A 57,671-nucleotide genomic window follows, 5' to 3' on the forward strand; every position below is an offset into this window, starting at 1 on the left:
CCACTCCGTTTCGGTGAAGGTCAACGGGAAAGAACGAGGAATGGCTGCAGTTCGTTTCAACAAAGACGGCATGCTTTGCTTTGATAACGATCTCATGGAGTTTGCTGGGCTGATGCCTGTGTCAATAAAGTCCGGTGAGGAGTGTCATGATATTCGGGATAACTATCCTAAAGCCGTCATCAACGCCTTGCCTAACCAGGAGGCCGTTGAACTCTATCTACCAGCTGAAGCGGTGAACAGTCTGTCGTCGGATATCAAAAACTTTCAGCATGGCGGAACGGCGGCGCTGCTGAACTATTCATTGTTCAGCACCCATAACGACTATGGTGACAATGACAGCAGCCGCTACTCTCAGGCCAGCCTGGAAGCCGGATTCAACACGATGGACTGGGCACTGCGCAGCCGTTATATCCTGACGGATGACGACGGTAGCCGAAATGCCGAAAGCATTTACACCTATGCAGAGCATGTCTTTACCGCGCAAAAAATGACGATGCAGGTGGGTGAAATCAACGCCATGTCCAACGTGTTGAGCGGGGTGCCGATTACCGGCGTTCAGTTTATGCCGACCAGCGGTCTGGCGAGAGCAAGCTCTGGCGTGAGCGTTTCCGGTATTGCCCAGTCTTCCCAAGCACGTGTCGAAATCCGCCAGAACGGTCAACTGGTCTTCAGTACCCTTGTGCCAGCCGGCCCCTTCACGCTGGATGACGTGCCCGTGGTTCGCAACAATGTGGATCTGGACGTCTCGGTGGTGGAATCCGACGGCGCGACTAACCGTTTCATCGTCCCGGCGTCTCAGGTAAGGGCGCGCAACCTTTCACGCCCGCAGGGTCTAACCCTTTCTGTAGGTCAGGTGCGCAGCATCGACAGCGACTATAACGATCCGCTGGTGATGAACATCTCTGACGGCTGGCGTGTCTCTCCGTGGATGAATCTCCTGGCTTCAGGTGCCGCTGCGGAAAACTATCAGGCGGCAGGCGGCAGGACAGAGTTCCTGATAAGCGATGACTGGACCCTTTCAACGGGTGCGGCAGTCAGCAATGCGAGCTTTGGTGACAGCAGCAGCGGGGTAAAAACCGAGCTGCAAAGTGATTACATCCTGAACGAGTACGTCGGTTTTTCAGGCAGTGCGACGCATTATAGCGGAGAGTATCGCGAACTGGCTGATGCGATGGACGATGATTATCAGGGATATGACAACACCTATTCCGGCAACGTTCGCTTCTCCTCCCCTCTGGCGGGGGTGTTTAGCGCAGGGTTCAACTACAACCAGACCAGCGGTGACGGTGAAGATTCACGTTACCTCTTGCTGTCATGGGGCAAGACCTTTACGTACGCGTCAGTATCCATGAACTGGCAAAGTGCGGTCGGTAATGTCGATGACGATCAGGACAATGAGATGTTCTACGTCAACGTGAGCATCCCGCTCGGCGGCAGTCAGTCCATCAGTACCTATATGCGTAAACAGGGTGATAGCACCTCCTATGGCGCGTCTAACAGCGGCTCGCTGGGAGACAACACGAACTATTACATCTCAGCCGATCGCGATCAGGATTCGAAAGACAACAGCTTCAACGGCAACATCAACACTAACCTGCGCTATACGCAACTGAGCGTGGGGGGCGGAACCAGTGGGGATAATCAGCGGAACTACAATGCGACATTGTCGGGTGGTGTGGCCATGCATAAAGAGGGTGTGACTTTCTCGCCGTATACGATTCAGGACACCTTCGCGATTGCCAGACTGAGCGAGAAGAAGAGCGGCGTTGAAATCTCCACTCCGCAAGGTACCGTCTGGACCGATCCATGGGGCCAGGCCGTGGTACCTTCACTCAACGAATGGCATAACTCCCGCATAGAAATTGATGCTAATAAGCTGCCGCAGAGTATGACGCTGGCTAACGGCACGAAATATATTGCCGCAGGCCATGCCTCGGTCAGCGAGATTGATTTCAAAGTACTCAACAGCCGCCGCGTCATGCTAAGCGTTAAGCAGGCTGACGGTCAGCCCCTGAGTAAAGGGATCTCGATTGTTGATGAGAAAGGTAACTATATCGTGACCACGGTTGATGATGGCCACGTCTTTATTAACGATGCCGATCAGCTGAGCGCGCTCTACGCGCTAGACGGTGACAATAACCGACTGTGTAAGATTGATTACACCCTGGCTGATAAGCGTGACGAAAATGCCTTCTATGAAGAAGTGAACGGAGTCTGCCGATGAACAGTCGACACTTATCGGGCTTAGTGGCCTTGCTGATGCTCGGCGTGACAGGAATAACCCATGCTGAGGAGTGCCAGCTCAGCCTCTCACAGCCGGTGGTGGATTATCATGAGATGCGCCGGGATACGGTCGAAACGACGCAGCAGGACTGGCATAAAATGGCCGATCGTGACATCACGGTAAACGTTTTTTGCCCTCAGTCTCAGCAGATGGCGGTGATACTGCGCGGTACAGCGGGAGATAAGGGGCGGTTTCTTTTTGGGCAGTCCGGCGGTGTCGCAGTCAAAATTGACAACATGACCGTCGATGGCAAAAGTTACATCGTGGGTAAAACGGTCGATCAGCTGAATTTTACGCCTGAAAACGGTACACCGACGCCGTTCTATCTGCGTAATAACGAGGCGGTGATTGCGCTTGAGAATAACCAGGTCCCTTCCGGCCAGCAGATGAGTTTCAACGTAACGCTCTCACCGGTTCTCAATGAAAGCGCGTTCAGCCATCTGACAGATCAAACTACGCTGGAAAGTGATTTGACCTGGAGCTTATTGACGAAGTAACCCTTCTTTTTGCGGCACCACAGAAAAGCGGAGTTGCAGGGGGAAAATCAACGGTGGTTAACCGCATAAAAAAAGCCGGATGGTATTTGCCATCCGGCTTATTTCTTACACTTCCAGGTAGTTCAGAATACCGTCAGCGGCTTTACGGCCTTCGGCAATCGCGGTAACGACCAGGTCGGAACCGCGAACGATATCACCGCCAGCAAAGATTTTCGGGTTGCTGGTCTGGAACGCGTTTTCGTTGCCTTCCGGCGCAATAACACGACCCTGAGAGTCCAGCTCTACGCTGTGCTTCGCCAGCCACTCCATGCTGTGAGGACGGAAACCGAACGCCATTACTACGGCATCGGCCGGGATCACATGCTCGGAACCTGCCACGATCTCTGCGCGACGACGACCTTTCGCATCCGGCGCACCCATCTCAGTGCGCGCCATTTTCACGCCGCTCACTTTGCCGTTGGCATTCACTTCAATACCCAGAGGCTGGATGTTGAACTGGAATTCCACGCCCTCTTCACGCGCGTTTTTCACTTCGCGTTTAGAGCCCGGCATGTTCTCTTCGTCACGGCGATAGGCGCAGATCACGTGTGCCGCATTCTGGCGAATGGAGGTACGCACGCAGTCCATCGCGGTATCACCCCCGCCCAGCACCACCACGCGTTTGCCTTCCATGCTGACATACGGCTCATCGGCGGTTTCGCCATAGCCCATGATCTGTTTGGTATTGGCAATCAGGAACGGCAGTGCGTCGAATACGCCCGGCGCCTCTTCGTTTTCCAGACCACCGCGCATGGACTGATAGGTTCCCACGCCCAGGAAGACGGCGTCGTAATCCTTCAGCAGGTCGTCGAGCTGCACGTCGCGACCGACTTCCACGTTCAGTTTGAACTCAATGCCCATACCGGTGAAGATTTCACGGCGGCGGGTCATGACCTCTTTTTCCAGCTTAAAGGCCGGAATACCGAAGGTCAGCAGACCGCCGATTTCCGGATGGCGGTCAAAGACCACGGCCTTCACGCCGTTACGGGTCAGTACGTCCGCACAGGCCAGGCCCGCCGGGCCCGCACCGATGATCGCCACACGCTTGTCGGTTTGCTTCACGCCGGTCATATCCGGACGCCAGCCCATTTCGAAGGCTTTATCGTTGATATAGCGTTCGATATTACCGATGGTCACCGCGCCAAATTCGTCGTTCAGCGTACAGGAACCTTCACACAGACGGTCCTGAGGACACACGCGGCCGCACACTTCCGGCAGGGTGTTTGTCTGGTGAGACAGCTCGGCAGCTTCAAAAATACGTCCTTCGTTGGCCAGTTTCAGCCAGTTCGGGATGTAGTTATGGACCGGACATTTCCATTCGCAGTAAGGGTTACCGCAGGACAGGCAGCGGTCTGCCTGTGCTTTGGCCTGGCCTTCTGAAAACGGCTCATAGATTTCTACAAATTCAATTTTACGGATCTTCAGCGGTTTCTTTGGCGGATCAACACGCTGCAGGTCGATAAACTGGTATACGTTCTGGCTCATCTGAATTCCTTACTGCGCCTGCACACGCAGCTCTGCTGCGCTACGACTACGGTGACCCAACAGGGCTTTAACATCGCTGGACTTCGGTTTAACCAGCGCGAATTTCGCAGAGAACGCCGGCCAGTTGGCCAGGATCTCTTCGCCGCGCGAAGAACCGGTATGCTGCACGTGTTCGGTAATCAAACCGCGCAGGTGTTCTTCGTGGATAGCCAGCGTTTCAACGTCCAGCACTTCCACCAGTTCAGGGTTCACGCGTTTGCGGAACTCACCGTCTTCATCCAGGACGTAAGCAAAACCGCCCGTCATGCCTGCGCCAAAGTTCACGCCGGTTTTACCCAGGACGCACACAATCCCGCCCGTCATGTATTCACAACCGTTATCACCGATACCTTCAACCACGGTGATGGCACCGGAGTTACGTACGGCAAAACGTTCACCTGCACGACCTGCTGCAAACAGACGACCGCCGGTCGCGCCGTACAGACAGGTGTTACCGATGATGCTGGCATCGCAGCTACGGAAGGCTGAACCGACCGGCGGACGCACCGCCAGCAGACCACCCGCCATGCCTTTACCGACATAGTCGTTGGCATCACCGGTCAGATACAGTTCAACGCCGCCGGCGTTCCACACGCCGAAGCTCTGACCCGCGGTACCGCTGAAGTGCGCGGTAATCGGGTCGGCCGCCAGGCCCTGGTCACCGTGCGTTTGCGCGATGTAACCGGAAAGCGATGCACCGACAGAACGGTCAGTGTTGCGAATATCAAACCAGAACGTTTTGCTCTGCTTGTCATCCACATACGGCTTCGCTTGCTGCAGCAGCTGCGCGTTCAGCACGCCATTGTCGAACGGCGGGTTGTTCTCGGTGCAGTAGACCGCTTTGCCAGGATGTGGCTCGGCAGTTTCCAGCAACTTAGACAGCTCCAGCTTCTGCTGTTTGGCGGTGAAACCTTCCAGCTCTTTGAGCAGGTCGGTACGGCCAATCAGATCCACCAGGCGTTTCACGCCCAGCTGTGCCATCAGCTCACGGGTTTCGCGGGCGATGAAATCAAAGTAGTTCGTCACTTTGAACGGCAGGCCGTGGTAATGGTTCTTACGCAGCTTCTCGTCCTGGGTTGCAACACCGGTAGCACAGTTGTTCAGGTGGCAAATACGCAGGTATTTACAGCCGAGCGCGACCATAGGGCCCGTGCCGAAACCAAAGCTTTCCGCACCCAGAATCGCCGCCTTGATGATGTCGAGGCCGGTTTTCAGGCCGCCATCCACCTGCAGACGGATCTTATGACGCAGACCGTTAGCCACCAGCGCCTGCTGGGTTTCCACCAGGCCAAGCTCCCACGGACAGCCCGCGTATTTCACGGAGGAGAGTGGGCTTGCCCCGGTACCACCGTCATAACCGGCGATGGTGATCAGGTCCGCATAGGCTTTTGCCACACCGGTCGCGATGGTGCCAACGCCCGGTTCGGAAACCAGCTTCACGGAGATCATCGCTTTCGGGTTGACCTGTTTCAGGTCGAAAATCAGCTGCGCCAGATCCTCGATAGAGTAAATATCGTGATGCGGTGGCGGAGAAATCAGCGTCACACCCGGTACGGAGTAGCGTAATTTGGCGATATACGGCGTGACTTTATCACCCGGTAACTGGCCGCCTTCGCCCGGTTTTGCACCCTGAGCGACTTTAATCTGAATCACGTCGGCGTTAACCAGATACGCTGGCGTGACGCCAAAGCGACCGGATGCAACCTGCTTGATACGTGAGACTTTGTTGGTGCCATAACGGGCAGGGTCTTCACCACCTTCACCGGAGTTTGAATTGCCGCCGATGCTGTTCATCGCTTCAGCCAGCGCTTCGTGAGCTTCCGGGCTGAGCGCACCGATGGACATTGCCGCGGTGTCAAAGCGTTTAAACAGTTCAGTGGCAGGCTCAACGTCGTCAATGCTGACGGCTTCATCACCCGGGTTCAGCGCCAGCAGGTCGCGCAGCGTCGCCGCCGGACGGCTGTTCACCAGTTCAGCATACTGCTGGTAATCGCTGTACTCGCCGCTCTGAACGGCCTGTTGCAGCGTACGCACCACGTCCGGGTTATAAGCGTGATATTCACCGCCGTGGACATACTTCAGCAGACCACCTTGATCCAGCGGCTTACGTGCCAGCCAGGCGCGTTTCGACAGGTTCATCAGATCCTGCTGGAAGTCAGCGAATCCGGCACCGCCGATACGGCTGATAACACCCTGGAAGCAAAGTGTCGCCACGTCGTCATGCAGACCGACCGCTTCAAACAGCTTCGAGCAGCGGTAGGAGGCGATGGTCGAGATGCCCATTTTGGACATGATTTTGTACAGGCCTTTGTTGATGCCGTTACGGTAGTTCAGCATCACCGTGCGGTAATCTTTGTCGATAGCACGGGTATCCACGAGACGCGCCAGCGTTTCGTAGGCCAGGTACGGGTAAATAGCCGTCGCACCAAAGCCTAACAGCACGGCAAAGTGGTGCGGATCGCGGGCGCTGGCGGTTTCAACAATGATGTTGGCGTCGCAGCGCAGGCTCTTATCGACCAGACGCGTCTGGATAGCACCTACCGCCATTGGGGCCGGTACCGGCAGACGGTTTTTCGCAATATTGCGGTCAGAGAGCACCAGCAGAACGGTACCGTTACGCACCATCTGTTCCGCTTTGTCACACAGCGCATTCACCGTCTCTTCGAGGGTCGCTTCGGTCACGTCGAAAGTGATATCGAGCGTGTCGGCGCGGTAGTGATCCTCTTTCAGGGTGGTGAGCTGTTTGAAATCAGAGTACAGCAGGATCGGCGATTTAAAGGTCAGGCGGTGCGCCTGGCCTTCAGCTTCGCAGAAGACGTTCATCTCGCGACCGATGCTGGTGGCCAGTGACATCACGTGTGCTTCACGCAGCGGATCGATTGGCGGGTTGGTCACCTGCGCAAACTGCTGACGGAAGTAATCATAAATGATGCGTGGCTGGCTGGAGAGCACGGCAAACGGGGTATCGTCACCCATGGAGCCGACCGCTTCCTGGCCATTTTCACCGAGTACGCGGATCACGGAATCCAGCTCTTCGGCGCTGTAGTTAAACTGTTTCTGGAAGCTGGCGAGCGTATCGTCGTCCAGCTCACGACTGCCCACTTCTTCATCCGGCAGATCTTCGAATGGCACCAGGCGACGAACGTTTTTCTCCATCCACTCTTTGTACGGATGGCGGCCCTTCAGATCGTTATCGGTTTCAGCAGAGTGCAGAATGCGCCCACCGCGGGTGTCGATAACCATCAGCTCGCCCGGGCCAACGCGGCCTTTCTCAACCACTTCGTCAGGCTGGTAATCCCAGATACCGACTTCAGAGGCGCAGGTGATGAGCTTATCTTTGGTGATGACGTAGCGTGCCGGACGCAGACCGTTACGGTCCAGGTTACAGGCAGCAAAGCGACCGTCGGACATAACGATGCCCGCCGGGCCATCCCACGGCTCCATGTGCATGGAGTTAAAGTCGAAGAACGCGCGCAGCTCTGGATCCATATCCGGGTTGTTCTGCCATGCCGGTGGCACGAGCAGACGCATGGCGCGCACGATATCCATACCGCCTGCCAGCAGCAGCTCCAGCATGTTATCCATGGAGCTGGAGTCAGAGCCGGTTTCGTTAACGAACGGCGCGGCATCATGCAGGTCAGGGATCAGTGGCGTCTGGAACTTATAGGTACGAGCACGCGCCCACTGGCGGTTACCCGTAATGGTATTGATCTCGCCGTTGTGCGCCAGGTAGCGGAACGGCTGCGCCAGCGGCCAGCGAGGGACGGTGTTGGTGGAGAAGCGCTGGTGGAAGAGGCAGATGGCCGATTCCAGACGCAGGTCCGCCAGGTCCAGGTAGAAGCGCGGCAGGTCAGCCGGCATACACAGACCTTTATAGATGTTCACCAGGTTAGAGAGGCTACAGACGTAGAACTCTTTGTCGTCCTGGAGACGTTTTTCAATGCGACGACGGGCGATAAACAGACGGCGTTCCATATCACGCGGACGCCAGCCCGCAGGGGCATTAACAAAAATCTGTTCAATTCGAGGCAGCGAGGAGAGGGCGATTTCGCCGAGTACCCCTTCGTTGGTTGGCACATCGCGCCAGCCAACAATAGACAGGGTTTCACGTTGAAGTTCTTCTTCGACGATGCGGCGTGAGGTGGCAGCTTTTTCAGGATCCTGATTCAGGAACAGCATACCGACAGCGTAGTTTTTGGCTAAACGCCAGCCGCGCTCTTCCGCAACGATACGGAAGAAACGATCCGGTTTTTGCAGCAGCAGACCGCAACCGTCGCCGGTTTTACCATCAGCAAGGATGGCACCACGGTGCTGCATGCGGGCCAGTGCGTGAATAGCAGTACGCACTACCTTGTGGCTAGGTTCGCCTTCTATGTGGGCGATCAGGCCGAAACCACAGTTATCCTTCTCAAGGGATTTATCGTACAACATATCAGTGAACCTCCCCAGGCTCGTCGGGCTTCCCACTGAACCGTGGCGCACAGGCACAGAAAGAGCATGGCGACGGGGTTTGCGTTTCATACGCGTACCTCGCATTCGCCCTCTTTTTCATCCTTTCGCGCAGGTAAACAAGTTTGAGGACTTGCTTCAGAGGGAATCTCAATTACTGCATAAATATGATGAGCAGGCTGCTCATCCAGAAAGCTTCCAGCGGATTTCCAACTTATCGGGAATTGGTACACAGGTCAAATGGCAATCTTATTTATACAAAAATGTGCTAAAGAGCTATTAACTATTTGTATATAAAAGAAATTCAACTCTATTTACAACGTTTGTAAGCTGTGGTGAGACGCAGCGGAGTGTGATCTGACTCACTATATGAAAGCGGTATTATCGATGTAGCGTGCTGAATAGCCGTTTTTTAGCAGAATAATTCTCTACGATGAAATGCAAACCCGCATAAAGTCACTGTTTTTCAGTGCTGACGCTATAAGTGAAAAAAACAATCAGAACATAAGGAAAAGTAATCACAACTGGCGTGAATGAAATTGCAGTAATCCTGAGTATTTATTCATAGAGATAAAGGCCGTCCAGGGCGATTGATCCAGGTCATCGCCGACAGAGGCTAAAAATGGCAGGCTTGTCCCCTTTCTTTGGGACGGTCTACCAGATTATGCAGTTACAGAAATTAGTCAATATGTTTGGTGGGGATCTTTTGCAGCGTTACGGGCAAAAGGTTCACAAGCTGACGCTGCATGGCGGTTTTAGCTGCCCGAACCGTGACGGGACGATCGGGCGCGGGGGCTGTACTTTCTGTAATGTGGCGTCTTTTGCTGACGAAGCGCAGCAGCATCATTCCATCGTCGAACAGCTGTCCCATCAGGCGAGTCTGGTCAACCGTGCGAAACAGTATCTGGCCTATTTCCAGGCCTACACCAGCACATGGGCGGAAGTACAGGTCTTGCGCTCCATGTATCAGCAGGCGGTAAGTCAGGCCAGTATCGTAGGGCTGTGTGTGGGCACCCGCCCGGACTGCGTGCCGGAAGCGGTACTGGACCTGCTCAGCGAGTACAAGGAGCAAGGGTATGAGATCTGGCTGGAGCTGGGCCTGCAAAGTGCGCACGACAAAACTCTGCACCGCATCAACCGTGGACATGATTTCGCCTGTTACCAGCGCACCACACGTCTCGCGCGTGAGCGTGGGCTAAAGGTGTGCTCGCACCTGATTGTCGGCCTGCCTGGCGAAGGGCAGCAGCACGGTCTTGAGACACTGGAAAAGGTGGTCGAGACCGGTGTGGACGGAATTAAGCTGCATCCACTGCACATCGTAAAGGGCAGTATCATGGCCAAAGCCTGGGAAGCCGGGCGCTTAACCGGTATTGAGCTTGATGCGTATACGATGACGGCGGGGGAGATGATTCGGCACACCCCGCCGGAGATTGTCTACCACCGCATCTCCGCCAGCGCCCGCCGTCCAACGCTTCTTGCACCGCTCTGGTGTGAGAACCGCTGGACGGGGATGGTGGAAATCGACCGTTATCTGCAAGAGCACGGCGTACAGGGGTCGGCGCTTGGTCGCCCCTGGGTTCCCCGCTTACCGGCGACGACCGCCTAACAGGCTCCCCAGCATGCCGCGTACAATCTGATTCGTGACCTGACGCGCTGCACTTTTCGCCATGGTCTGCACGACGCCATCGCGTTTGCCGCCGCGTGGTCCGGTTGTACCAAACAGGATATCCTTAAGCCCGCCCAGGATGCCGTCGTCCACGGCAACAGACTGGCCTTTGGCGGCAGGCGCGTCCTGGGATTCGGTGGTGGCCTGTACCCCTTTTTGCAGCATCTCGAATGCCGACTCGCGATCCACGTCGTCCTCATACTTACCATACAGCGGGGAGCGGTTAATCAGGCCGTTGCGTTCATCGTCCGTCACGGGTCCCATCCGGGAGCAAGGGGCAATCACCATTGCGCGCTCCACAACGGACGGGCTGCCTTTTGCATCCAGGAAAGAGATAAGCGCTTCACCGGTGCCCAACGCCTGGATGGCCGCTTCGGTATCAAATGCCGGGTTCGCTCGCATGGTTTGTGCGGCGGCTTTAACGGCCTTCTGATCTTTCGGCGTAAAGGCGCGCAGGGCATGCTGTACGCGGTTGCCAAGCTGTCCCAGCACGTTGTCAGGAATATCGGACGGGTTTTGCGAAACAAACCAGACGCCGACGCCTTTAGAGCGGATCAGGCGGATCACCTGTTCAATCTTATCCAGAAGAACCTGTGGCGCATCGTTAAACAGCAGGTGCGCTTCGTCGAAGAAGAAGACCAGCTTGGGTTTGTCGAGATCGCCGGCTTCAGGTAACTGCTCGTACAGTTCAGAGAGCATCCACAGCAGGCTGGCGGCGTAGAGCTTCGGCATCTGGTAAAGCTTCTCTGAGCTCAGAATATTGATGATGCCTTTCCCGTTGCTGTCGGTGCGCATCCAGTCCTTGATATCCAGCATCGGCTCGCCAAAGAAATGTTCGGCACCCTGTTGCTCCAGGGTCAGTAACCCGCGCTGGATGGCCCCGACGGAGGCGCTGCTGATATTACCGTACTGGTTCTGGAACGATTTGGCGTTATCACCGATGTACTGGGTAATGGCCCGCAGATCTTTGAAATCAAGCAGCAGCAGACCCTGGTCGTCGGCAATACGGAAGATGATGTTCAGCACACCGGACTGCACGTCGTTGAGGTTGAGCAGACGAGCCAGCAGCAGCGGACCGAGATCAGAGACGGTTGCACGTACCGGGTGACCTTTCTCACCAAAGATATCCCATAACACGACCGGATTGTTGTGCGGTGTCCAGTCCGTGATGCCGATATTTTTGAGTCGGTCGAGCAGTTTTTCGGACGGAGTGCCTTCCTGAGCCACACCGGTTAAATCGCCTTTTACATCGGCCATAAAGACCGGTACGCCAATCTCTGAAAGCGACTCTGCCAGCTTCTGCAGGGTCACGGTTTTCCCCGTCCCGGTGGCCCCGGTGATGAGACCGTGGCGGTTGGCCATCGCGGGCAGTAAAAACAGCTCTTTGTCCAGCGTGCGGGCAATTAACAATGGTGTACTCATAATGCGCTTCCTCTCTTAGTCCTCGGTCGAGTATAGGCAACCTGACGGCAAAATGGCTGAGTAAATTGCTGACTTTGCGGCGCATTATCCAGCGCGGACTATGCTTTTGCATACGGTTCACAAAATTTTGGAAAACTATGTCCAGATTCTTCTTTAACGATCGCAAACAGCTGGTCAACGACGCCATCGAAGGCATACTGATTTCGGCACCACACGCTAATCTCGTCAAACTTGATATCGACCCGGCCATTCGGGTGGTGGCGCGCAGCGACTGGGATAAAAGCCGGGTGGCGGTTATTTCAGGCGGTGGCTCTGGTCACGAACCTGCACACGCCGGGTTTGTCGGCAAAGGGATGCTCACGGCAGCGGTGTGCGGGGATCTTTTTGCTTCGCCGAGCGTTGATGCGGTGCTGAACGCCATTGTGGCGGTAACGGGCGATCGGGGTTGTCTGCTGATCGTGAAAAATTACACCGGCGACCGGCTTAATTTCGGCCTGGCGGCAGAAAAAGCCAAGCGCTATGGCCTGAAGGTCGAGATGGTCATTGTCGCCGATGATATTGCCCTGCCGGATAACAAACAGCCGCGCGGTATCGCCGGTACGGCACTGGTTCATAAAATCGCGGGCTATGCGGCAGAGCACGGCAAATCACTGACCGAGGTGCGCGATATCGCGCAACAGGCTTGCGATAATCTCTGGAGCCTGGGCGTGGCAATGCAAACCTGTAACCTGCCGGGCAGTGATGATGAAGAGGGGCGGATCAAGCAGGGGCACGTGGAGCTGGGGCTTGGGATCCACGGGGAGCCTGGTGCCTCGGTTGTCGATACGCAAAACAGCAAAGCCATCATCGACACGCTGGTCGAGCCGCTCAAAGCGCAGGCCGGTAACGGGCGTTTTGCGGTGCTTATCAATAACCTCGGCGGCGTGTCGGCGCTGGAGATGGCGTTGCTCACCAAAGAGCTCGCCCACTCGGCGCTGAAAGAGAATATCGCTTATCTGATTGGTCCGGCACCGCTGGTGAGTGCCCTGGATATGAAAGGCTTTTCGCTGACGTTGCTGAAGCTTAACGATCTGTTCGAAAAAGCTCTCCATGAAGAGGTGGAGACGTTGGGCTGGCAGAAGCCGGTGGCGTTTGCGCCGCTGCGCGTGCAGGAACATAGCGCGATCCATGACCGCGTGGAATATACCGCCTCGGACAATCCACGGGTCGCAGAGATCGTCTCCACGGTCACGCAGACGCTGATCCAGCTGGAAAACCGCCTCAATGCGCTGGATGCCAAAGTGGGTGATGGCGATACGGGCTCTACCTTTGCGCAAGGGGCGCGGGATATTGCGCAGCGTCTGGAGAAGAAACAGCTTCCGCTAAATGATGTGTCGACGCTGTTGCTGCTGGTTGGCGAGCGGCTGGCAACGGTTATGGGGGGCTCAAGCGGTGTGCTGATGTCGATCTTCTTTACCGCTGCCGGGCAGACGCTGCACGATGGTCAGCCGTTGCCGGAAGCGCTCTTAAGCGGGCTGGCGCAGATGAAGCAGTATGGTGGGGCAGATCTTGGCGATCGCACCTTGATCGATGCCCTGCAACCGGCGCTGGAGGCATTGCAGAAAGGCGACCTTCAGGCTGCTGCGCAGGCTGCGAACGCGGGCGCTGAGGCGACAGCGAATATGGTGAAAGCGGGTGCCGGACGTTCGTCGTATGTCAACAAAGAGAACCTGGAGGGGGTGACCGACCCGGGGGCCGTGGCGGTGGCAGAGGTGTTCAAGGCAATGACCGCAGCAAAACGGTAACACCCGTTAGCGTTTTGAGTATTACACCCTCTCCCGATGGGAGAGGGTGGAGATGCGTGCAATCAGGCCGCACGCACCCCGCGCGTTCACATCAAAAATCCGCTTTCAACACCACGCGATAACGGGCTTTACCGTCACGCACATGCTGGATAGCTTCGTTGATTTTAGACATCGGATACAGTTCGGTGGTGGGCGCCACTTTAGTGCGTCCGGCAAACTTCATCAGTTTGCGCAATTCGAACGGCGTACCGGTTGCTGAACCGGAGACGCTGCGATCCCCCCCGATCAGCGTAAACGCAGGCACCGGCAGCGGCTTCATCACCGCACCGACGGTGTGGAAGTTACCGCCGTGGGCCAGCGCTTCAAAGTACGGTTGCCAGTCGAGATCGACGTTAACGGTATTGATGATCAGATCAAACTGACCTGCCAGCGATTTGAGCGCTTGCGGATCGCGGCTGTTGACTACCTTATCCGCCCCCATCGCCAGCACTTCTTTCTCTTTGGCCGGGTTCGAGCTAAACGCCGTGACTTCACAGCCCATCGCGTGCAGCAGTTTGATTGCGATATGGCCCAGACCACCAATCCCGATGACACCCACACGGCTGGTGGCGGTGACATGATGCATCAGCAGCGGTTTGAATACGGTGATACCGCCGCACAGCAGCGGACCGGCAGATTCGATATCAATGCTGTCCGGCAGGGGAATAACCCATTGCCAGTCGGCACGCAGTTTATCGGCGAAACCGCCTTTGTTCAGAATGGTAGGGACTGCGCCTTCGAGGCAGTTAATTTGGTTACCGCTGATACAGGCATCGCAGTGACCACAGCTGCGCGCCGTCCAGCCAATACCCACGCGCTGGCCGACCTTCAGCCCTTTGTCCTGTGCGGCGCTACCGAGCGCTACAACGCGGCCAATGACTTCGTGGCCAGCAATCAGTGGATACTGTGAGAAGCCCCATTCATTGTCGATCATGGAGAGATCGGAGTGGCAGATCCCGCAGTAATCAACCTGCACTTCGACGTCTTCTGCTTTTAGGTCGCCCGCATCGTATTCGTACAGCTCAAGTTCTGCACCCGCCTGCGGTGCGGCGTAGCTTTTTATCTTCGACATCGTGTTTCCCCCGTTATGGTGTGAACTGAGAGTGTAGAGCATTCAGTTTACAGTCGCTTAACAGAAGAGGGCAGGAATGCCCTTTACAGAGTTTTCAGCATCCTGACTTCGCAATCGACGTGGCCGGTACAGCCCAGCGGCGCATCAATATGCGTAAAGCCCAGATGTTCATACAGGCCAATGGCCTCTTTGAGGAAGGCGGTTGTTTCCAGGTAACAGCGTTTAAAACCCTGAGTACGCGCATGTTCAAGGGCGATAAGCGCCAGCTTTTTCGCCAGCCCTTGCCCGCGTACCGACGGCAGGAAATACATTTTTTGCAGTTCGCAGATATCCGGCTCGCTGCAGCTTAAAGGTGCCACGCCACCGCCGCCCACCACCTGACCGTTCTGCTCAATAACCCAATAGGCGTAGCCCGGCTGGCTGTACAGCTGAAACAGCTCATCCAGATTCGGGTCGGCAACGGTATAACCTTTGTCGGCGGTCAGGCCATACTCTGCGGAAACCGTTCGGATAACGGCGGCAATAGCCGGGTTGTCCTGCTCAGTGATCCGACGCATCGTCGTCGCGACGGGGGTAATCACGCTCATAGTCTTACTCATTACAAAAATTGACACACAACTGCTGTTAATAGCACCGCAGTAAAGGGAGCGCAAGCGAGGAGTTTTCAGGAAGGATACCCCTTACGCCCTGAAGCGTAAGGGGTAAAAGCATTACAGAGCTGCAATAACCGCCTGCTGCTCGATCAGTTTGGTCTTAGCATCGGCGAAGGCAACCAGACGCTCACGCTCTTTCGCGATAACCGCTTCCGGCGCACGGGCAACAAAGCCTTCGTTCGCCAGTTTGCTTTCGATTTTGCCAATTTCCACATCGACCTTAGCCACTTCTTTTGCCAGACGAGCCAGCTCAGCGTCTTTGTCGATAAGACCTGCCATCGGGATCAGCAGCTCGGCGCCGTCGATGATTTTGGTCACGGATACCGGACCTTTGTCATCCGCAGGCAGCACGGTGATGCTTTCCAGACGCGCCATGGTTTTCAGGAAGGTGTTGTTCTCGGTGACACGGCGAACAGCAGCCTCACTGCAACCGCGCAGCAGCAGTTCCAGAGGTTTACCCGGGGCGATGTTCATTTCGGCACGGATATTACGTATCGCCACGATCGCCTGTTTCAGCCATTCGGTATCGGCTGACGCCGCTTCATCGACCTTCGCTGCATCGAATTCCGGGAACGGCTGCAGCATGATGGTGTCGGCGTTGATGCCGGCAATCACTTTCACACGCTGCCAGATGGTTTCGGTGATGAATGGAATAATCGGGTGCGCCAGACGCAGCAGACCTTCCAGAACGGTAATCAGCGTGTTGCGCGTACCGCGCAGTTCCGCGTCAGAACCGCCGTTCATTACCGGTTTTGCCAGCTCAAGGTACCAGTCACAGAACTGGTTCCAGGTGAATTCATACAGAATGCCCGCCGCGATATCGAAGCGGTAGCTGTCAAGCGCTTCGCGGAAGGCTTTCACCGTCTGATTGAACTCTGCCAGGATCCAGCGATCGGCCAGAGACAGGGTCATCTCGCCGCCGTTGAAGCCGCAATCCTGATCTTCGGTGTTCATCAGCACGAAGCGGCTGGCGTTCCACAGCTTGTTACAGAAGTTACGGTAACCTTCCAGACGCTTCATGTCCCAGTTGATGTCACGACCGGTTGAAGCCAGTGCCGCCAGAGTGAAACGCAGGGCGTCAGTACCGTGAGGTTCGATCCCATTCGGGAACTGTTTCTCAGTACGCTTGCGGATCTTCTCTGCCAGCTGCGGTTGCATCATGTTGCCGGTACGTTTTTCCAGCAGCTCTTCGAGGGAGATACCGTCAACCATGTCCAGCGGGTCGATAACGTTACCCTTGGACTTGGACATCTTCTGGCCTTCGTCGTCACGAATCAGACCGGTCATGTAGACGGTATGGAACGGAACTTGTGGCTTGCCGTTTTCATCTTTGATGAAGTGCATGGTCATCATGATCATGCGGGCGATCCAGAAGAAGATGATGTCGAAGCCGGACACCATCACGCTGGTTGGGTGGAACTGACGCAGCGCGTCGGTGTTCTCCGGCCAGCCCAGCGTGGAGAAGGTCCACAGTGCGGAGGAGAACCAGGTGTCCAGTACGTCTTCGTCCTGACGCAGGGCGACATCGGCACTCAGGTTGTTTTCCTGACGAACTTCATCTTCGCTGCGGCCAACATAGACGTTGCCTTCGCTGTCGTACCAGGCCGGGATACGGTGGCCCCACCACAGCTGACGGGAGATACACCAGTCCTGAATATCACGCATCCAGGAGAAGTACATGTTTTCATACTGCTTCGGCACGAACTGGATGTCGCCGTTCTCAACCGCTTCAACAGCCGGTTTCGCCAGCACGTCGGCGCGCACGTACCACTGGTCGGTCAGCATTGGCTCGATAACAACACCCCCACGGTCACCGTACGGCACGGTCAGATCGTGAGGTTTGATCTCTTCCAGCAGGCCGAGTGCATCCACTGCAGCGACAATCGCTTTACGCGCGGCAAAACGTTCCATTTTCTGGAATTCAGCCGGAATGTCGCTGGAGTAAACGTCGGATTCGTTACCTTTGGTGTCATACACTTCCGCGCTTTCACGGATATCACCGTCGAACGTCAGAATGTTGATCATTGGCAGGGCGTGACGTCGGCCCACTTCGTAGTCGTTGAAGTCGTGTGCCGGGGTGATTTTCACACAGCCGGTGCCTTTTTCCATGTCGGCGTGTTCATCGCCCACAACGGGAATGCGGCGGTTAACCAGCGGCAGCACCACGAATTTACCAATCAGATCTTTATAACGCGGATCTTCCGGGTTAACGGCCACGCCGGTATCGCCCAGCAGGGTTTCCGGACGGGTGGTCGCTACCACCAGGTAATCTTTACCGTCTGCCGTTTTAGCGCCGTCGGCCAGCGGATAGCGGATATGCCACATGGAGCCTTTAGACTCACGGTTTTCCACTTCCAGGTCGGAGATAGCGGTGCGCAGTTTAGGGTCCCAGTTTACCAGGCGCTTGCCACGGTAAATCAGGTCTTCCTTGTACAGACGGACAAACACTTCTTTAACGGCGTTGGAAAGGCCTTCGTCCATGGTGAAGCGCTCGCGCTCCCAGTCCACGGAGTTGCCAAGACGGCGCATCTGACGGGTGATGGTACCGCCGGATTCTGCTTTCCACTGCCAGATTTTATCGATGAACGCGTCGCGACCGTAGTCGTGGCGGGTTTTACCTTCTTCAGCGGCAATTTTACGCTCAACCACCATCTGGGTCGCGATACCCGCGTGGTCAGTCCCCGCCTGCCACAGGGTGTTTTTGCCCTGCATGCGGTGGTAGCGGATCATGGTATCCATGATGGTTTGCTGGAAGGCATGACCCATATGCAAACTGCCGGTGACGTTCGGCGGTGGGATCATGATGCAGAAGGACTCTTTGCTTTCATCGCCGTTAGGCTTGAAATAGCCCTGCTGTTCCCAGTGCTCGTAAAGCGGCTGTTCGATATCGCGTGGGTTATATGTCTTTTCCATTATTTCCAGGTTGCCGTATTCAGGTTAAAACCAGCCAGGCGGTACGCTTTATAGCGTTCGCGCGCCAGTTGTTTCAAAGATTCTTCGTAAGGGACAAAGTCTACCACTTCTGTGAAAGCGGTGGCAAAATCTGCAAAATCTATCCGCAGGCTAATCAGAATATCGCGCGCGCTGCTGTTGCGCTTTTGCGGCCAGGCAATCTCTACCGGTGCGCCGCCACGAGGGCCTTCGCCAGACAGATTATGCGGAACAAAACTCTCCGGCGGGCGTGCCCAGAGTGCTTCGTCAAGGCGGATGGCCTGCTGCTCATCTTCGCAGGCAATCAGAACGCGTTTACCTGCGCGCCAACGTTCTGCGGCAATTTCACACACCAGCTGTTCAACTGCGCTGAGGCCGTCCTGATGGGTGTCGTTGTCCAGAAGGTAGAACGTTGCATTCTTCATATATGGGGCTTCTTGTTGTGGATTTAAATGCAAGGCCGGGCTGAGCCGGCCTACAAACGGCATCTTTCCGTAGGCCCGGTAAGCGTAGCGCTACCGGGCATCTGACGGCAATTACTCTTCGCCGTTAAAACCCGCACGATTGAGCAGGAACTGCGACAGTAACGCGACCGGACGACCGGTTGCGCCTTTGGCCTTACCGGAACGCCAGGCGGTACCTGCGATATCCAGATGCGCCCAGTTGTACTTACGGGTAAAGCGCGCCAGGAAGCAGCCCGCAGTAATTGCCCCGCCAGGACGACCGCCGATGTTCGCCATATCGGCGAAATTAGACTCCAGCTGTTCCTGGTACTCGTCACCCAGTGGCAGACGCCATGCGCGGTCGCCGGCCTGTTCGGACGCGCCAATCAGCTCGTGCGCCAGAGGATTGTGGTTCGACATCAGCCCGGTGATGTGATGGCCCAGCGCAATCACACAGGCACCGGTCAGCGTGGCCACGTCAATGACCGCTTCAGGCTCGAAGCGCTCAACGTAGGTCAGCACGTCGCACAGCACCAGACGGCCCTCGGCGTCGGTGTTCAGCACTTCAACGGTCTGGCCGGACATGGTCGTCAGAACGTCACCCGGACGGTACGCACGACCGCCTGGCATGTTTTCACAGCCCGCCAGCACGCCAATGACGTTTATCGGCAGCTGAAGTTCCGCCACCATACGCATCACGCCATACACTGCTGCTGCACCACACATGTCGTACTTCATCTCGTCCATGCCTTCGGCAGGCTTGATGGAGATACCGCCGGAATCGAAGGTCAGACCCTTACCAACCAGCACAATCGGACGCGCATCTTCAGACGGGTTACCTTTGTACTCGATAACCGACATCAGCGACTCATTCTGGGAGCCGTTGCCGACTGCCAGATAGGAGTGCATTCCCAGCTCTTTCATCTGCTGTTCGCCGATGACGCGGGTGATGACATTCTTACTGTAGGCGTCAGCCAGCTGACGTGCCTGAGAGGCCAGATACGCTGCGTTACAGATGTTAGGCGGCATATTGCCCAGATCTTTTGCGGCTTTAATCCCGGCAGCAATTGCCAGACCGTGCTGGATAGCGCGTTCACCGCTGGTCAGCTCGCGACGGGTCGGTACGTTAAAGACCATCTTACGCAGCGGACGACGTGGCTCGCTTTTGTTGGTTTTCAGCTGGTCGAAGCTGTACAGGCTCTCTTTTGCCGTTTCGACCGCCTGACGCACTTTCCAGTAGGTGTTACGGCCTTTGACGTGCAGCTCGGTCAGGAAGCAAACGGCTTCCATTGAGCCGGTATCATTCAGCGTATTAATCGTTTTCTGAATAACCTGCTTATACTGACGTTCATCCAGCTCGCGCTCTTTACCGCAGCCAATCAGCAGAATACGTTCAGACAGTACGTTTGGAACATGGTGCAGTAACAGCGTCTGCCCAGGTTTGCCTTCCAGTTCGCCACGGCGCAGCAGGGCGCTGATGTAGCCATCACTGATCTTATCGAGTTGCTCGGCGATCGGGGAGAGTCGGCGTGGTTCAAAGACGCCCACAACGATGCAGGCACTCCGCTGTTTCTCCGGGCTACCGCTTTTTACACTGAACTCCATGCACTACGCTCCTGAATCTTAAAGACAACAGCGGCTGCTACAGATAGAATTGAAACCTTTCGTAACTCATGTCCGCTGTTGTGGTGACTTCGTGTTAATCTTACGTTACTACGGTTTCGACACGTCAGAAAAAGTCCTGAAGCGTGAATCCGCCGGATGTTTTAATCTTAGCGATGATTTCGACGACTCAAGAGAATAAATGACGTTTAAGCCATGAAACAAGCGATTTTCCAGCAAAGAGACGGGTTTTTACGGGCGTATTTAAAGTGATAATCATAAGATATCTGGTGCGGGAGACGCTCAAAAGCCAGCTGGCGATCCTCTTCATCCTGCTGCTGATTTTTTTCTGTCAGAAGCTGGTCAGGATCCTCGGTGCGGCCGTTGACGGCGAAATTCCTACGAATCTGGTGCTTTCCCTGCTTGGTTTAGGGATCCCGGAAATGGCGCAGCTTATCCTGCCGCTAAGTCTTTTCCTCGGTCTGCTCATGACGCTCGGCAAGCTTTATACCGAGAGTGAAATCACCGTGATGCACGCCTGCGGCTTGAGTAAAGCCGTACTGGTGAAAGCCGCTATGGTTCTGGCGCTTTTCACAGGTATTGTTGCGGCGGTGAATGTGATGTGGGCGGGCCCAACGTCTTCCCGTCACCAGGATGAAGTGCTGGCAGAAGCCAAAGCAAACCCGGGTATGGCCGCACTGGCGCAGGGCCAGTTCCAGCAGGCGACTGACGGGAATTCTGTTCTCTTTATCGAAAGCGTGGATGGTAGCCGCTTTAACGATGTGTTCCTTGCGCAGCTCCGCACCAAAGGGAATGCCCGTCCTTCAGTCGTGGTGGCCGATTCGGGTCAACTGTCACAGCGTAAAGATGGCTCTCAGGTGGTGACGCTCAATAAAGGCACGCGCTTCGAAGGCACTGCGATGCTGCGCGATTTCCGCATCACCGATTTCCAGAACTACCAGGCCATTATTGGTCACCAGACCGTGGCGCTCGATCCAAGTGACACCGAGCAAATGGATATGCGTACCCTGTTCAATACGGACAACAACCGTGCGCGTGCCGAACTGCACTGGCGTATCACGCTAGTATTCGCCGTATTTATGATGGCTCTGATGGTCGTTCCGCTGAGCGTGGTTAACCCACGTCAGGGACGCGTGCTGTCAATGTTGCCAGCCATGCTGCTGTACCTGGTGTTCTTCCTGTTGCAGACCTCAATTAAGTCTAACGGTGGTAAGGGTAAAATTGACCCGTTCGTCTGGACCTGGGTGGTCAATGGTCTGTATCTGCTGCTGGCGGTGGGACTCAACCTGTGGGATACGGTGCCTGTGCGCCGCATTCGTGCCCGCTTCTCGCGTAAAGGAGCCCTCTAATGCAGGCGTTTGGCGTTCTTGACCGCTATATCGGTAAAACTATTTTTTCCACCATCATGATGACGTTGTTCATGCTGGTGTCGCTCTCCGGCATTATCAAATTTGTCGATCAGTTGAAAAAAGCCGGGCAGGGGAGCTATGACGCGCTGGGTGCGGGCATGTATACCCTGCTCAGCGTGCCAAAAGATGTGCAGATCTTCTTCCCGATGGCGGCCCTGCTGGGGGCGCTGTTGGGCTTAGGGATGCTGGCACAGCGCAGTGAACTGGTTGTTATGCAGGCTTCGGGCTTCACCCGTATGCAGGTTGCGCTGTCGGTGATGAAAACCGCGATCCCGCTGGTTCTGTTGACCATGGCAATTGGCGAGTGGGTGGCACCGCAGGGTGAGCAGATGGCGCGTAACTATCGTGCGCAGGCGATGTACGGTGGCTCATTGCTCTCAACGCAGCAAGGGTTGTGGGCAAAAGATGGTGACAGCTTCGTCTATATCGAACGTGTGAAGGGCGATGACGAACTGGGAGGCGTGAGTATTTACACCTTCAATGACGATCGCCGTTTGCTCTCCGTGCGTCACGCCTCTTCGGCCAAGTTTGACGCCGAGCATAAGCAGTGGCGGTTGTCGCAGGTGGATGAGTCAGACCTGACCGATCCAAAACAGATCTCCGGCTCTCAGACGGTGTCGGGCATGTGGAAAACCAAACTCACGCCGGACAAACTCGGCGTGGTGGCGTTGGATCCTGACGCTCTCTCCATCAGTGGTTTGCACAACTACGTGAAATACCTGAAGTCGAGCGGACAGGACGCCGGACGTTATCAGCTCAACATGTGGAGCAAAATCTTCCAGCCGTTGTCCGTGGCGGTGATGATGCTGATGGCACTGTCGTTTATCTTTGGCCCGTTGCGTAGCGTGCCGATGGGCGTGCGCGTGGTGACCGGGATCAGCTTCGGCTTTGTATTCTACGTTCTCGATCAGATCTTCGGCCCGCTGACGCTGGTTTATGGCATTCCGCCTGTTATCGGCGCGCTGCTGCCGAGCGCCAGCTTCTTCCTGATCAGCCTCTGGCTGATGCTGAAACGCTCCTGACAGACCTCTCCTCGCTTCCGGAGAACCGGAAGCGAGGCTAATCTCCTGTTTCACCCCGCACTTTTTCTCACAACCTTCAACGCCCCGCCGCGAATTTGAGTATTATTGAGCGATAAAGTCGTGAAGGGATCCTCTATGAAGCAAATTCGAATGCTGGCCCAGTACTACGTCGATCTGATGATGAAGCTTGGGCTGGTGCGTTTCTCCATGCTGCTGGCACTGGCGCTGGTCGTTCTGGCCATTGTCGTGCAGATGGCCGTAACCATGGTTCTGCACGGTCAGGTCGAGAGTATCGACGTGATCCGCTCCATCTTCTTTGGCTTGCTGATTACACCCTGGGCGGTCTATTTCCTCTCCGTGGTGGTTGAACAACTGGAGGAGTCCCGTCAGCGCCTGTCAAAACTGGTCGATAAACTGGAAGAGATGCGCGACCGCGATCTGAAGCTCAACGTTCAGCTAAAGGATAATATCGCCCAACTGAACCAGGAGATTTCGGATCGTGAGAAGGCGGAGGCTGAGCGCCAGGCGACGCTGGAGCAGCTGAAAATCGAAATGAAAGAGCGCGAGGTGACGCAGATCCAGCTTGAGCAGCAATCCTCTTTCCTGCGCTCGTTCCTTGATGCATCACCGGATCTGGTTTTCTACCGTAATGAAGATAAAGAGTTTTCCGGCTGTAACCGGGCGATGGAACTGCTGACCGGGAAGAGCGAGAAGCAGCTGATTCACCTGAAGCCGCAGGACGTATACTCCGAAGAGGCGGCCGCCAAAGTGATGGAGACGGACGAAAAAGTGTTCCGTCATAACGTTTCGCTGACCTATGAACAGTGGCTGGATTACCCCGACGGGCGCAAAGCCTGCTTTGAGATCCGTAAGGTGCCGTACTACGACCGCGTGGGGAAACGCCACGGTCTGATGGGGTTTGGCCGTGATATCACCGAACGTAAGCGCTATCAGGATGCCCTTGAACGTGCCAGCCGCGATAAAACCACCTTCATCTCCACCATCAGCCATGAACTGCGTACGCCGCTTAACGGAATTGTCGGCCTGAGCCGCATTCTGCTGGACACCGATCTCACCGCAGAACAGGAAAAATACCTTAAAACCATCCATGTCTCAGCGGTCACGCTGGGGAATATCTTCAACGATATTATCGATATGGATAAGATGGAACGCCGCAAAGTGCAGCTTGATAACCAGCCGGTTGATTTCACCGGTTTCCTTGCCGATCTGGAAAACCTGTCGGGTTTGCAGGCGCAGCAGAAGGGTCTGAGCTTTGTCATGGATCCCACGCTGCCGCTGCCGCACAAGGTGGTTACCGACGGCACGCGTCTGCGCCAGATCCTGTGGAACCTTATCAGCAATGCGGTCAAATTTACCCAGAAGGGGCAGGTCTCGGTACGTATTCGCTATGACCAGGGCGACATGCTGCACTTTGAGGTGGAAGACTCCGGCATTGGGATTCCGCAGGAAGAGCAGGACAAAATCTTTGCGATGTACTATCAGGTGAAGGACAGCAACGGCGGCAAGCCCGCTACCGGCACAGGAATTGGTCTGGCGGTGTCTAAACGCCTTGCGAAGAGCATGGGCGGTGATATTACCGTCGCCAGCCATCCGGGCAAAGGCTCAACCTTCACGCTGACGGTGCACGCGCCGGCGGTGGCGGAAGAGGTGGAAGATACCTTCGAAAACGACGATATGCCGCTGCCTGCGCTGCATGTCCTGCTGGTGGAAGATATTGAGCTTAACGTAATTGTCGCACGCTCTGTCCTGGAAAAACTGGGCAACAGCGTGGATGTGGCGATGACCGGTAAAGCCGCGCTGGAGATGTTTAAGCCGGGTGAATATGATCTCGTTCTGCTGGATATTCAGTTGCCGGACATGACCGGGCTGGATATTTCCCGTGAACTGACGAGCCAGTACGCTGCCGACGAACTGCCGCCGCTGGTGGCGTTGACGGCGAACGTGCTGAAAGATAAAAAAGAGTACCTCGATGCCGGTATGGATGATGTACTTAGCAAGCCGCTGGCGGTGCCTGCCCTGACCGCCATGATCAAGAAGTTCTGGGATACCCATGATGAAGAGGAGAACGCCATGACGTCTGTGGATAGTGCGAAAGCCCAAACGATACTCGATACCGCGATGCTGGAGCAGTACATCGATCTGGTTGGTCCAAAACTGATTACCGACGGTCTGGCGGTATTTGAAAAAATGATGCCGGGCTATCTGAGCGTGCTGGAGTCAAATCTGACAGCGCGGGATCAGAAAGGCATTGTGGAAGAAGGGCATAAAATCAAAGGTGCGGCCGGCTCGGTCGGCTTACGTCACCTGCAGCAGCTGGGACAACAGATTCAGTCACCTGATTTACCTGCCTGGGAAGATAACGTAGGTGATTGGGTTGAAGAGATGAAACAAGAGTGGCAGAACGATGTGGCGGTGCTTAAAGCCTGGGTGGACGCCAGAAAAAAATGACCCCGGCTTAACCGGGGTGCGCGAATACTGCGCCAACACCAGGGAAATTGTGGCTGCGCCTGTTTTTTTGTGTTGTTTTCGTATGGACGCCGCCTGAAAATTTAGGCCGCACGCAAATAAGATAGCAAATCTTAAATGGTTTGTTACAGGAATCAGTGAAATGTGTGAAGCATAGCGTTTTAATCAAAATTAATTATGTGCTTCAGCGAGTTGCAGAGAAGGATCGTCATGATGAAAAAGATTGGTGTCGTACTGAGCGGATGTGGCGTTTACGATGGTTCTGAGATACACGAAGCCGTCATCACATTGCTGGCCCTGGCAAGAGAGGGGGCTGAAGTCATTTGCTTCGCGCCAGACAAAAATCAGGCTGATGTCATTAATCATCTGACCGGGGAGCCGATGGCGGAAACCCGTAACGTCCTGATTGAAGCCGCGCGTATTGCGCGTGGCGATATTCATCCTCTGATTCAGGCGGACGCCGCAGAGCTTGATGCGTTAATTGTGCCGGGTGGGTTTGGGGCGGCTAAAAATCTCAGCACGTTTGCCACGCAAGGCGCCGGGTGTCAGGTTGATCCGCATTTAAAAGCATTATCACAGGCCATGCATGCGGCGGGTAAACCGCAGGGCTTTATCTGCATCGCTCCGGCCATGCTTCCGACAATTTTTGATTTCCCGCTGCGCCTGACCATCGGGACCGATATTGATACAGCGGAAATCATCGAGGAGATGGGGGGCGAGCACATCCCTTGTCCGGTGGATGACATTGTGGTGGATGAAGACAATAAAATCGTCACCACACCTGCGTATATGCTGGCGCAGACTATCGCGGAAGCCGCTTCAGGCATTGAAAAGCTGGTGGCCAGAGTGCTGGTGCTGACTGAATGAGGCGTCAATTCGCCGCAGGCGCCTGGGTAAAACGTATTCTTTGGCGTGCCGTGCTGGCGCTGGCGGTGTTCTGGGGCGGCGGACTGGCATTATTCAGCATTCTGCCGGTTCCGTTTTCTGCCGTGATGGTTGAGCGTCAGCTGAGCGCGTGGTTCACCGGTGACTTCAGCTATGTTGCCCACTCTGACTGGGTGAGCACAGATGAAATCTCCCCGTGGATGGGGCTGGCGGTGATAGCGGCGGAGGATCAGAAATTCCCGGAGCACTGGGGGTTTGACGTGGCGGCAATCGAGAAAGCGCTTGCCCATAACGAACGCCATGAAAACCGCGTGCGCGGCGCATCGACGCTGTCACAACAGACGGCCAAAAACCTGTTTTTGTGGGATGGTCGTAGCTGGGTGCGAAAAGGGCTGGAAGCCGGATTGACCCTGGGGATGGAAACGGTCTGGAGCAAGAAACGTATTCTGACGGTCTATCTGAACATTGCCGAGTTTGGTGATGGCGTGTTTGGTGTCGAAGCCGCGTCGCAGCGATATTTCAATAAACCTGCCAGCCGGCTGAGCCTTTCTGAAGCTGCGCTGTTGGCCGCGGTCTTGCCTAACCCAATTCGCTTTAAAGCCGATGCACCCTCAGGCTATGTGCGAAACCGACAGGCGTGGATCATGCGCCAGATGCGGCAGCTGGGAGGGGAAGGGTTTATGGCGAGAAATAAATTGATGTAAGGCGGGTAAGCGTAGCGCTACCCGCCATGAAAGAGGGGTTAGTCTTCGTCAAACCCGGCGTTAAACAGCGCAATCACCGCCGCCAGCGCTTCCTCTTCCTGTGGACCGGTAGCTTCTACTTCAATCTGGCGGCCTTTGGCTGAGTCCAGCATCAGCAGCGCAATCACGCTGTTCGCTTCCGCCTCGGTACCTTCATCGTTACGCAGCAGAACTTCTGCATCGAAACCCTGCATCAGCTCAAACAGTTTCATCGCCGGACGTGCATGCATGCCCAGCTTATTGGTGATCTCAACGGTTTGTTTTACGGTCATGTTTTACGTTTTTCCAGCGTGCGATGACGGGACTGAACGTTCTTCCCGCGTGAGCGGAAATAGTCGGCCAGCTGTTCGGCGATATAGACCGAACGATGTTTACCGCCGGTACAGCCAATCGCCACGGTCAGGTAGCTACGATTGTTTGTCTCCAGCATAGGTAACCATAGCTCAAGGTAGCTTCGCGTCTGGTAGATAAAATTGTGAACTTCTGTGTGTCTGTCGAGGAAGGCCGCGACGGGCTTATCGAGACCGGTCATTGGACGCAGCTTCGGATCCCAGTGCGGGTTCGGCAGGAAGCGCACGTCGAAAACATAATCCGCATCGATAGGAATACCGTGCTTAAAGCCAAATGACTCGAACACCATCGTCAGTTCACGCTCGCGTTTGCCCAGTAAACGGGTACGCAGCATTTCCGCCAGCTCATGCACGGACATTTCGGACGTATCGACAATCAGGTCAGCACGGGAACGCAGCGGTTCCAGCAGATCGCTCTCTTCGTCGATAGCACTTTCCAGTGAGAGGTTCTTGCTGGAAAGCGGGTGCAAACGACGGGTATCGCTGTAGCGACGGATCAGAGTATTGCGGTCTGCATCGAGGAACAGCAGCTGAGGCGAGAATGAATCAGGCAGGTTGCTCATTGCCTGTTCAAAAATTTCTGGCGATTCAGGCATGTTACGAACGTCGATACTGACGGCGGCAGAGATTTGCCTCTCCGCAAGTGTGCGTGCCAGGTCTGGCAACAGCACGACCGGCAGGTTATCTACGCAGTAAAACCCCATGTCTTCCAGCGCGCGCAGGGCCACGGATTTCCCGGACCCTGAACGGCCACTGACAATCATCAGCACCATGTTCCGTTTCTCCTCAGGACAACAGATGTGAAGGCCATCTCCTGGTTATGCATCATCCTGATTGCCTTCTGCTTCAGTGATAATTTGATATAGCTCTTCATCACTTTGGGCTGCGCGCAGTCGACGGCAAATGGTTTTATCGGCCAGGCGTTTTGCGACCAGCGAAAGCGTATGCAAATGGGTTTTCGTCTGGTCGGCAGGCACCAGCAGCGCGAAGAGGAGATCGACGGGCTGATTATCGATGGCATCGAAGGCGATAGGCGTCTCCAGCTGCACAAACACACCGACGGCACGCAGGGTGTCCTCTTCCAGTTTGCCGTGCGGGATCGCGATGCCGTTGCCGATGCCGGTACTGCCCATTTTTTCACGGGTCAGGATCGCTTCGAACACGACCTGCGGCGGCAGGCCCAGCTGTTTTGCGGCCAGTTCACTGATGATCTCCAGCGCACGTTTTTTGCTCTGGCAGTGAACAGCACTGCGCGTACATTCCTGGTTAAGGACATTGCTCAGTTGAAGAGCGGAATCGTTGTTCATCATAATTTCACCTAAGCGCTAACTGTACAAACGGCCTGTTGTGTTTCACAACAGGCCTTCCTGCACCCGTTAACTGCCCGGACAATTAGTGTTGTTTCAGTTTGTCTTTATGTTTATTGAGCTGTCGTGCAAGCTTATCAATCAAGCCGTCGATAGCAGCGTACATGTCTTGCCCTTCCGCACTGGCATGGAGCTCACCCCCGTTGACATGCAGGGTCGCATCCGAGATATGAGTCACTTTCTCCACTTTCAATACAACATAGACCTGGTTGATCCTTTCGAAATACTGCTCGAGTTTCGCGAATTTAGCATTCACAAAATCACGTAAAGCCTCAGTAATCTCGACGTTATGTCCTGTGATATTGAGCTGCATAGTGTCTTCCTTATCGGTTGTGTCAGACCAGCTGTTTACGCTGGTTAGACGGCGGAATGGATAAAGACTCTCGATACTTCGCAACAGTTCGGCGTGCCACCATAATACCCTGGTCGGACAGTATGGTGGTTAACTTACTGTCGCTCAGTGGCTTCGCGGGGTTCTCCGCGGCGATCAACTTCTTCACCAGGGCGCGAATGGCCGTTGACGACGCTTCACCGCCGCCCTCGGTATTCACATGGCTGGAGAAGAAATACTTAAGCTCAAAAATACCGCGTGGACTGTGCAGATACTTCTGCGTGGTCACGCGGGAAATGGTTGATTCATGCATCTCGACGGCCTGGGCGATATCCGCCAGCACCATCGGTTTCATATACTCTTCGCCCTGCTCAAAGAACGCCTGCTGCTGTTCGACAATACAGCGGCTTACGCGGAGCAGCGTATCATTTCGGCTCTCCAGACTTTTGATCAACCATCGCGCTTCCTGCAAATTGCTACGAATGTATTGATTATCGGAGTCGTTACGCACGCTGGTGCACATGGAGGCATACTGCTGGTTGATTTGCAGGCGAGGAATGCTGTCTGAGTTCAGTTCAACGACCCAGCGGTCATTGTGTTTTCTGACCAGCACATCCGGGATGACGTACTCGGGTTCGCTGGTCTGAATGGACTGACCGGGGCGCGGATCGAGGGACTGAATCAGATTGACCGCCTCTTTCAGCACCTCTTCTTTCAGGCGCGTGACGCGCATCAGGCTGCGGAAATCGTGATTGGCCAGAAGATCCAGATGGTCGCTGATGATCAAGCGGGCTTCATCAAGCCATGGCGTCTCTTTGCTGAACTGAGAAAGTTGGATAAGCAGGCAGTCGCGCAGATCTTTTGCGGCCACCCCAACCGGATCGAAACGCTGAATGCGCTTCAGAACGGCTTCTATCTCCTCGAGTTCAATCTCTTCGTCACCCATGCTTTCCAGAATTTCGTCCAGCGTGACGGTCAGATAACCGGTGTCATCCACGGCATCGACAATGGATGTCGCTATCGCGCGGTCAGTATCGGAGAAGGGGGTAAGTTCCACCTGCCACATCAGGTAATCCTGCAGTGACTGGGTAGTTTCACCCTGATAAACCGGTAGCTCATCGTCCTGGTAGTCTGCACGCGTACCGGAAGGGGTTCCGGCGGTGTAGATTTCATCCCAGCTGGCATCCAGCGGAAGCTCGTCCGGCATCTCTTTTTGTTCGAGCGCATCGGCGGTGTCGAGTGCTTCAGTATCCTGCGACTGCTGGGTATCTACCTCTTCATGAAGATCGGCTTGCTCCAGCAACGGATTGCTATCCAGCGCTTGCTGGAGCTCCTGCTGGAGTTCTAAGGTGGACAGTTGCAACAGGCGAATCGCCTGCTGTAGCTGCGGCGTCATCGCCAGTTGTTGGCTGAGCCGTAATTGCAAACCTTGCTTCATGTTCAGAGCATTTTTCTCCGGTTCGGCGTTACATTACCTCTACCCTATCAGAGTCTGAAGTCTTCCCCAAGGTAGACACGCTTAACATGATCATCTTCGAGGATCTGCTGCGGCGTACCGTGGGCGATCAGATTGCCCTGGCTCACGATGTATGCGCGTTCGCACACGGCCAGCGTTTCACGGACGTTATGGTCAGTGATCAGTACGCCAAGCCCACTGTCGCGCAGATGCTCAATGATACGTTTAATGTCGATAACGGAGATGGGGTCAACGCCTGCAAACGGTTCATCCAGAAGGATAAATTTCGGGTTTGCAGCCAGCGCACGCGCAATCTCAACGCGACGGCGTTCACCGCCGGACAGCGCCTGACCGAGGCTGTCGCGCAGATGTTCGATATGGAACTCTTCCATCAGCTCGTTAGCCCGGTCCTGACGCTGTTCGCTGGTCAGATCGTCACGAATTTGCAGGACGGCCATCAGGTTATCGAAGACGCTCAGGCGGCGGAAAATGGAGGCTTCCTGCGGCAGATAGCCGATACCGCGACGCGCACGCGCATGCAGCGGCAGAAGACTGATATCTTCATCATCAATGACGATGTTGCCCGCATCGCGCGACACGATACCAACGACCATGTAGAAAGTTGTGGTTTTGCCCGCACCGTTAGGGCCAAGCAGGCCTACAATTTCGCCGGAGTTGACGGTCAGACTGACATCTTCTACGACACGGCGGCCCTTATAGGCCTTCGCGAGATTTTTTGCAGTTAATGTTGCCATAACGAATTAGTTACTCTTCTTCTGTGCCGGGGCCTGACCCTTACCTTTGTCCTGCAGCTGCGACGGAACCAGCACGGTGGTTACGCGTTTGCCTTTCTCGCTGGAGGCCTGCATTTTTTGCTCTTTCACCAGATAGGTGATCTGGTCGCCGGTGATGTTGCTGTCCAGCTGTTCCAGATAAGCGTTACCGGTCAGGATGACCAGGTCCTTCGCCAGCTCATAGTGCATATGCGTGGCGCGGCCTTTCACGGGTTTGCCGTTATCCTGCATCTGGTAGAAGGTTGCCGGGTTGCCATAGCCATCAATGATCTCTTTGCCTTGCTCGCCACCGGGACGGGTAACGACCACTTTGTCGGCGTTGATTTTGATGGTGCCCTGGGTCATGACGACGTTACCGGTAAAGGTAACGACATTGCCTTGCATATCAAGCGACTGCGTGTCGGACTCAATATGAATAGGCTGGTCAGTATCGCCCGTTACAGCAAGCGCGGGAAGACTGGTCGCCAGCATCATACTGGCGATAATTACTTTAAGGCTGAGTTTGTTTGTTTTGAATTTCATAGGAGGTTCTAACCTTTTCAATCAGCTCGGCGTTTTTGCTGCGTAAGTTCCCGCGCATTCTTAAACCGCTGGAATTAAATGTTGTGCCATACAGTGTGACCAGATCCTGCGACGTCACGTCCTGGGTCACGAGGTTGATCTGTGCATTATCCGTCGTGATTTTGCGCAGTTGTGAGTCAGCGGTCAGGGCGTTGACTTCAACGTGGCCATACAGATAAAGCATACGGTCATTCGTCAGTTTTGCCCGGTCAGATTTAATCGACCACGTCGGCACTTTGTCTTTATCAAACGTGGTCATGACAGGCTGGGTAAACCACGAAATACCGTCATCTGAAAAATATTCAACATGCTGGGCAATCAGGCGATAGTTCAGCGCACCTTCCGGGCTGTAGACCACGGTGTCACTGTGATCGCTTTTATAGGTTGGCTCGCTCGTATTGACCACTTCCGTCTGCGTATCGTCGCGATCGGCAAGGTTCACGCCAATCAATACCAGTGCGACAAGCGAAAGCAGAATGATAACCCAACGTCTGGTTTTACTCATATCGATTGCCCTTTGGCCTCATCAAGCTTGCCCTGCGCCAGCAAAAGCAGATCGCAGACTTCACGTACGGCACCACGGCCACCGTTAATATGGGTGACATAGTCAGCGCGCGGGATCAGCAGCGGATGCGCATCGGCCACGGCGATACTCAGACCGACTTCAGCCATCACCGGCCAGTCAATCAGATCGTCCCCGACATAGGCCACGTTTTCCGGCGCGACAGCCAGTTTACCCAGTAAATCGTTGAACGCCGCCATCTTATCGGACTGACCCTGATACAGATGGGTAATGCCTAACGTTTCACAACGGTCTTCTACCAGTTTAGCTTTCCGACCGGTGATGATAGCAACGTCGATGCCTGATGTGAGCGCACAACGAATACCGTAGCCATCGCGAACGTTAAACGCTTTCAGCTCTTCACCATTATTGCCCATGTAAATCAGGCCATCAGAGAGTACCCCATCCACATCCAGGATGAGCAGGCGAATGTTTTCCGCCTTTGCCATCATATGGGTACTGACCGGACCATAACAGGTTGCAAGGGATGCACCCGCATTACTCATTGTCTTATCCTTCATTACACTACGCCTGCGCGCAGCAGATCATGCATATGTACCACACCCAGCAACTGGTCGCCATCGGCAACCATCACTGAGGTGATATGACGGGACTGCATCAGGTTCAGCACATCCACCGCCAGCGTACCCGGACGAACACGGATACCGCCGGACGTCATCACATCAGCGATGCCCAGCGTGCGAACATCAACACCCATGTCGAACACGCGGCGCAGGTCGCCATCGGTGAAGATCCCCTGGATCTTCATCAGGTCGTCGCACACAACCGTCATACCCAGATTCTTGCGGGTGATCTCCAGCAGCGCATCGCGCAGGGAGGCCTCTTTACTGACGTGAGGGATCTCATCGCCAGTGTGCATAATATCGTTAACCCGAAGCAGAAGCTTACGCCCGAGCGCGCCGCCTGGGTGGGAAAGCGCGAAATCTTCCGGCGTAAAACCGCGGGCTTCCAGCAACGCAACGGCAAGCGCATCGCCCATGACCAGCGCAGCGGTCGTACTGGACGTTGGAGCAAGACCCAGCGGGCAGGCTTCTTTAGGCACTTTCACGCACAGGTGAATATCCGCCGCGCGCGCCATGCTACTTTCCGGGCGGCTGGTCATGCAAATAAGCGGAACCCGCAGCCGCTTCAGCACGGGGATCAGCGCCAGGATCTCATTAGACTCACCGGAGTTCGACAGCGCGATGACGATATCCTGCGGCGTTACCATGCCCAGATCGCCGTGCGCGGCTTCCCCCGGGTGTACAAAGAAGGAAGAGGTTCCGGTGCTGGCAAACGTTGCCGCCATTTTGCGCCCAATGTGACCGGACTTGCCCATGCCCATCACCACGACTTTACCGGCACAGTAGAACATCTTCTCACATGCCAGACTAAAATCCTGATTAATGTACTGATCTAACTGCGCCAGACCTTCACGTTCAATCTCCAGAACCTCTTTGCCTGCTTTCTGAAAGTCAAAACCCGGCTGCAATTCTATTTGCGACATAATGCGTTTCCGTTTACCCAGAGAGAAGAGGCGAAAGCCAGTACAGCATCGCCATCCATACGATAAATCCACCCGTCAGCAGCGCCCCTGCGCCTTTGCCGATCTGTCGTTGCCGCCGCCAGCAGAGCAGGGCAAAAATGACGCTGACCAGCAACATCACCCCGTAATCGCGTGAGAATGCCAGGGGGTTAAAAGGCCCGGGCGTTATCAGGGCTGGCAGGCCCATCACGATGGCGATATTAAAAATGTTTGAACCGATAATATTGCCTATGGCAATGTCATCTTCACCTTTACGTGCCCCTGCGATAGCGGTGGCCAGTTCTGGCAGACTGGTGCCAATGGCAATGACCGTCAGGCCAATGGTGAGCTCACTCATGGCGAAATAGTTCGCCAGCACCGTGGCGTTATCGACGACCATGCGCGTGGCCATCGGCATGATGATCAGCGCGACGCCGAGCCACAGCAGCGCCACAGGCAGCGTGCCTTCACGCGGGAGTTCGGCGACCTGTTCTCGCGTCAGGCTGTCCTGGCCCTGTTTTTCTGCCAGACGGGCGATTTTAACACTATACAATAGCCAGATAACGGCCAGCGCCAGCAAGAAAATGCCGTCACCGTAGCTCAGTACGCCATCATAAAATACGCACCCTGCCAGCAGGCTTACGATTAACATTAGCGGCAATTCACGGCGCAGAACATCAGAATGCACGCGAAATGGATGGAGCAGGGCCGCCAGGCCAAGGATCAGCAAGATATTGACGATGTTGGAACCAATCGCGGTGCCGACGGCAAGGTCTAACTGACCATGCAGTGATGCCGTGACAGAGACGATGATTTCAGGAAGCGAGGTTCCGACGCTGACCACGGTCATCCCGATGACGACAGGCGGTACGCCAGTCAGGCGGCACAGGATAGATGCAGCAAATACCAAACGGTCAGCACTGTAGACCACCAAAAGTAAACCAATTATTAACAGTGCTGTTGCTAAAAGCATCAAAAGTCCTTTCTTCAGGTATACTCGTCGGTCCATCGCGCAGGAATGGAATGGCAGGACTGCATACAGTCTGAGGCGTAACGAATTCCTAATTTTGACTTTATGCGCCGGAAAAGTAAAACAAATGCCAGCTTTCGCTAACCTCAACGGCTAATATTCTGTAAAAATGCTGAGTTTAGGGCTGATTCAGTCTGCATGCTTAACGTGAGCAGGGTAAGAAAGGAACCATAAATGAGCCAAACTATGGCGAATTTAGTTGATGTCCGGGGTGTGAGTTTTTCTCGCGCCAACAGATTGATATTCGATGATATTTCGTTGACCGTACCGCGTGGCAAGATCACTGCCATCATGGGGCCGTCCGGGATCGGTAAAACGACCCTGCTGCGCCTTATTGGTGGCCAGATCCCACCCGATAGCGGTGAAATCCTCTTTGACGGCGAAAACATCCCCGAGATGTCACGATCGCGCCTGTATACTGTTCGTAAACGCATGAGTATGCTTTTCCAGTCGGGAGCGTTGTTCACGGACATGAACGTCTTTGATAACGTAGCCTATCCGCTGCGCGAACACACCAGTCTGCCGCCAGAGCTGCTGAAAAGTACGGTGATGATGAAGCTTGAGGCTGTGGGGCTGCGAGGGGCTGCAAAACTGATGCCCTCAGAGCTATCCGGCGGTATGGCACGCCGTGCCGCGCTGGCACGCGCCATCGCCTTAGAACCCGATTTAATCATGTTCGACGAACCGTTCGTTGGGCAGGACCCTATCACGATGGGCGTGCTGGTGAAGCTCATCTCTGAACTGAACAGCGCGCTCGGCGTAACCTGCATAGTGGTTTCTCACGATGTACCGGAAGTGTTGAGCATCGCCGACTATGCCTACATTGTGGCAGACAAAAGGATCGTCGCGCATGGCAGCGCTCAGGCGTTGCAGGAAAACTGCGATCCGCGTGTACGGCAGTTCCTCGACGGCATTGCGGATGGGCCTGTGCCGTTCCGCTACCCGGCGGGCGACTATCGTGACGATTTACTGGGAATAGGGAGTTAAGCCACTGATGCTGTTAAATGCATTGGCCGCTCTTGGACACCGTGGCATAAAAACCATCAGGACGTTCGGGCGTGCCGGATTGATGTTGTTCAACGCGCTGGTCGGCAAGCCGGAATTTCGTAAGCATGCACCGCTACTGGTGCGGCAGCTCTATAATGTCGGCGTGCTGTCGATGCTCATCATCATTGTCTCCGGTCTGTTTATCGGCATGGTGTTGGGGCTGCAGGGCTACCTCGTTCTGACGACCTACAGCGCCGAAACCAGCCTCGGCATGCTGGTGGCGCTGTCGCTGCTGCGTGAACTGGGGCCGGTGGTGGCGGCGCTGTTGTTCGCCGGGCGTGCAGGGTCAGCATTGACCGCTGAAATTGGCCTGATGCGTGCGACCGAGCAGCTTTCCAGCATGGAGATGATGGCGGTCGACCCGCTGCGTCGCGTGATCTCGCCACGCTTCTGGGCGGGGGTGATTTCCTTACCGCTCCTGACAATTCTCTTTGTCGCCGTGGGTATCTGGGGCGGCTCGCTGGTTGGCGTTCACTGGAAGGGCATCGATGCGGGCTTCTTCTGGTCGGCCATGCAGGACGCCATCGATCTGCGAATGGATCTGGTTAACTGTCTGATTAAAAGCGTGGTATTTGCCATTACGGTCACCTGGATCGCCTTGTTCAATGGCTATGATGCGATCCCGACCTCGGCGGGCATCAGCCGTGCAACTACACGTACTGTCGTACATTCGTCGCTGGCCGTACTGGGTCTGGATTTTGTGCTCACCGCACTGATGTTTGGGAATTGAGTTCATGCAAACGAGAAAAAATGAAATTTGGGTCGGCGTGTTCCTGTTACTGGCGTTGCTGGCCGCGCTGTTTATCTGCCTGAGAGCGGCGGATATCACGTCTGTGCGCACCGAGCCGACTTATCGCATTTATGCGACCTTTGATAACATCGGCGGGCTGAAGGCGCGCTCGCCGGTACGTATAGGCGGGGTGGTCATCGGGCGCGTCTCTGACATTACGCTTGATGAGAAAACCTATCTGCCGCGCGTGTCGATGGATATTGAAGAGCGTTACAACCATATCCCGGACACCAGCTCGCTTTCTATCCGCACTTCCGGCCTCCTGGGTGAGCAATATCTGGCGCTTAACGTCGGTTTTGAAGACCCGGAGCTGGGAACGACTATCCTTAAAGACGGTAGCGTAATCCAGGATACGAAGTCCGCGATGGTTCTGGAGGATATGATTGGTCAGTTCCTTTATAACAGTAAAGGAGATGATAAGAAGTCCGACGCTGCCCCTGCGCAGAGCGAAGATCCTGCCAGTGTCGCACCGACACCAGGCACGACGAATTAATTTCAGGAGAAGTCATTCATGTTTAAACGACTGTTAATGGTTGCCATGCTGGTCATTGCCCCTCTCACCGCGGCGCATGCTGCGGATCAGAGTAACCCGTACAAACTGATGGATGAGGCTGCGAAGAAGACCTTCGACCGGCTTAAAAACGAACAGCCGAAAATTCGTTCCAATCCTGATTATCTGCGCGACGTGGTTGATCAAGAGCTGCTGCCGTACGTGCAGATCAAATATGCGGGTGCGCTGGTTCTGGGCCGTTATTACAAAGACGCGACCCCGGCGCAGCGCGATGCCTATTTCGCCGCGTTCCGTGAATACCTGAAACAGGCTTACGGTCAGGCACTGGCGATGTATCACGGTCAGACCTATCAGATTGCACCAGAGCAGCCGCTGGGCGACGCGACTATCATTCCTATCCGCGTCACGATTATCGATCCTAACGGCCGTCCGCCAGTACGCCTGGACTTCCAGTGGCGTAAAAACAGCCAGACCGGTCACTGGCAGGCCTATGACATGATTGCGGAAGGGGTGAGCATGATCACCACTAAACAGAACGAGTGGAGTGACCTGCTGCGCACCAAAGGCATTGATGGCCTGACCGCACAGCTGCAGTCTATCTCGCGTCAGAAAATCTCTCTGGACGAGAAGAAGTAATGTCGGATCAACTGAGCTGGTCGCGTGAGGGTGAGACGTTGAAGCTGACGGGTGAACTCGACCAGGATCTGCTGAACCCGCTCTGGGACAAACGTTTTGAAGCGATGCAGGGCGTGACGGTTATCGATCTGAGCGGCATTTCACGGGTGGACACGGCAGGCGTCGCGCTGCTGGCCCATCTTGTTGCTGTGGGGAAAAAGCAGGGGACAAGCGTTACGCTGCACGCGGCGAGCGATAATGTGGTCACCCTGGCCCAGCTCTATAATCTCCCTCAGGACGTACTGCCTCGTTAATATTTTCAGTGCGTTACTTCTGAAAGCCCTGACAGATTCATCGTCGGGGCTTTTTGCTTGTTTAAGACGACGCCACTTTGCTCTAAGATGTTGGGCTTGTTTTCACTATCAGATGATTAAGAACCCATGGAAAATCATGAAATCCAGACAGTGCTGATGAATGCACTCTCCCTTCAGGAAGCCCACGTCACTGGCGATGGCAGTCACTTCCAGGTTATTGCTGTGGGTGAGATGTTCGACGGTATGAGCCGTGTGAAGAAACAGCAGGCTGTATACGCGCCGCTGATGGAATACATTGCGGATAACCGCATCCACGCCCTGTCGATTAAAGCGTTCACCCCTCAAGAGTGGGCACGCGATCGCAAACTAAACGGTTTTTGAGTTGTGGGCGACACGCCCGCAGCACGGTTGAATTTATAAGAGAGCACACAATGGATAAATTTCGTGTACAGGGGCCAACGCGTCTCCAGGGCGAAGTCACAATTTCTGGCGCAAAAAATGCCGCGCTGCCCATCCTCTTTGCTGCGCTGCTCGCGGAAGAGCCGGTAGAAATTCAGAACGTACCGAAGCTGAAAGATATCGACACCACCATGAAGTTGCTCAGCCAACTGGGCACCAAAGTTGAGCGTAACGGTTCCGTCTGGATCGACGCCAGCAACGTAAACAACTTCTCTGCACCTTACGATCTGGTAAAAACCATGCGCGCATCCATCTGGGCGCTTGGCCCGCTGGTGGCACGTTTTGGTCAGGGTCAGGTTTCCCTGCCGGGTGGCTGCGCAATCGGTGCACGTCCGGTTGACCTGCACATCTTTGGCCTGGAGAAACTGGGCGCCGAGATCAAACTCGAAGAAGGTTATGTTAAAGCGTCTGTGAATGGCCGCCTGAAAGGTGCGCACATTGTCATGGACAAAGTGAGCGTTGGTGCTACCGTCACCATCATGTCTGCGGCAACGCTGGCAGAAGGTACTACCATCATCGAAAACGCCGCGCGTGAACCGGAGATTGTGGATACCGCGAACTTCCTCGTGGCGCTGGGTGCGAAGATCACCGGCCAGGGCACCGACCGTATCACCATCGAAGGCGTTGAGCGTCTGGGCGGCGGCGTGTACCGCGTCCTGCCAGACCGTATCGAAACCGGGACGTTCCTGGTTGCTGCCGCGATTTCAGGCGGGAAAATTACCTGCCGCAACGCGCAGCCAGATACCCTGGATGCGGTGCTGGCGAAACTGCGTGACGCAGGCGCTGATATCGAAATCGGTGAAGACTGGATCAGTCTGGACATGCACGGTAACCGTCTAAAAGCGGTAAACGTGCGTACAGCTCCGCATCCTGCTTTCCCGACTGATATGCAGGCGCAGTTCACCCTGTTAAACCTGGTGGCGGAAGGGACGGGGTTCATTACCGAGACCATCTTTGAAAACCGCTTTATGCACGTACCGGAACTGATCCGTATGGGCGCACATGCTGAGATCGAGAGTAATACCGTGATTTGCCACGGCGTTGAGAAACTGTCTGGTGCTCAGGTGATGGCAACCGATCTGCGTGCATCTGCAAGCCTGGTGCTGGCGGGTTGTATTGCGGAAGGGACGACGGTCGTTGATCGTATTTATCACATCGATCGTGGCTATGAACGTATCGAAGATAAACTGCGCGCGCTGGGTGCGAATATCGAGCGTGTGAAGGGCGAGTAATCGTTCCGGCAGCCCCCTGCCAGAAATGACCGGGGGGTTGCTGTTCCTGTCAAAAAAACCGCTATTCCTGCGGGTCTTTCTTCACTTTCCTCTGGCGGATCATGCGCGATCTGTCGATAAATTCATGGGTAATGGGATCGTGGTAACGCGAAGGCCAGATCACCCACGGATGCGTATCCAGCGCCGTCGCAATGATCAACTCTCCCTTCGGCCAGGGGCGCGTCAGGGCATTTGCCAGGGTTGAAGAACTCAGGCCATGGCGGCGAGATTCCGCAGCCAGTGATGTGCCTTTTTTGCGCAGTGCCGCAATGATATCTGCTGTGTGCCAGTCGATAAATTTCGTGTCCATAACGCTGTCCTTAAGTTCGGATTCACTTACGCCATTTCGTCTGAAACGACTGGCCTTACTATACCCATTTCAATTTCTTGTTCTAAAAAGTTCGCGTTACTGGTAGGGATATTCAGAATAAGGCATGGCTTTATTCATGCGGTCTGTAAACCGGTGCGTTTACGTGAAAGAGGAATATACAGGTGTGTACTGGAATCTCCCCGCGAGGGCCGCGGGGAGGGGAGAGAAGGATTAACGGTCGCGCTGAACGGCGATATGGGCAAGGCCAATGAGCGCATCGCGCCATGGGCTATCCGGGATGACCTGAAGTGCGGCGATGGCTTTATCCGCCTCTTCTTCGGCACGCTGACGCGTCCAGTCCAGCGATCCGCAAATGGCCATTGTTTCCAGCACGGGTTCCAGAAGATGACGACCATTTCCCTGCTCGATCGCTTCACGGATCATTTTCGCCTGGTCGGCTGACCCGTTGCGCATCGCGTGGAGTAGCGGCAGCGTCGGTTTGCCTTCGTTCAGGTCATCACCCACGTTTTTGCCGAGCGTTTCGCCGTCTGCACTGTAATCCAGCAAATCATCAATCAGCTGGAACGCGGTGCCCAGATAACGGCCATAGTCCTGCAGCCCTTTTTCCTGGGCTTCGCTACAGCCAGCCAGAATGCCGGAACACTGTGCAGCCGCTTCAAACAGGCGCGCAGTTTTGCTGTAAATCACGCGCATGTAGTTTTCTTCGGTGATGTCAGGGTCGTTGACGTTCATCAGCTGAAGCACTTCGCCCTCAGCAATCACGTTAACGGCTTCAGACATGACCTCCAGCACTTTCAGCGAACCCAGGCTGGTCATCATCTGGAAGGCACGGGTATAGATAAAATCCCCCACCAGGACGCTGGCAGCATTGCCAAAGGCGGCGTTGGCGGTGGCTTTACCCCGGCGCATGTCTGATTCATCCACAACATCATCATGAAGAAGCGTCGCAGTGTGAATAAATTCGATCAGTGCCGCGATCGTGACGTGAGCATTTCCCTGATAGCCGACGGCTCGGGCAGCCAGGATGGCAATCATCGGGCGAATGCGTTTACCGCCGCCGCTGACGATGTAATAGCCCAACTGATTGATCAGCTGAACGTCAGAATTGAGTTGCTCCAGGATTGCTGCATTCACACCCGCCATATCTTGCGCGGTTAACTCGTTGATTTTTTCTAAATTCATCGCAAAAGCCGGGCTTTTTATCCTGTTTATCCCATCTTCAATGGGGTAACGAAGGGTTAGGTTTATCAATAGTAGTGCTGATTGTACTGAAAAAACGGCTCAGATAAACGTTACCTTACGCGTTGTGTTTTTTTTCTTCATGTATTGATGGTAGCACTTGTCAAAGGCTCGCGTTTTGCGTAATATTCGCGCCCTATTGTGAATATTTATAGCGCACTCTGATTCATACGAGGATGTGCGCGGAAGCGGAGTTTATATGTACGCGGTTTTCCAAAGTGGTGGTAAACAACACCGAGTAAGCGAAGGTCAGACCGTTCGCCTGGAAAAGCTGGACATCGCAACTGGCGAATCTGTTGAGTTCGCAGAAGTTCTGATGATCGCAAACGGTGAAGAAGTCAAAATCGGCGTTCCTTTCGTTGATGGCGGCGTTATCAAAGCTGAAGTTGTTGCTCACGGTCGTGGCGAGAAAGTTAAAATCGTTAAGTTTCGTCGTCGTAAACACTACCGTAAGCAGCAGGGCCACCGTCAGTGGTTCACTGATGTGAAAATTACTGGCATCAGCGCCTAAGACCTGAGGAGAGATTTAAATGGCACATAAAAAGGCTGGCGGCTCCACACGTAACGGTCGCGATTCAGAAGCTAAACGCCTGGGCGTTAAGCGTTTCGGTGGCGAATCCGTTCTGGCGGGTAGCATCATTGTTCGTCAACGTGGCACCAAATTCCACGCTGGCAACAACGTAGGTTGCGGTCGTGACCACACTCTGTTTGCTAAAGCAGACGGTAAAGTGAAATTTGAAGTTAAAGGCCCGAACAACCGTAAATACATCAGCATCGTTGCTGAGTAAGGTTTTCTCGGTCCGGTAACGGATTAAAGCCCCGCAACCTGTTGCGGGGCTTTTTACATTGGAAACCCGGTAATTTTTTCTGTAGGGAAAACGGGCATGAAGCAGCAGGCCGGCATTGGTATTCTTTTGGCGCTCACGACCGCAATGTGCTGGGGTGCGCTGCCAATTGCAATGAAGCAGGTACTGGAAGTGATGGAGCCGCCAACGGTGGTGTTTTATCGCTTTCTGATGGCAAGTATCGGCCTTGGGGCCATCCTCGCGATCAAAGGTAAGCTTCCGCCGTTGCGTATCTTCCGTAAACCGCGCTGGCTGGTGTTGCTGGCTATCGCGACGGGTGGCCTGTTCGGTAACTTCATACTGTTCAGTTCTTCCCTGCAGTATCTTAGCCCCACGGCGTCGCAGGTGATTGGTCAGCTTTCACCGGTCGGCATGATGGTCGCCAGCGTCTTTATCCTCAAGGAGAAGATGCGTGGCACGCAAATTATCGGGGCGAGCATGTTGCTCTGTGGTCTGGTGATGTTCTTCAACACCAGTCTGATAGAGATTTTTACCCGACTGACGGATTACACCTGGGGTGTGATCTTCGGAGTGGGAGCAGCAACGGTTTGGGTGAGCTATGGCGTCGCGCAAAAGGTGTTATTGCGTCGTTTGGCCTCACAGCAGATCCTCTTTTTGCTGTACACTTTGTGTACACTAGCATTATTGCCGTTAGCAAAACCGGGTGTGATCACCCAGCTTAGCGACTGGCAACTGGCGTGCCTCATTTTTTGTGGGCTGAACACGCTGGTCGGTTATGGCGCGCTGGCCGAAGCGATGGCGCGCTGGCAGGCAGCACAGGTGAGCGCACTCATTACGCTTACCCCGCTGTTTACGCTGTTATTTTCAGATTTGTTATCAATGGCCTGGCCCGATGTCTTCGTCAGACCGATGCTCAACATGTTGGGCTATCTCGGTGCGTTTGTCGTGGTTGCGGGCGCGATGTATTCCGCCATTGGTCATCGTCTTTGGGGGCGTTGGCGCAAAAATGAAGCGGTCGTAGTAGTCCCCCGCTCAGGCGAATGAGTTACGGAGAGTAAAATGAAGTTTGTTGATGAAGCGACAATCCTGGTCGTGGCAGGTGATGGCGGCAATGGTTGCGTGAGCTTCCGCCGTGAGAAATATATTCCACGTGGCGGTCCTGACGGCGGTGACGGCGGGGACGGCGGTGACGTGTGGCTGGAGGCGGATGAGAACCTCAACACGCTGATCGACTACCGTTTCGAAAAATCCTTCCGCGCTGAGCGTGGACAGAACGGCCAAAGCCGTGACTGTACGGGCAAACGCGGTAAAGACGTGACCATTAAGGTTCCGGTCGGTACGCGTGTGATTGACCAGGGGACGGGCGAAACCATGGGCGATATGACCAAACACGGTCAGCGTCTGATGGTGGCGAAAGGCGGCTGGCACGGTCTGGGTAACAGCCGTTTCAAATCGTCCGTAAACCGTACCCCGCGTCAGAAAACGATGGGTACGCCGGGCGACAAGCGCGATCTGCAGCTGGAGCTGATGCTTCTGGCCGATGTCGGGATGCTGGGTATGCCAAACGCCGGTAAATCGACGTTTATTCGCGCGGTCTCTGCAGCCAAGCCAAAAGTGGCGGATTATCCGTTTACCACGCTGGTACCAAGCCTGGGCGTTGTCCGTATGGATAACGAGAAGAGCTTTGTGGTTGCTGATATCCCGGGTCTGATTGAAGGTGCTGCAGAAGGTGCCGGTCTGGGTATCCGCTTCCTGAAACACCTTGAGCGCTGCCGCGTACTGCTGCATCTCATCGATATCGATCCAATCGACGGTTCCGATCCGGTAGAAAATGCCCGCATCATTATCGGCGAGCTGGAAAAATACAGCGAAAAACTGGCGAACAAGCCACGCTGGCTGGTCTTTAACAAGATCGATCTGATGGATAAAGCCGAAGCGGAAGCGAAAGCGAAAGCCATTGCTGAAGCGATGGGCTGGGAAGATAAATACTACCTGATCTCCGCGGCAAGCCAGGTTGGCGTGAAAGATCTGTGCTGGGATGTGATGACCTTTATCATCGAGAACCCGGTTGTTCAGGCTGAAGAAGCGAAACAGCCAGAAAAAGTCGAATTCATGTGGGATGACTACCACCGCCAACAGCTCGAAGAGCTGGAAGTGGAAGAGGAAGAAGACTGGGACGACGACTGGGATGAAGACGACGAAGAAGGTGTCGAGTTCATCTACAAGCACTAATCGCAGTTTAAAGCCCCCGGAAGGGGGCTTTTTTATTGCAGGCTGGACGGCAGCCAGCAGCTGGCGATTAAGCCGCCCTCAGCACCATTCTCCAGCGTCAGCTTGCCGTGGTGGAGCTGCACGATACGTTGCACAATGCTCAGCCCCAGGCCGCTGCCACCGTAGCGCTGGTCAAGACGACGGAACGGTTCAGTAATCGACTGGCGGTGCGCTTCATCTATCCCCGGCCCCTGATCGATAACGCTGACCTGTGTTCCCCCGTCAACGTCGACCAGAGTCACGCGAATCGTTGTGCCTGACGGACTGTAGCGCCCGGCGTTCTCAAGCAGATTGCGCAGCATCAAACGCAGAAGCACCGCATCACCCTGCACCGTGAGCGGACTTTTGTCCGGCCATATCACCGTATGCTCTTTGGCTTCATGTCCAAGACCGAGCGGCATGATGATATCGTCTGTCCAGTTGACGGTTTCATAGTGACCGCTCGCCATCGCCTGTCCGGCACGGGACAACATCAGCAGTTGCTCAACCGTGTGCATCAGCTGATCGATACGGGTAATTAACGTCGTGGCCTGTGGAGAGCCAGACTGTGCCATCAGTTCCAGATGCAGTCTGATCCCCGCAAGCGGCGTTCGCAGCTCGTGAGCGGCGTCCGCGGTGAAGAGACGTTCCTGTTGAATGGTGTGATCCAAACGGGCGAGGAGCTGGTTGAGCGAGGTTGTGACGGCACCAATTTCTTCCATGTCGGAATAGACAGGGAGTGGGGTTAAGTTATCCGCCGAGCGGTTCGCCAGGCTGACGCGCAGTTGATTCAGCGGCCGGGTTATCCAGGTGACCGCCCAGAATGAGAAGCACAGCGTAAAACCGACCATCACCAGAGAGGGGACCAGCAGCGAGGCAATCGCTTCACGGATCTCTTTCTCGACATGATTATTGCGCGATTTCGCTGAGAGTGTTTCGTTGACCAGAAAACCAATCTGTTCACGGCTTTCATGCCAGAGCCAGATCACGCTTATCAGCTGGAAAAATAACAGAATGACCGCCAGCAGAACCATTAATCGCCGACGCATGCTGTTCATTTCTGGCTCTCCAGACGGTAGCCTACGCCACGGACAGTTTTAATCCGGTCTTTACCCAGTTTGCGACGCAGATTGTGAATATGCACTTCGAGGGTATTTGAGCCGGGATCGTCCTGCCAGGAATAAATATCCTGCTGCAGGGTTTCGCGGTGTACCGTTTGTCCGCTGCGCATAATCAGGCGCGTCAGCAGCGCAAACTCTTTTGGGGTTACTTCAACCGGCAGGGACTGGCACAGCACCTGCTGGGTTTGCAGATTCAGCGTAATATCGCCGTCGGTCAGTAAGTTATCGCTGTGTCCCTGATAACGACGAATCAACGCCCTTACCCGCGCCTGAAGCTCCGCAAGGGCAAACGGTTTCACCAGGTAATCATCAGCGCCAGAATCGAGGCCGTTGATACGATCTTCAATGGCATCCCTTGCCGTCAGGATCAATACTGGATTGGCGATACCCCGGCGGCGCCACTGGCTTAGCTGCGTAGCGCCGTCTTTATCCGGTAAGCCTAAATCGAGGATCACCAGACTGTATTCGCCGCTCTGGATCAGGGCATCCGCCTCAGCCGCCGTGGCGGCGCAGTCGAGGGCATATCCTTCATTGGCCAGCGCCAGAGCCAGCCCTTCCTGCAATAACAGATCGTCTTCAACTATGAGTAGTTTCATCGCTAGTTATTCTGGTAGATGTCCTTATAAAGCCTGCTTTCGAAGCGAACCAGTGGAATACGACGATTACGCTGGTCGGTCGGTTCGACGGCATAGCCGGAAAGATACTGCACGAATGCCATGCGTTGCCCGCTGGCGGTAGTGATGAAGCCTGCAAGGTTATAAACCCCCTGCAGTGAACCTGTCTTGGCTGAAACTTTTCCATCCACCCCGGCCGCATGAAGGCCGGCACGGTACTGGAGTGAACCGTCATGCCCGGCGAGTGGCAGCATCGAAATAAAGTTTAGCTCAGTGTCATGTTGTGCAATGTACTGAAGTACTTGCATCATCGTTGCCGGGGAGATCAAATTATGTCGCGATAACCCGGAGCCATCGACGGCAATGGTGTTGCCAAGATCGATCCCCGCCTGTTGGCGCAGGATCTGACGCACGGCGTCGGAACCCGCACGCCAGGTTCCTGGCACGCCGAAACGCGCGTGACCAATCATGCGGAACACCGTGTCAGCAATCATGTTGTCAGACTTTTTCAGCATAATCCGTAGTAAATCGTGCAGCGGCGCAGATTGTTTGCTGGCGATGACCGTACCGGGTTGATTAACCTGCGTCTGGCGCAGCAGGGTACCGGAATAGGTTATTCCCGCCTGCTTCAGTTCATCCTTGAGAATGGCACCCGCATAGCTTGCGCCATCCTGTATCGCAAAGGCCAGCGGCAATGGGTCGGCGCGCTGTGTCAGGCACCCGGTCAGCGTGAAGCGGTTGAGATCGCCTGGCACCACGTCCAGCTCGCAATACTGCGCATCCGGGGAGCCTTTTGCGAGGGTACGAACCTGGCTGAACATCGTCACCGGGTAGTAAGACGCCACGCGAATAAACGCTAAATCATCCGGTTTTGGCGCGCTGTAAAGTGAAATGGAGAAGCAGTTACGATCCACAATCGCGGCGGCTGGCGGAGCGCTAAAGCACTGCGTCATGTCGTTCCACGGCCATCCTGGCGCTTTATCGTGGCTGGCAAAAATAGAGATGTCGATTAACACATTGCCATCAATCTTCTGCACGCCAGATTTTTTCAGCGACGCGACCATGTTGCGGATATCCTGGCGTTTAAACGTAGGATCTCCCCCGAAACGAGCGATAAGATCGCCTTTCAGTTCGCCACCCTCGATGTTGCCTTTGGTCTCGAGCGTGGTGGTAAAACGGAAGTCAGGTCCAAGCTGAAGCAGGGCGGCGAGTGCGGTGATCACCTTCTGGGTACTGGCAGGCAGCGCCATCTGTTGACTGTGATAGTCAATCTCTGGCGACTGCGCCCCGACCTTCTGCACCATCAAGGCAAGGTTGGCACCTGCGGGGAGCTGATTAATGTACTCGTCAACATTCGCGGCCTGAACGCTGAACGCTATACTGGTAGTCAATCCGATGATAAATCTGGAAAATCGCATAATCTCGCGCTAACAACCCGAAAACAAACCGTCATACTACGGTGCATAGCACTGCAAAGTAAACGATGACCCATAGTGAACTTCGCGGTAAAATGCGTATCAAATTGAAAATTGTTGCTGACCTGGGGCTTCGCTCCCGGGTCGGTTTTCTTTTTGCTTCTGGCCCGCTCATGGGGGCCGGGGCAGGGAACACTGCTCCCAACAGGAATGTTTAAGAGGTATAACAAATGCAAGCTATTCCGATGACCTTACGTGGTGCCGAAAAACTGCGCGAAGAGCTGGATTTTCTGAAATCCGTTCGTCGCCCTGAAATCATCGCCGCTATCGCGGATGCGCGTGAGCATGGCGACCTGAAAGAGAATGCTGAATACCACGCGGCGCGTGAGCAGCAGGGCTTCTGTGAAGGGCGTATTAAAGATATCGAAGCAAAACTGTCCAATGCGCAGGTTATCGATATCACCAAAATGCCTAACAATGGCCGCGTCATTTTTGGTTCAACCGTTACCGTGCTGAACCTGGACAATGACGAAGAGCAGACTTATCGCATCGTGGGTGATGATGAAGCGGACTTTAAACAGAATCTGATTTCGGTGAACTCCCCGATTGCTCGCGGCCTGATTGGCAAAGAGCAGGATGATGTTGTCACTATCCGCACCCCGGGTGGTGAAGTGGAATACGAAATTATTAAGGTTGAATACCTGTAATTCGCATCTCGACTAAGATGTTGATACATTGTAAAGAAAAGAAAAAGGCCGCATAGCGGCCTTTTATCAACTCAAGGAGCGTGGCATTTTGCTCACCTGCTGACAGAAATCCCTCGTTTTACACAGAAAATGTGTTCGATTCAGGATATCCTTAGCGTGGCAGCGAGATTTTACGCTCTTTAGATGGGCGATAGAGCACCAGCGTTTTACCGATGACCTGTACATTACAGGCACCCGTTTCACGCACGATGGCTTCCACGATCAGGTTTTTAGTGTCTCGGTCTTCAGAGGCGATTTTCACCTTGATCAGCTCGTGGTGTTCCAGCGCTTGTTCAATCTCGGCAAGCACCCCTTCGGTCAAACCATTGTTGCCAAGCATGACTACAGGCTTGAGCGGATGTGCCAGACCTTTAAGGTGCTGTTTTTGTTTAGTACTCAGATTCATCGTATATTTTTGCTTACGTTGGGATTGAAAACGGTTCATTCTACCGCCATCTCCCTTATATCGCCAAATAGCTGCGTAGAAATTTACGTCACAGGCAAGTAACGATGAACCAGGACGGAAATGTTAAATGACAGGTAAAAAGCGTTCTGCCAGCTCCAGCCGCTGGCTTCAGGAACACTTTAGCGATAAATATGTTCAACAGGCACAGAAAAAGGGGTTGCGTTCCCGTGCCTGGTTTAAACTTGATGAAATACAGCAAAGTGACAAACTTTTTAAGCCGGGAATGACGGTTGTCGATCTCGGTGCAGCACCTGGCGGATGGTCCCAGTATGCGGTTACGCAGATCGGCGGAACGGGCCGAATCATCGCATGCGACCTTTTACCAATGGATCCCATCGTCGGTGTCGACTTCCTTCAGGGCGACTTTCGTGATGAATTAGTGCTGAAAGCGCTACTTGAGCGTGTAGGTGATAGTAAGGTCCAGGTTGTCATGTCAGATATGGCACCAAATATGTGTGGAACACCGGCGGTGGATATCCCCCGCGCCATGTATTTGGTGGAGCTAGCGTTAGAAATGTGTCGTGATGTACTAGCGCCTGGTGGTAGTTTTGTTGTGAAGGTGTTTCAGGGCGAAGGTTTCGAGGAGTATCTTAAGGAAATTCGCTCCCTGTTTGCGAAGGTTAAAGTTCGTAAGCCGGACTCTTCCCGGGCCCGTTCCCGAGAAGTGTATATTGTAGCGACCGGGCGAAAATGATAACCCGCGTCTTTCAGACGAAAGTTTGAATGACACGGGATATAGAGTATCCTGACGCTGTTTTTAACACAGTTGTAATATGAGGTTAATCCCTTGAGTGACATGGCGAAAAACCTAATACTCTGGCTGGTCATTGCCGTTGTGCTGATGTCAGTATTCCAGAGCTTTGGGCCCAGCGAGTCGAATGGCCGCAAGGTGGATTATTCTACCTTCCTGCAGGAGGTCAATCAGGACCAGGTTCGCGAAGCGCGTATCAACGGACGTGAGATCAACGTTACCAAGAAAGATAGTAACCGTTACACGACTTACATCCCGGTGAACGATCCTAAGCTGCTTGATAACCTTCTGACCAAAAACGTCAAGGTGGTAGGCGAGCCGCCAGAAGAACCAAGCCTGCTGGCTTCTATCTTCATCTCCTGGTTCCCGATGCTGCTTCTTATTGGCGTCTGGATCTTCTTTATGCGCCAGATGCAGGGCGGCGGTGGCAAAGGTGCCATGTCGTTCGGTAAGAGCAAGGCGCGTATGCTAACGGAAGATCAGATCAAGACCACATTTGCCGACGTTGCAGGTTGCGACGAAGCAAAAGAAGAAGTGGGCGAACTGGTTGAATACCTGCGCGAGCCGAGCCGTTTCCAGAAACTGGGCGGTAAGATCCCGAAAGGCGTTCTGATGGTAGGGCCTCCGGGTACCGGTAAAACCCTGCTGGCGAAAGCCATCGCGGGTGAAGCGAAGGTGCCGTTCTTTACTATTTCAGGTTCTGACTTCGTTGAAATGTTCGTGGGTGTTGGTGCATCTCGTGTGCGTGACATGTTCGAGCAGGCCAAGAAGGCAGCACCGTGCATTATCTTCATCGATGAAATCGACGCTGTAGGCCGCCAGCGTGGCGCAGGCCTGGGCGGTGGTCACGATGAACGTGAACAGACGCTGAACCAGATGCTGGTTGAGATGGATGGCTTCGAAGGTAACGAAGGTATTATCGTTATCGCGGCGACTAACCGTCCGGACGTTCTTGACCCTGCGCTGCTGCGTCCAGGCCGTTTCGACCGTCAGGTTGTGGTTGGTCTGCCGGATGTACGTGGTCGTGAACAGATTCTGAAAGTTCACATGCGTCGCGTACCGCTGGCACCTGATGTCGACGCGGCGATCATCGCGCGTGGTACGCCGGGCTTCTCCGGTGCTGACCTGGCAAACCTGGTCAACGAAGCTGCACTGTTTGCTGCTCGCGGTAACAAACGCGTTGTGTCGATGGTGGAGTTCGAGAAAGCGAAAGACAAAATCATGATGGGTGCTGAACGTCGCTCCATGGTGATGACGGAAGCGCAGAAAGAGTCCACGGCTTACCACGAAGCCGGTCACGCGATTATCGGTCGCCTGGTGCCGGAACACGATCCGGTGCATAAAGTGACGATTATTCCGCGCGGTCGTGCGCTGGGTGTGACGTTCTTCCTGCCGGAAGGCGATGCCATCAGCGCCAGTCGTCAGAAGCTGGAAAGTCAGATTTCAACCCTTTACGGCGGTCGTCTGGCAGAAGAGATTATTTACGGCGCGGAACATGTTTCGACCGGTGCGTCCAACGACATTAAAGTCGCGACCAACCTGGCGCGTAACATGGTGACCCAATGGGGCTTCTCCGAGAAGCTGGGTCCCCTGCTGTATGCGGAAGAAGAAGGCGAAGTGTTCCTGGGCCGCTCCGTGGCGAAAGCGAAACACATGTCCGATGAAACCGCACGTATCATTGACCAGGAAGTGAAGCTGCTGATCGAGCGTAACTACAATCGCGCCCGTCAGATCCTGAACGATAACCTGGACATTCTGCATTCGATGAAAGATGCGCTCATGAAATATGAGACCATCGATGCTCCGCAGATTGACGACTTGATGGCTCGCCGCGAAGTGCGTCCGCCAGCGGGTTGGGAAGACCCAGGCGCTTCCAACAATTCTGACAACAATGGCACACCGCGTGCGCCGCGTCCGGTCGATGAACCGCGTACGCCGAACCCGGGCAACACCATGTCAGAACAGTTGGGCGACAAGTAAGTCACTGCTGTTGAAGTCTATGTTTGCACCTCAAACCCTGGAGCTTGCTCCGGGGTTTTTCTTTTCTGTAAAACCATATTGATACCAGGGATTTGACCATGAAACTATTCGCCCAGGACTCACATCTCGATCTCTCACATCCGCATGTGATGGGTATCCTGAATGTCACGCCTGACTCCTTCTCTGACGGCGGCACGCATAACACGCTTATCGAGGCTGTGAAGCACGCAAATTTGATGATTAACGCGGGCGCCACCATCATTGACGTAGGTGGGGAATCGACGCGCCCTGGGGCGGCAGACGTTTCGGTGGAAGAAGAACTGGCGCGCGTGGTGCCTGTGGTTGAAGCTATCGCACAGCGGTTCGAAGTGTGGATCTCCGTCGATACGTCTAAACCTGAAGTGATCCGTGAAGTCGCGAGAGTGGGTGCTCACATCATCAATGATATTCGCTCGCTGACGGAGCCTGGCGCACTGGAGGCGGCCGCGGAGACCGGGCTACCGGTTTGCCTGATGCACATGCAAGGACAGCCGAAAACCATGCAGGAAGCGCCAAAGTATGACGATGTTTATGCCGACGTAAATTGCTTCTTTATTGAGCATATTGCACGTTGTGAACGTGCGGGTATCGCAAAAGAGAAATTGCTGCTCGACCCGGGGTTCGGTTTCGGTAAAAATCTCTCTCACAATTATGAGCTGCTTGCGCGCTTATCGGAATTCCATCATTTCGACCTGCCATTGCTGGTTGGTATGTCGAGAAAGTCGATGATTGGTCAGTTACTGAATGTAGGGCCGAGCGAACGTCTGAGCGGAAGCCTGGCCTGCGCTGTAATTGCGGCGATGCAGGGCGCGCACATTATTCGTGTCCATGACGTTAAAGAAACAGTAGAAGCCATGCGTGTAGTGGAAGCTACACTGGCAGCGAAGGAAAACAAACGCTATGAGTAATCGTAAATATTTTGGTACCGATGGTATTCGTGGGCGCGTGGGTGATGCGCCAATCACCCCTGATTTTGTACTGAAACTGGGCTGGGCAGCGGGTAAAGTCCTTGCGCGTCATGGCTCCCGTAAAATCATCATTGGTAAAGATACCCGTATCTCCGGGTATATGCTGGAGTCAGCGCTGGAGGCCGGTCTGGCTGCCGCGGGGCTTTCCGCTTCCTTCACTGGCCCAATGCCAACGCCTGCTGTGGCATATCTGACGCGTACTTTCCGTGCTGAAGCAGGGATTGTGATTTCGGCCTCGCATAACCCGTTTTATGACAACGGCATTAAATTCTTCTCCATCGACGGCACTAAGCTGCCGGATGAAGTGGAAGAGGCGATCGAAGCGGAGATGGAAAAAGAGATCACCTGTGTCGACTCCGCCGAGCTGGGTAAAGCGAACCGCATTGTCGATGCCGCGGGTCGTTACATCGAATTCTGCAAAGGTACTTTCCCGAATGAACTGAGCCTGGCCCATCTTAAAATTGTGGTGGACTGCGCCAACGGTGCGACCTATCACATTGCGCCGAATGTTTTCCGCGAACTGGGTGCGAACGTGATTACCATCGGCTGTGAGCCTGATGGCCTGAATATTAACGAACAGGTGGGTGCGACTGACGTTCGTGCTCTGCAGGCGCGCGTTCTGGCGGAAAAAGCCGATCTGGGCATCGCACTGGATGGCGACGGCGATCGCGTGATCATGGTCGATCACGAAGGTAATAAGGTCGACGGCGACCAGATCCTCTATATCATTGCGCGTGAAGGTCTGCGTCAGGGCCAGTTGCGCGGCGGTGCAGTAGGCACGCTGATGAGCAACATGGGTCTGGAGCTGGCGCTGAAACAGCTGGGTATTCCGTTTGTCCGTGCAAAAGTGGGCGACCGCTATGTGCTGGAAAAACTGCAGGAAAAAGGCTGGCGCATCGGGGCTGAAAACTCAGGCCACGTGATCCTGCTGGATAAAACCACCACCGGAGACGGTATCGTCGCTGCGCTGCAGGTTGTTGCCGCCATGGCGCGCAACCATATGAGCCTGCACGATCTCTGCAGCGGCATGAAAATGTTCCCGCAGATCCTGGTGAATGTGCGTTTCACCGCCGGTAAAGGCGACCCGCTGGAAAATGAAAATGTGAAAGCGGTGATGGCTGACGTTGAAGCCGCGCTGGGCAACCGTGGGCGTGTGCTGCTGCGTAAGTCTGGAACTGAACCGCTGATCCGCGTAATGGTGGAAGGCGAAGACGAGGCGCAGGTGAATGAATTTGCGCACCGTATTGCGGATGCCGTAAAAGCTGCATAGTTTTTCACGTTAAGTGATTAAAAAGGCGGCGCTTGCCGCCTTTGTTTTGAGCAATTGATGGCTTTTTGCTGTTTTTTTCCGCAGTTGATACAATGCGTCAAAATTGCCCTTGCGAAGCACATTCGCTTTGGTTAGTATTCACACCCGCTTCAGTGGGAAACAAAAATCCTGCTAATTGGTCGAAGCATTGGTATGCGGCAAATCCGCAAGGAACAGGTTGATTATGTACGAAGCTCTTTTAGTTATTTTCCTTATTGTAGCCATCGCTCTCGTAGCGCTGATCATGCTGCAGCAAGGTAAAGGCGCTGATATGGGAGCCTCCTTCGGAGCAGGCGCTTCCGGTACGCTGTTCGGTTCAAGTGGTTCTGCGAACTTCATGACCCGCACAACGGCGATTCTGGCTACGCTGTTCTTCATCATCAGTCTGGCGCTTGGCAATATCAACAGCAACAAGACCAGCAAAGGAAGCGAGTGGGAAAATCTGAGCGCGCCAGCGAAAACTGAGCAGACTCAGCCAGCTGCACCGGCTAAGCCGACCAGCGATATCCCGCACTAAGTATTCAGTACCGAGGTGGTGGAATTGGTAGACACGCTACCTTGAGGTGGTAGTGCCCTAACGGGCTTGTGGGTTCGAGTCCCATCCTCGGTACCAATATTCCAGAAGAAAGACGTCGAAAGACGTCTTTTTTTTCGTCTGTAGATTTCGTCTGTAGAAGGAGCGTTTTCGTCGGCGGGTACGTTCGTGCCAGCGGGACCGGTTCTGCAGCGATCGTAAAAAAGGCGCCCACTGGGCGCCTTTTGCATTTCTGCGTAAGCCTTACTTCTTAACGCTGTGCTCCAGGTTTTCAACCTGCGGCAGGCCATTACCGGCGCTTGCGGAGAGCAGGCCATTCTCAACGTAGTTGAACAGCTTCTCACGGGTATCGGTGATGTCCAGGTTACGCATAGTCAGCTGGCCAATACGATCGTCCGGAGAGAACACGGATTCACCTTTCTCCATGGTCAGACGTTCTGCTTTATAAGTCAGGTTGTCGGACACGGTGTTCAGAATCGAGTAGTCATTCCCGCGACGCAGCTCCAGCGTCACTTCGCCGGTGATCGCGCTTGCCACCCAACGTTGCAGTGCATCGCGCAGCATCAGGGCCTGTGGGTCGAACCAACGGCCCTGGTACAGCAGTTTACCGAGCTGACGACCATGAGAGTGATACTGCTCGATGGTGTCTTCGTTGTGAATACCGGTCAGCAGACGCTCATAAGCGATGTGCAGCAGCGCCATCCCAGGGGCTTCATAGATGCCACGGCTTTTTGCTTCAATAATACGGTTCTCAATTTGATCGCTCATGCCCAGACCGTGACGGCCACCGATACGGTTAGCTTCCAGCATCAGTTCCACATCGTCAGAGAAGGTCTTGCCGTTCAGGGCAACCGGATGGCCGCGCTCGAAACGAACGGTGACTTCTTCCGCCTGGATTTTGACGTTTTCGTCCCAGAACTTCACACCCATGATCGGGTTAACGATCTTCACGCTGGAGTTCAGGAATTCCAGGTCTTTCGCTTCGTGCGTCGCACCCAGCATATTGGAATCGGTAGAGTAGGCTTTCTCAACGGACATCTTATAGTCAAAGCCGCAGGCGATCATAAACTCGGACATTTCATGACGGCCGCCCAGCTCGTCGATAAAGTCGGTATCGAGCCACGGTTTATAAATCTGCAGCTCGGCGTTGGTCAGCAGGCCATAACGATAGAAACGTTCGATATCGTTTCCTTTATACGTACTGCCATCACCCCAGATGTTTACGCCATCTTCTTTCATGGCGGCAACCAGCATGGTACCGGTCACTGCACGGCCCAGCGGGGTGGTATTGAAATAGGTCAGGCCGCCGGTGGTATTATGGAAAGCACCACACTGAATAGCAGCAATACCTTCAGCGACCAGTTGCTTACGGCAGTCAATCAGTCGCGCGTTCTCTGCGCCATACTCTTTTGCACGACGAGGGATTGCATCATAATCGTCCTCATCCGGCTGACCCAGGTTCGCAGTATATGCATACGGAACCGCTCCCTTCTGGCGCATCCACAGCAGTGCAGCGCTGGTATCCAGGCCGCCTGAAAAAGCGATGCCAATACGTTGTCCTACCGGAAGATGCTTGAGAATCGTCGTCATAAAATAAAACCCTGCTTGATTGACTGATTAAGAGACCGCTTTCGCTCTCGATGCATGTTTATGCAAAATAAGTGAGTATTCATTTAATCATCTTTTGTCGATGACCGGAAGAGACTCGTGCGTTTTTTGTAAAATTTTCCCTTTGTTTGACCTGGCGGAAACTGGCTTGACAGGTGGGGTTCACTATCAATATACTAAACGCCGATTTTACGTCCCGTCTTCGGTACCAAATCCCAGCATTATTTGCAAATTCTCTCCAAAACGCGTAGAATTTGCCACGTTTCAGGCGCGGGGTGGAGCAGCTTGGTAGCTCGTCGGGCTCATAACCCGAAGGTCGTCGGTTCAAATCCGGCCCCCGCAACCACTTTCCCATAAAGTTCTTTTTCAAATATACTGTGAAGACTTAGAGCCTTCGTAGCTGGATTTGAAAAAATTCTTTCGGAGAGTGCTCCAGGCCGCAGTTGCGGCTATAGGGTTCAGTTATCTAAAGCCCCGATTTATCGGGGTTTTTTGTTATCTGACTACAGAATAACTGGGCTTTACGCCCTTTTTTTATGTCTTGGGGGTGGGCTTGTCCACATTAGAGCAAAAATTAACAGAGATGATTACTGCACCGGTCGAAGCACTGGGCTACGAACTGGTCGGCATCGAATTCGTTCGCGGCCGTACATCGACGCTGCGCATCTATATTGATAGTGAAGATGGCATCAATGTTGATGATTGTGCTGATGTTAGCCACCAGGTGAGTGCGGTTCTTGATGTTGAAGACCCGATTACCGTTGCGTACAACCTGGAAGTTTCCTCACCCGGCCTCGATCGCCCGATGTTCACGGCCGAGCACTATGTGCGCTTTACCGGTGAAGAAGTGGCTCTCGTTCTGCGTATGGCCGTACAGAACCGCCGTAAATGGCAGGGAATTATCAAAGCCGTTGATGGTGAAATGATCACGGTTACAGTCGAAGGCAAAGATGAAGTGTTCGCGCTGAGTAATATCCAGAAGGCGAACCTGGTTCCCCACTTTTAACAGTCTGGATTGAGGTGAAAAGCCCGCGATGAACAAAGAAATTTTGGCTGTTGTTGAAGCCGTCTCCAACGAGAAATCACTGCCGCGTGAGAAGATTTTCGAAGCGCTGGAAAGTGCACTGGCTACAGCAACCAAGAAAAAATACGAACAAGAGATCGATGTTCGCGTAGAAATCGATCGTAAAAGCGGTGACTTCGATACATTCCGTCGTTGGGTAATCGTTGAAGAGGTGACCCAGCCGACGAAAGAGATCACCCTGGAAGCGGCGCGTTTTGAAGACGAAAGCCTGAACGTGGGTGACTATGTTGAAGACCAGATTGAATCTGTCACCTTCGACCGTATCACCACGCAAACCGCAAAACAGGTTATCGTCCAGAAAGTCCGTGAAGCTGAGCGCGCGCTGGTTGTCGATCAGTTCCGCGATCAGGAAGGTGAGATCATTACCGGCGTGGTGAAGAAAGTAAACCGCGACAACATCTCTCTGGAAATCAAATCTGAAGGGCTGCCAGGTAACGCTGAAGCCGTTATCCTG

Annotated in this window: 54 protein-coding genes and 2 tRNA genes (2 of these 56 running past the window's edge); 30 read left to right on the plus strand and 26 right to left on the minus strand. The window is 54.4% G+C overall.

The features are described from left to right. Together HV157_RS17040 and HV157_RS17045 are read left to right on the plus strand one after the other, a co-directional pair. On the plus strand, positions 1–2,224 hold the 3' portion of the coding sequence (locus HV157_RS17040) for a fimbrial biogenesis usher protein (protein WP_079231637.1). 197 nt of this gene lie to the left of the window's left edge; only the last 2,224 of its 2,421 coding nucleotides appear in the window; its start codon lies off the left edge, out of view; its stop codon occupies positions 2,222–2,224. Next, positions 2,221–2,781, plus strand: a complete 561-nt coding sequence (locus HV157_RS17045) for a hypothetical protein (protein WP_079231638.1) — start codon at positions 2,221–2,223, stop codon at positions 2,779–2,781. The genes HV157_RS17040 and HV157_RS17045 overlap by 4 nt, the downstream gene beginning before the upstream one ends. A 105-nt stretch (positions 2,782–2,886) precedes the next feature. Here the strand turns inward: HV157_RS17045 and HV157_RS17050 are convergent, their stop codons facing one another. Then, the gene (locus HV157_RS17050; protein WP_020883515.1) at positions 2,887–4,305 is read right to left on the minus strand and encodes a glutamate synthase small subunit; all 1,419 of its coding nucleotides are present in this window, start codon (positions 4,303–4,305) and stop codon (positions 2,887–2,889) included. A 9-nt stretch (positions 4,306–4,314) separates the two neighbouring features. Next, on the minus strand, positions 4,315–8,775 hold the full coding sequence (gene gltB / locus HV157_RS17055; RefSeq protein ID WP_182269132.1) for a glutamate synthase large subunit: 4,461 nt from the start codon (positions 8,773–8,775) through the stop codon (positions 4,315–4,317). A gap of 682 nt (positions 8,776–9,457) precedes the next feature. On the opposite strand from gltB, the gene HV157_RS17060 reads away from it, so the two are divergent. Then, positions 9,458–10,399 (plus strand): TIGR01212 family radical SAM protein, encoded by a 942-nt coding sequence (locus HV157_RS17060; RefSeq protein WP_121339897.1) that lies wholly within the window; start codon positions 9,458–9,460, stop codon positions 10,397–10,399. Here HV157_RS17060 and HV157_RS17065 read toward each other — a convergent pair. Then, positions 10,379–11,881: a helicase HerA-like C-terminal domain-containing protein gene (locus HV157_RS17065; protein WP_025202916.1), complete on the minus strand. Its 1,503-nt coding sequence runs from the start codon at positions 11,879–11,881 to the stop codon at positions 10,379–10,381. The genes HV157_RS17060 and HV157_RS17065 overlap by 21 nt on opposite strands. A 137-nt stretch (positions 11,882–12,018) precedes the next feature. On the opposite strand from HV157_RS17065, the gene HV157_RS17070 reads away from it, so the two are divergent. Continuing rightward, positions 12,019–13,665, plus strand: a complete 1,647-nt coding sequence (locus tag HV157_RS17070; protein WP_032680191.1) for a glycerone kinase — start codon at positions 12,019–12,021, stop codon at positions 13,663–13,665. 91 nt (positions 13,666–13,756) lie between these two features. On the opposite strand, the gene HV157_RS17075 is transcribed toward HV157_RS17070, so the two are convergent. The 5 genes from HV157_RS17075 to pepA all read right to left on the minus strand — a co-directional run bounded on the left by HV157_RS17075 (position 13,757) and on the right by pepA (position 20,408). Next, positions 13,757–14,776, minus strand: coding sequence for an NAD(P)-dependent alcohol dehydrogenase (locus tag HV157_RS17075; RefSeq protein ID WP_020883520.1), 1,020 nt, complete (start codon positions 14,774–14,776; stop codon positions 13,757–13,759). An 83-nt stretch (positions 14,777–14,859) separates the two neighbouring features. Continuing rightward, positions 14,860–15,363: a GNAT family N-acetyltransferase gene (locus HV157_RS17080; protein WP_020883521.1), complete on the minus strand. Its 504-nt coding sequence runs from the start codon at positions 15,361–15,363 to the stop codon at positions 14,860–14,862. Between the two features lie 123 nt (positions 15,364–15,486). Beyond that, positions 15,487–18,342, minus strand: a complete 2,856-nt coding sequence (locus tag HV157_RS17085; RefSeq protein ID WP_182268741.1) for a valine--tRNA ligase — start codon at positions 18,340–18,342, stop codon at positions 15,487–15,489. Further along, positions 18,342–18,785 (minus strand): DNA polymerase III subunit chi, encoded by a 444-nt coding sequence (gene holC, locus HV157_RS17090; protein WP_008502815.1) that lies wholly within the window; start codon positions 18,783–18,785, stop codon positions 18,342–18,344. Before holC ends, HV157_RS17085 begins: the two co-directional genes overlap by 1 nt. Before the next feature lie 111 nt (positions 18,786–18,896). Beyond that, complete coding sequence (gene pepA, locus HV157_RS17095; protein WP_014171826.1) at positions 18,897–20,408, minus strand: leucyl aminopeptidase; 1,512 nt, start codon at positions 20,406–20,408, stop codon at positions 18,897–18,899. A gap of 266 nt (positions 20,409–20,674) precedes the next feature. Between pepA and lptF the strand changes: the two genes are divergently transcribed. The 5 genes from lptF (at position 20,675) to mtgA (ending at position 26,933) form a co-directional block, all read left to right on the plus strand. Beyond that, the gene (gene lptF, locus HV157_RS17100; protein ID WP_014171825.1) at positions 20,675–21,775 is read left to right on the plus strand and encodes an LPS export ABC transporter permease LptF; all 1,101 of its coding nucleotides are present in this window, start codon (positions 20,675–20,677) and stop codon (positions 21,773–21,775) included. Continuing rightward, positions 21,775–22,857, plus strand: a complete 1,083-nt coding sequence (gene lptG / locus HV157_RS17105; protein WP_020883523.1) for an LPS export ABC transporter permease LptG — start codon at positions 21,775–21,777, stop codon at positions 22,855–22,857. The genes lptF and lptG overlap by 1 nt, the downstream gene beginning before the upstream one ends. A 135-nt stretch (positions 22,858–22,992) precedes the next feature. Continuing rightward, positions 22,993–25,326, plus strand: a complete 2,334-nt coding sequence (gene arcB, locus HV157_RS17110) for an aerobic respiration two-component sensor histidine kinase ArcB (protein ID WP_182268742.1) — start codon at positions 22,993–22,995, stop codon at positions 25,324–25,326. A 231-nt stretch (positions 25,327–25,557) separates the two neighbouring features. Beyond that, entirely contained in the window at positions 25,558–26,211 is a 654-nt protein-coding gene (gene elbB, locus HV157_RS17115; RefSeq protein WP_121339883.1) for an isoprenoid biosynthesis glyoxalase ElbB, read from the plus strand. Continuing rightward, positions 26,208–26,933 carry a monofunctional biosynthetic peptidoglycan transglycosylase gene (gene mtgA / locus HV157_RS17120; protein ID WP_182268743.1) on the plus strand — a complete coding sequence of 242 codons (726 nt, stop codon included), beginning with the start codon at positions 26,208–26,210 and terminating at the stop codon, positions 26,931–26,933. Before elbB ends, mtgA begins: the two co-directional genes overlap by 4 nt. 38 nt (positions 26,934–26,971) lie before the next feature. Here mtgA and npr read toward each other — a convergent pair whose 3' ends face one another. From npr to HV157_RS17175, 11 genes are all read right to left on the minus strand, one after another. Next, positions 26,972–27,244, minus strand: coding sequence for a PTS phosphocarrier protein NPr (gene npr / locus HV157_RS17125; RefSeq protein WP_003861872.1), 273 nt, complete (start codon positions 27,242–27,244; stop codon positions 26,972–26,974). Further along, positions 27,241–28,095 (minus strand): RNase adapter RapZ, encoded by an 855-nt coding sequence (gene rapZ / locus HV157_RS17130; RefSeq protein WP_014171820.1) that lies wholly within the window; start codon positions 28,093–28,095, stop codon positions 27,241–27,243. The genes npr and rapZ overlap by 4 nt, the downstream gene beginning before the upstream one ends. Positions 28,096–28,140: 45 nt before the next feature. Continuing rightward, positions 28,141–28,632: a PTS IIA-like nitrogen regulatory protein PtsN gene (gene ptsN, locus HV157_RS17135; protein WP_014171819.1), complete on the minus strand. Its 492-nt coding sequence runs from the start codon at positions 28,630–28,632 to the stop codon at positions 28,141–28,143. A gap of 82 nt (positions 28,633–28,714) precedes the next feature. Next, positions 28,715–29,002: a ribosome hibernation promoting factor gene (gene hpf / locus HV157_RS17140; protein ID WP_014171818.1), complete on the minus strand. Its 288-nt coding sequence runs from the start codon at positions 29,000–29,002 to the stop codon at positions 28,715–28,717. Between the two features lie 22 nt (positions 29,003–29,024). Beyond that, positions 29,025–30,458 (minus strand): RNA polymerase factor sigma-54, encoded by a 1,434-nt coding sequence (rpoN, locus tag HV157_RS17145; RefSeq protein ID WP_014171817.1) that lies wholly within the window; start codon positions 30,456–30,458, stop codon positions 29,025–29,027. A gap of 47 nt (positions 30,459–30,505) precedes the next feature. Continuing rightward, a complete protein-coding gene (gene lptB / locus HV157_RS17150) occupies positions 30,506–31,231 on the minus strand; it encodes an LPS export ABC transporter ATP-binding protein (protein WP_014171816.1) in 726 nt (241 codons plus the stop codon). A gap of 6 nt (positions 31,232–31,237) precedes the next feature. Continuing rightward, the gene (gene lptA / locus HV157_RS17155) at positions 31,238–31,792 is read right to left on the minus strand and encodes a lipopolysaccharide ABC transporter substrate-binding protein LptA (protein WP_182268744.1); all 555 of its coding nucleotides are present in this window, start codon (positions 31,790–31,792) and stop codon (positions 31,238–31,240) included. Then, positions 31,761–32,336: an LPS export ABC transporter periplasmic protein LptC gene (lptC, locus tag HV157_RS17160; protein ID WP_014171814.1), complete on the minus strand. Its 576-nt coding sequence runs from the start codon at positions 32,334–32,336 to the stop codon at positions 31,761–31,763. Before lptC ends, lptA begins: the two co-directional genes overlap by 32 nt. After that, a complete protein-coding gene (kdsC, locus tag HV157_RS17165) occupies positions 32,333–32,899 on the minus strand; it encodes a 3-deoxy-manno-octulosonate-8-phosphatase KdsC (protein WP_014171813.1) in 567 nt (188 codons plus the stop codon). Before kdsC ends, lptC begins: the two co-directional genes overlap by 4 nt. A gap of 14 nt (positions 32,900–32,913) precedes the next feature. Further along, the gene (kdsD, locus tag HV157_RS17170) at positions 32,914–33,900 is read right to left on the minus strand and encodes an arabinose-5-phosphate isomerase KdsD (RefSeq protein ID WP_020883527.1); all 987 of its coding nucleotides are present in this window, start codon (positions 33,898–33,900) and stop codon (positions 32,914–32,916) included. Between the two features lie 13 nt (positions 33,901–33,913). Next, positions 33,914–34,891 (minus strand): calcium/sodium antiporter, encoded by a 978-nt coding sequence (locus HV157_RS17175; protein ID WP_020883528.1) that lies wholly within the window; start codon positions 34,889–34,891, stop codon positions 33,914–33,916. A 231-nt stretch (positions 34,892–35,122) separates the two neighbouring features. On the opposite strand from HV157_RS17175, the gene mlaF reads away from it, so the two are divergent. From mlaF to murA, 7 genes are all read left to right on the plus strand, one after another. After that, the gene (gene mlaF, locus HV157_RS17180) at positions 35,123–35,935 is read left to right on the plus strand and encodes a phospholipid ABC transporter ATP-binding protein MlaF (RefSeq protein ID WP_020883529.1); all 813 of its coding nucleotides are present in this window, start codon (positions 35,123–35,125) and stop codon (positions 35,933–35,935) included. A gap of 7 nt (positions 35,936–35,942) precedes the next feature. Next, positions 35,943–36,725, plus strand: coding sequence for a lipid asymmetry maintenance ABC transporter permease subunit MlaE (gene mlaE / locus HV157_RS17185; RefSeq protein ID WP_010436044.1), 783 nt, complete (start codon positions 35,943–35,945; stop codon positions 36,723–36,725). A gap of 4 nt (positions 36,726–36,729) precedes the next feature. Further along, complete coding sequence (gene mlaD / locus HV157_RS17190; protein WP_025202923.1) at positions 36,730–37,278, plus strand: outer membrane lipid asymmetry maintenance protein MlaD; 549 nt, start codon at positions 36,730–36,732, stop codon at positions 37,276–37,278. Between the two features lie 18 nt (positions 37,279–37,296). Next, entirely contained in the window at positions 37,297–37,932 is a 636-nt protein-coding gene (gene mlaC, locus HV157_RS17195) for a phospholipid-binding protein MlaC (protein ID WP_014171807.1), read from the plus strand. Next, positions 37,932–38,225 carry a lipid asymmetry maintenance protein MlaB gene (mlaB, locus tag HV157_RS17200; RefSeq protein WP_014171806.1) on the plus strand — a complete coding sequence of 98 codons (294 nt, stop codon included), beginning with the start codon at positions 37,932–37,934 and terminating at the stop codon, positions 38,223–38,225. The genes mlaC and mlaB overlap by 1 nt, the downstream gene beginning before the upstream one ends. Before the next feature lie 126 nt (positions 38,226–38,351). Then, a complete protein-coding gene (gene ibaG / locus HV157_RS17205) occupies positions 38,352–38,606 on the plus strand; it encodes a BolA family iron metabolism protein IbaG (protein ID WP_008501458.1) in 255 nt (84 codons plus the stop codon). 50 nt (positions 38,607–38,656) lie between these two features. Then, positions 38,657–39,916: a UDP-N-acetylglucosamine 1-carboxyvinyltransferase gene (gene murA, locus HV157_RS17210; RefSeq protein WP_182268745.1), complete on the plus strand. Its 1,260-nt coding sequence runs from the start codon at positions 38,657–38,659 to the stop codon at positions 39,914–39,916. Between the two features lie 61 nt (positions 39,917–39,977). On the opposite strand, the gene sfsB is transcribed toward murA, so the two are convergent. Together sfsB and ispB are read right to left on the minus strand one after the other, a co-directional pair. Continuing rightward, positions 39,978–40,265 carry a DNA-binding transcriptional regulator SfsB gene (gene sfsB, locus HV157_RS17215; RefSeq protein ID WP_014171802.1) on the minus strand — a complete coding sequence of 96 codons (288 nt, stop codon included), beginning with the start codon at positions 40,263–40,265 and terminating at the stop codon, positions 39,978–39,980. A gap of 231 nt (positions 40,266–40,496) precedes the next feature. Then, the gene (gene ispB, locus HV157_RS17220) at positions 40,497–41,468 is read right to left on the minus strand and encodes an octaprenyl diphosphate synthase (RefSeq protein ID WP_020883532.1); all 972 of its coding nucleotides are present in this window, start codon (positions 41,466–41,468) and stop codon (positions 40,497–40,499) included. 256 nt (positions 41,469–41,724) lie between these two features. On the opposite strand from ispB, the gene rplU reads away from it, so the two are divergent. The 4 genes from rplU (at position 41,725) to cgtA (ending at position 44,563) form a co-directional block, all read left to right on the plus strand. Continuing rightward, on the plus strand, positions 41,725–42,036 hold the full coding sequence (rplU, locus tag HV157_RS17225) for a 50S ribosomal protein L21 (RefSeq protein WP_003025032.1): 312 nt from the start codon (positions 41,725–41,727) through the stop codon (positions 42,034–42,036). A 19-nt stretch (positions 42,037–42,055) separates the two neighbouring features. Further along, a complete protein-coding gene (gene rpmA, locus HV157_RS17230) occupies positions 42,056–42,313 on the plus strand; it encodes a 50S ribosomal protein L27 (protein WP_004385076.1) in 258 nt (85 codons plus the stop codon). 96 nt (positions 42,314–42,409) lie between these two features. Then, entirely contained in the window at positions 42,410–43,375 is a 966-nt protein-coding gene (locus HV157_RS17235) for a DMT family transporter (RefSeq protein ID WP_182268746.1), read from the plus strand. Positions 43,376–43,390: 15 nt separating this feature from the next. Further along, positions 43,391–44,563 carry an Obg family GTPase CgtA gene (gene cgtA / locus HV157_RS17240; RefSeq protein WP_014171797.1) on the plus strand — a complete coding sequence of 391 codons (1,173 nt, stop codon included), beginning with the start codon at positions 43,391–43,393 and terminating at the stop codon, positions 44,561–44,563. Between the two features lie 32 nt (positions 44,564–44,595). Here the strand turns inward: cgtA and pmrB are convergent, their stop codons facing one another. The 3 genes from pmrB to dacB are packed head-to-tail and all read right to left on the minus strand — an operon-like array spanning position 44,596 to position 47,734. Further along, entirely contained in the window at positions 44,596–45,639 is a 1,044-nt protein-coding gene (gene pmrB / locus HV157_RS17245; RefSeq protein ID WP_182268747.1) for a two-component system sensor histidine kinase PmrB, read from the minus strand. Next, positions 45,636–46,298, minus strand: coding sequence for a two-component system response regulator PmrA (gene pmrA / locus HV157_RS17250; RefSeq protein WP_014171795.1), 663 nt, complete (start codon positions 46,296–46,298; stop codon positions 45,636–45,638). Before pmrA ends, pmrB begins: the two co-directional genes overlap by 4 nt. Positions 46,299–46,300: 2 nt before the next feature. Continuing rightward, entirely contained in the window at positions 46,301–47,734 is a 1,434-nt protein-coding gene (gene dacB, locus HV157_RS17255; protein ID WP_182268748.1) for a serine-type D-Ala-D-Ala carboxypeptidase, read from the minus strand. Positions 47,735–47,961: 227 nt separating this feature from the next. On the opposite strand from dacB, the gene greA reads away from it, so the two are divergent. Continuing rightward, positions 47,962–48,438 (plus strand): transcription elongation factor GreA, encoded by a 477-nt coding sequence (gene greA / locus HV157_RS17260; RefSeq protein WP_014171793.1) that lies wholly within the window; start codon positions 47,962–47,964, stop codon positions 48,436–48,438. Between the two features lie 151 nt (positions 48,439–48,589). On the opposite strand, the gene yhbY is transcribed toward greA, so the two are convergent. Next, a complete protein-coding gene (yhbY, locus tag HV157_RS17265; protein WP_003861814.1) occupies positions 48,590–48,883 on the minus strand; it encodes a ribosome assembly RNA-binding protein YhbY in 294 nt (97 codons plus the stop codon). 127 nt (positions 48,884–49,010) lie between these two features. On the opposite strand from yhbY, the gene rlmE reads away from it, so the two are divergent. The 6 genes from rlmE (at position 49,011) to HV157_RS17295 (ending at position 54,603) form a co-directional block, all read left to right on the plus strand. Continuing rightward, positions 49,011–49,637, plus strand: a complete 627-nt coding sequence (gene rlmE, locus HV157_RS17270; RefSeq protein ID WP_014171792.1) for a 23S rRNA (uridine(2552)-2'-O)-methyltransferase RlmE — start codon at positions 49,011–49,013, stop codon at positions 49,635–49,637. A 102-nt stretch (positions 49,638–49,739) separates the two neighbouring features. Continuing rightward, entirely contained in the window at positions 49,740–51,674 is a 1,935-nt protein-coding gene (ftsH, locus tag HV157_RS17275) for an ATP-dependent zinc metalloprotease FtsH (protein ID WP_025202925.1), read from the plus strand. 98 nt (positions 51,675–51,772) lie between these two features. Beyond that, a complete protein-coding gene (gene folP, locus HV157_RS17280) occupies positions 51,773–52,621 on the plus strand; it encodes a dihydropteroate synthase (RefSeq protein WP_040018747.1) in 849 nt (282 codons plus the stop codon). Beyond that, complete coding sequence (gene glmM / locus HV157_RS17285; RefSeq protein WP_014171789.1) at positions 52,614–53,951, plus strand: phosphoglucosamine mutase; 1,338 nt, start codon at positions 52,614–52,616, stop codon at positions 53,949–53,951. Before folP ends, glmM begins: the two co-directional genes overlap by 8 nt. A gap of 223 nt (positions 53,952–54,174) precedes the next feature. Continuing rightward, complete coding sequence (gene secG / locus HV157_RS17290; protein ID WP_020883537.1) at positions 54,175–54,507, plus strand: preprotein translocase subunit SecG; 333 nt, start codon at positions 54,175–54,177, stop codon at positions 54,505–54,507. 9 nt (positions 54,508–54,516) lie between these two features. Next, a tRNA-Leu gene (locus HV157_RS17295) sits at positions 54,517–54,603 on the plus strand. Between the two features lie 165 nt (positions 54,604–54,768). Here HV157_RS17295 and argG read toward each other — a convergent pair. Further along, a complete protein-coding gene (argG, locus tag HV157_RS17300; protein ID WP_020883538.1) occupies positions 54,769–56,115 on the minus strand; it encodes an argininosuccinate synthase in 1,347 nt (448 codons plus the stop codon). Between the two features lie 287 nt (positions 56,116–56,402). On the opposite strand from argG, the gene HV157_RS17305 reads away from it, so the two are divergent. The 3 genes from HV157_RS17305 to nusA form a co-directional block, all read left to right on the plus strand. Continuing rightward, a tRNA-Met gene (locus HV157_RS17305) sits at positions 56,403–56,479 on the plus strand. Between the two features lie 207 nt (positions 56,480–56,686). Further along, positions 56,687–57,139 (plus strand): ribosome maturation factor RimP, encoded by a 453-nt coding sequence (rimP, locus tag HV157_RS17310; protein ID WP_014833432.1) that lies wholly within the window; start codon positions 56,687–56,689, stop codon positions 57,137–57,139. Between the two features lie 28 nt (positions 57,140–57,167). Further along, positions 57,168–57,671: the 5' portion of a transcription termination factor NusA gene (gene nusA, locus HV157_RS17315; RefSeq protein WP_014171785.1), read on the plus strand. It continues 999 nt past the right edge of the window; the window shows 504 of its 1,503 coding nt (coding positions 1–504); the start codon lies at positions 57,168–57,170; the stop codon falls past the right edge of the window.

This window comes from Enterobacter sp. RHBSTW-00318 (assembly GCF_014101375.1).
In the GTDB taxonomy this organism is placed as follows: Bacteria; Pseudomonadota; Gammaproteobacteria; order Enterobacterales; family Enterobacteriaceae; genus Enterobacter; species Enterobacter ludwigii.

Bases quoted from the DNA above. Each gene is read 5' to 3' on its own strand.
- dacB (WP_182268748.1), bottom strand. From the start codon at position 47,734: ATGCGATTTTCCAGATTTATCATCGGATTGACTACCAGTATAGCGTTC.
- ibaG (WP_008501458.1), top strand. From the start codon at position 38,352: ATGGAAAATCATGAAATCCAGACAGTGCTGATGAATGCACTCTCCCTT.
- pmrB (WP_182268747.1), bottom strand. From the start codon at position 45,639: ATGAACAGCATGCGTCGGCGATTAATGGTTCTGCTGGCGGTCATTCTG.
- lptA (WP_182268744.1), bottom strand. From the start codon at position 31,792: ATGAAATTCAAAACAAACAAACTCAGCCTTAAAGTAATTATCGCCAGT.
- ftsH (WP_025202925.1), top strand. From the start codon at position 49,740: ATGGCGAAAAACCTAATACTCTGGCTGGTCATTGCCGTTGTGCTGATG.
- HV157_RS17060 (WP_121339897.1), top strand. From the start codon at position 9,458: ATGCAGTTACAGAAATTAGTCAATATGTTTGGTGGGGATCTTTTGCAG.
- mlaC (WP_014171807.1), top strand. From the start codon at position 37,297: ATGTTTAAACGACTGTTAATGGTTGCCATGCTGGTCATTGCCCCTCTC.
- mlaE (WP_010436044.1), top strand. From the start codon at position 35,943: ATGCTGTTAAATGCATTGGCCGCTCTTGGACACCGTGGCATAAAAACC.
- HV157_RS17235 (WP_182268746.1), top strand. From the start codon at position 42,410: ATGAAGCAGCAGGCCGGCATTGGTATTCTTTTGGCGCTCACGACCGCA.
- rlmE (WP_014171792.1), top strand. From the start codon at position 49,011: ATGACAGGTAAAAAGCGTTCTGCCAGCTCCAGCCGCTGGCTTCAGGAA.
- sfsB (WP_014171802.1), bottom strand. From the start codon at position 40,265: ATGGACACGAAATTTATCGACTGGCACACAGCAGATATCATTGCGGCA.
- HV157_RS17050 (WP_020883515.1), bottom strand. From the start codon at position 4,305: ATGAGCCAGAACGTATACCAGTTTATCGACCTGCAGCGTGTTGATCCG.
- mlaB (WP_014171806.1), top strand. From the start codon at position 37,932: ATGTCGGATCAACTGAGCTGGTCGCGTGAGGGTGAGACGTTGAAGCTG.
- kdsC (WP_014171813.1), bottom strand. From the start codon at position 32,899: ATGAGTAATGCGGGTGCATCCCTTGCAACCTGTTATGGTCCGGTCAGT.
- secG (WP_020883537.1), top strand. From the start codon at position 54,175: ATGTACGAAGCTCTTTTAGTTATTTTCCTTATTGTAGCCATCGCTCTC.
- elbB (WP_121339883.1), top strand. From the start codon at position 25,558: ATGAAAAAGATTGGTGTCGTACTGAGCGGATGTGGCGTTTACGATGGT.
- lptB (WP_014171816.1), bottom strand. From the start codon at position 31,231: ATGGCAACATTAACTGCAAAAAATCTCGCGAAGGCCTATAAGGGCCGC.
- rplU (WP_003025032.1), top strand. From the start codon at position 41,725: ATGTACGCGGTTTTCCAAAGTGGTGGTAAACAACACCGAGTAAGCGAA.
- HV157_RS17045 (WP_079231638.1), top strand. From the start codon at position 2,221: ATGAACAGTCGACACTTATCGGGCTTAGTGGCCTTGCTGATGCTCGGC.
- HV157_RS17080 (WP_020883521.1), bottom strand. From the start codon at position 15,363: ATGAGCGTGATTACCCCCGTCGCGACGACGATGCGTCGGATCACTGAG.
- HV157_RS17070 (WP_032680191.1), top strand. From the start codon at position 12,019: ATGTCCAGATTCTTCTTTAACGATCGCAAACAGCTGGTCAACGACGCC.
- murA (WP_182268745.1), top strand. From the start codon at position 38,657: ATGGATAAATTTCGTGTACAGGGGCCAACGCGTCTCCAGGGCGAAGTC.
- argG (WP_020883538.1), bottom strand. From the start codon at position 56,115: ATGACGACGATTCTCAAGCATCTTCCGGTAGGACAACGTATTGGCATC.
- hpf (WP_014171818.1), bottom strand. From the start codon at position 29,002: ATGCAGCTCAATATCACAGGACATAACGTCGAGATTACTGAGGCTTTA.
- HV157_RS17065 (WP_025202916.1), bottom strand. From the start codon at position 11,881: ATGAGTACACCATTGTTAATTGCCCGCACGCTGGACAAAGAGCTGTTT.
- HV157_RS17085 (WP_182268741.1), bottom strand. From the start codon at position 18,342: ATGGAAAAGACATATAACCCACGCGATATCGAACAGCCGCTTTACGAG.
- glmM (WP_014171789.1), top strand. From the start codon at position 52,614: ATGAGTAATCGTAAATATTTTGGTACCGATGGTATTCGTGGGCGCGTG.
- mlaD (WP_025202923.1), top strand. From the start codon at position 36,730: ATGCAAACGAGAAAAAATGAAATTTGGGTCGGCGTGTTCCTGTTACTG.
- ispB (WP_020883532.1), bottom strand. From the start codon at position 41,468: ATGAATTTAGAAAAAATCAACGAGTTAACCGCGCAAGATATGGCGGGT.
- rpmA (WP_004385076.1), top strand. From the start codon at position 42,056: ATGGCACATAAAAAGGCTGGCGGCTCCACACGTAACGGTCGCGATTCA.
- rapZ (WP_014171820.1), bottom strand. From the start codon at position 28,095: ATGGTGCTGATGATTGTCAGTGGCCGTTCAGGGTCCGGGAAATCCGTG.
- npr (WP_003861872.1), bottom strand. From the start codon at position 27,244: ATGACCGTAAAACAAACCGTTGAGATCACCAATAAGCTGGGCATGCAT.
- ptsN (WP_014171819.1), bottom strand. From the start codon at position 28,632: ATGATGAACAACGATTCCGCTCTTCAACTGAGCAATGTCCTTAACCAG.
- lptG (WP_020883523.1), top strand. From the start codon at position 21,775: ATGCAGGCGTTTGGCGTTCTTGACCGCTATATCGGTAAAACTATTTTT.
- pepA (WP_014171826.1), bottom strand. From the start codon at position 20,408: ATGGAGTTCAGTGTAAAAAGCGGTAGCCCGGAGAAACAGCGGAGTGCC.
- mtgA (WP_182268743.1), top strand. From the start codon at position 26,208: ATGAGGCGTCAATTCGCCGCAGGCGCCTGGGTAAAACGTATTCTTTGG.
- yhbY (WP_003861814.1), bottom strand. From the start codon at position 48,883: ATGAATCTGAGTACTAAACAAAAACAGCACCTTAAAGGTCTGGCACAT.
- HV157_RS17075 (WP_020883520.1), bottom strand. From the start codon at position 14,776: ATGTCGAAGATAAAAAGCTACGCCGCACCGCAGGCGGGTGCAGAACTT.
- arcB (WP_182268742.1), top strand. From the start codon at position 22,993: ATGAAGCAAATTCGAATGCTGGCCCAGTACTACGTCGATCTGATGATG.
- rpoN (WP_014171817.1), bottom strand. From the start codon at position 30,458: ATGAAGCAAGGTTTGCAATTACGGCTCAGCCAACAACTGGCGATGACG.
- cgtA (WP_014171797.1), top strand. From the start codon at position 43,391: ATGAAGTTTGTTGATGAAGCGACAATCCTGGTCGTGGCAGGTGATGGC.
- HV157_RS17175 (WP_020883528.1), bottom strand. From the start codon at position 34,891: ATGCTTTTAGCAACAGCACTGTTAATAATTGGTTTACTTTTGGTGGTC.
- gltB (WP_182269132.1), bottom strand. From the start codon at position 8,775: ATGTTGTACGATAAATCCCTTGAGAAGGATAACTGTGGTTTCGGCCTG.
- greA (WP_014171793.1), top strand. From the start codon at position 47,962: ATGCAAGCTATTCCGATGACCTTACGTGGTGCCGAAAAACTGCGCGAA.
- lptC (WP_014171814.1), bottom strand. From the start codon at position 32,336: ATGAGTAAAACCAGACGTTGGGTTATCATTCTGCTTTCGCTTGTCGCA.
- pmrA (WP_014171795.1), bottom strand. From the start codon at position 46,298: ATGAAACTACTCATAGTTGAAGACGATCTGTTATTGCAGGAAGGGCTG.
- mlaF (WP_020883529.1), top strand. From the start codon at position 35,123: ATGAGCCAAACTATGGCGAATTTAGTTGATGTCCGGGGTGTGAGTTTT.
- holC (WP_008502815.1), bottom strand. From the start codon at position 18,785: ATGAAGAATGCAACGTTCTACCTTCTGGACAACGACACCCATCAGGAC.
- folP (WP_040018747.1), top strand. From the start codon at position 51,773: ATGAAACTATTCGCCCAGGACTCACATCTCGATCTCTCACATCCGCAT.
- kdsD (WP_020883527.1), bottom strand. From the start codon at position 33,900: ATGTCGCAAATAGAATTGCAGCCGGGTTTTGACTTTCAGAAAGCAGGC.